Here is a 53,470-nt window from a genome sequence, read left to right as displayed (position 1 = left end):
ATGGTGATGGTAACCTTGGAACAATGGCCACAGTCCATTTAAGAAAAGCGGGTTATGATGCTATTGTTGTTGAAGGTAAGGCCAAAAAACCCGTCTACCTCTACATTGAGGATGATAACGTAAGTATTTTGAGTGCCGAAGGTCTCTGGGGTAAGACTACTTTTGAAACTGAGAAAGAGCTTAAGGAAATACACGGAAAGAACGTTGGAGTTCTGAGCATAGGCCCTGGTGGAGAGAACCTCGTTAAATATGCTGTTGTTATCTCCCAAGAAGGAAGAGCGGCAGGAAGACCCGGTATGGGTGCAGTAATGGGTAGCAAGAAGCTCAAGGCAGTGGTTATTAAGGGTACCAAGGAAATTCCAGTTGCGGATAAGGAGAAACTTAGGGAGCTTTCACAAGAGGCCTACGATGCAATTCTCAATTCACCCGGCTATCCGTTCTGGCACAGACAAGGAACAATGGCCGCTGTAGAATGGACAAATGAAAACTCTGCACTGCCAACGAGGAACTTTAGCGATGGAAGCTTTGAGTTTGCACGCTCAATAGACGGTTACACAATGGAGGGTATGAAAGTCAAGCAAAGGGGCTGTCCATACTGTAACATGCCGTGTGGAAACGTTGTCCTTGATGCAGACGGCCAAGAGAGCGAACTTGACTATGAGAACGTCGCCTTACTCGGCTCAAACCTTGGAATTGGGAAGCTCAATGAGGTCTCCGTCCTTAACAGAATTGCCGATGAAATGGGTCTCGATACAATCTCACTGGGAGTTTCGATATCTTACGTAATGGAAGCCAAAGAGAAAGGTATCATAAAAGACGACGATGCTCCCGAATTTGGCGACTTCAAGAAAGCTAAGCAGCTAGCCTTGGACATAGCTTACAGAAGGGGAGAACTTGGAAACCTTGCTGCCGAAGGTGTCAAAGTTATGAGTGAAAAACTCGGTGCTAAAGACTTTGCAATGCACGTAAAAGGCTTGGAAGTTAGCGGTTACAACTGTTACATCTACCCGGGAATGGCTCTTGCGTATGGAACAAGTGCCATCGGTGCCCACCACAAGGAAGCATGGGTCATCGCATGGGAAATTGGAACGGCCCCAATTGAGGGCGAAAAGGCTCAAAAGGTTGAGTACAAGATCACCTACGACCCAGAGAAAGCCGCAAAAGTCATTGAATTGCAGAGACTTAGAGGTGGCCTCTTCGAGATGCTTACCGCCTGTAGACTCCCATGGGTTGAAATAGGACTCAGCCTGGACTACTATCCAAAGCTTCTTGAAGCTATTACCGGTGTCAAGTACACATGGGACGACCTATACAAAGCTGCGGACAGAGTTTATGCCCTCATAAGAGCATACTGGGTAAGAGAATACAACGGCAACTGGAGCAGAGGGATGGACTACCCACCAGAGAGATGGTTCAAGGAAGGTCTCAAGAGCGGACCCTACAAGGGACAGCACCTTGATAAAGAGAAATACGATGCATTGCTCAGCGAGTACTACAAGCTTAGAGGATGGGACGAGAGAGGTATTCCAAAGAAGGAGACCCTCAAAGAGCTCAACCTTGAATTCGTCATTCCAGAGCTTGAGAAGGTTACAAAGCTCGAGTGAGCTTTTTCCTTTTTCAATAAATTTTTTAGCCCTTTTAAGGAAAAGTTTTCTGGTGGTGTCAATGGTAAAGATCAAGCTTATGGGTGCTTTTGCCCACCTTGCTAAAGCTAGGGAGCTTGAAATAAAGCTCGATAAGCCCAAACAAGTGGATGAAATACTCAGAGAGATAATCCCAAGGTACGATGAATTTCACGACAAGATAATCCTCATTAACGGCAAGCCCGCAAAAGGAAATGCCCTAGTTGAGGAAGGCGATGAAATAAAGGTCATGCCCGTCCTCAGTGGCGGTTAGAGTAAAGAGAATCTCCAAAAGCGTCTATCCCCACTATGAGTGGGAAATCTTTAACCTCAAAAACCCACACAGCCTCAGGAATTCCAAGCTCCTCTAGCCAATGGACATCTACAACTCTTCTTATACTTTTTGCCGCAAGGGAACCAGCGCCTCCGGTAAAAGCAAAGTAAACAGCTTTGTGTTTTCTAAAAGGCTCTGGGTTCATGCCCCCTTTTCCTATGATGCCCTTGATTCCTATGCTTAGAATTTTGTCCAGGTATTTGTTCATCCTCGCGCTCGTTGTTGGGCCTGCCGAGACTATCTCAAAATTTTCCCTCTTTCTAACTACGGGCCCACAATGATATATTACCGCTCCTCTTGGATCGAAAGGTGCTCCTTCTTCGATTATTTTCCTATGTGCAAGGTCTCTTGCCGTATAGATTACTCCAGAAAGATATACGATGTCCCCCGCCCTAAGCTTTAATACTTCTTTCTCGCTTAGCGGGGTTGTAAGCTTTACTGCCATATTCTCACCTCTCCATCCTTATTAATCTCAAGAAATGCCTTTCTGTGAGCCCAGCACTGGAACACAATCCCAACTGGAAACGACGCCGGATGCCTTGGAGCAACTTCAACTTTTACATCCAGTGCGGTCGTTTTTCCTCCCATTCCCATAGGGCCAATTTTGAGGGAATTGATCTCCTCTAAGAGCTCCTCTTCAAATCTCGCTATTTTCTCGTCTTGATGCCTCTTTCCTATGGGTCTTAACAAGGCTTTTTTGGCAAGCTTTAGAGCCAAATCTGAGCTTCCCCCAATGCCTATTCCAAGGATTATTGGGGGACAGGGTTTTCCGCCACATTCCTTAACCCTCTCAATGACGAACTGCTTCACACCTTCAAATCCCTCCGCTGGAGTTAGCATCGCTAAAGCGGAGCAATTCTCGCTCCCTCCTCCCTTTGGTAGAACGGCTATTTTTATCTTATCTCCACCTACAAGCTCCCAGTGGATAATCGGGAAGTTTCCAATATTCTTGTTCGTGAGAACATCAACTGTGTTCGGTCTTAGAGGGATTTCCCTTGTTGCTTTCTCTAAGGCAGATGTTATGAGCTCTTTGATCACTCCAAGGTAGGGGCTTCTAACTCCAGCCTCTACAAAGAAAGTTACAGTTCCAGTATCTTGACACACCGGAATTTGTTCCTTTTCTCCGATTTCAATGGCGTTTAAAATGTTTTCAAGGTTGAATCTTGCAGTTGGACTGTTCTCTTTCTCGTAGGCTTTTTGGAGAGATTTAACAACGTCATCTGGAATCTTTGTGACGGCAAGCCTTATAGCTTCAATTATAGCATCTTCCATGTTTACCACCTCAGTACTTAATGAGAGAGTTGAGAAACCTCAAAACGTCTTCAAACCTGAAGTGACCAGTTTCAATCCCATATATTCTCTCTACAGGAACTTCTTTGACCCTTGCTCCCTTTTTCACGGCTTTTATTAAAACCTCTGTTTCGACCTCATACCTCTTGCTCTCTATCTCTGGCAGGAATTCTCTCCTAATTGCTCTAAACCCGCTTTGGGTGTCTTTGACATCAATACCCAGCTTGATCTTTATTAAGCTCGTGCTTAGAAAATTGCTTACCTTCCGTATAAGCGGCCTTTTTCCCTGTGTTTTTATCAATCGGGAGCCTATGACAAAGTCTGCCTCACCTTTTAGAATAGGGAAGACAAGCTTTTCAATTTCCTCCGGATTATGCTGGCCGTCTGCGTCTATAAAGACCACGATGTCTCCGCTTGCCTTTTTAATTCCTTCTCTCATTGCCGTACCTTTCCCTTGGTTTTCTTTAAGCCTTATGACTTCTGCTCCGTGGTTTTTTGCGACCTCGGAAGTGTTGTCTTCGCTCCCATCATCAACAACAATAACTTCGTCAACAAACTCGGGTATTTTTGAAAGGACTTTCCCTATCCTCTTCGCCTCGTTGTAGGCTGGAATAACAACGCTAATCCGCTTTCCCCTTAACATTTCTTTTCAGCTCCAAAAAGCACTTTTCACAGAAATCTTCTCTCCTTAAGTCCCACTCCTCAATAACCTTTGGGGGGTTCATAACGCAGTCCTCTTGGCAGTGATTCAGCTCAAAAGCATGGCCAATTTCGTGTAAAATTCCTTTAAAAAGCCGATTTTCAAAAGTCTTTTCGTTTTCAGATTCAAAAGGTTTTATTGAAAGAACCATGACCTTTAATTCGTGAAACTCTTGATGAACTCCTAAAAATTTCTCGTAGAAATCTAGGTAGGGATTTCTCGAAACGATGGGGAAGTTAACTATCCCGAATATCTTGTTCATGATAACTCTTTCTTCGGTTCTCTCGTTTTTCTCTTCTCTTGCTTTCTTCTTCTGAAAAAGCTCTTCTTGAGCATGTATAAGTTTCGCATGTAAAAGTTCAGTGATGGCTTCAAGAGGATACCCTTTAACACTTCCACCGTCTGTTTGGATGTTGATGAGATATCCCGGGCCTAACTCAAGCTCTCCAAGATAAACAAGCCTTATTGGGAGGTCTTTTGATTTAAAATACCTATTAACCCTTCTATATGTTCTGGCAATTAGCTTTTCATTGAATGTGTTGCCAACGTGAACGAATCCAACAAGCTCCATGTCTCACCACTCGCTTGGTTATTATTTTATCTTTCCAAAAGAAAAGCTTATAAAATTACCTAAGAATTCACCTCTGGGCGATGGCGTCCGCCCGGGGCTTCGAGCCCAAACCGCCCGTTAAGGGCTGATGACGCCTGTTCTCCGCTAAAAGCTTGGGAGGCGGTAGAATGGGCTCGAAGCTAGAGAATTATATAAACCTTAGAGCAGTTTTGAGATATGTTGAGGAGAGGAGACATGAAGATGGAGGTTACTGCTTTGTTTCCCTCTTAAATGAGACAAACATAAATGACACATACTATGCGGTTAAAATCTACGACCTCCTAGGCATGGAAGTTCCAGAGCGAGAAAAAACAATAGAATTTCTCTATACCTCATTAAAGCCCCAACAAGCAGTTGTTGCAATATCTATGGCAATTGAAGGGTTAGCGATTCTAGGGGCAAAAGACCTCGCAGAAGAAGGCCTTTCATTGGTCTTTGAAAAATATAGGCCCCTTGAGGGCAAGTTCGCTGTGGGTCTTGGAGGAAGCGAAGAATTTGGAACTGCAACTCCACTTGAGGCAACTTACTGGGTGCTTAGAGCGTTCAAGGCAGTAGATCACAAAATCTCTCCAGAAGAAAAAGAGAAAATAAGAGAGTTCATTGAAAGCTTTAGAAAGGGTGATGGTTATGGAGTAAAGCAAGCTATAACCACTATGACTTATCAGGCAATATTTGCACTTAATTCTCTAGATTACAAAACACCCAAAACAAGCCACTTTCATAGATGTGAGGCTTACGGTGGCTTCACAGAGGTGCCTTATTCCCTCCCGCCCTACCTAGAGCCAACGTTTTATGCATTGAGGGGGTTAAAACTACTCGGTGAGAAGCCGCGGTATGTGAAGGAGCATATAAACTTTATAAGAGCTCTTCAAAACCCCAATGGGGGCTTTAGAAGGAGTCTTGAAATGGGAATATCAAACTTCCAGAACACCTACAGAGGCTTGAGGGCACTTGACGACCTTCTAAGCTTTTAATTATTTTTAGAGGCGGAGCTAATGGACATTATAGGGGTATACCTCAAAGAAGCCCTTGATAGAGCCGGTTGTCCTGTATGCTACTTATTGGATAAGTATGAAAAGAGCTCTATAGAAACTATTCTCTATGAGCATGTAAACGATCCCTTCGTTAGAGAAAAATTTGCAGAGAGCCTTGGTCTTTGCCCATATCACGCATGGAGGCTGAAAGAGATTGCATACTCAAATCCGCTTTATGGAGGACTCGGAGTAGCTGTGATATATGAACATATGCTCTCATTATATCTTAAAGGCTTGCGAAATGGGGAGAAGATTGAAGAGAAAGAATGCTACCTGTGTAAGGCCGTAAAGGAGAAGGAGCGCGACATCGTGGAAACATTTGCGGAGCGTTTGAATGAACTTCTTGAGGATTATAAAAATTCGGAGGCAGTGTTGTGTAAAAGACATTACGAACTGATTCAGTCTTTGCTTGGAAAAATACTCCTTTGACTGAGTCTTTAAGAGAAATTCAGGTTGGAAAACTTGGGAGCATCAGGGAAAGAATGAGAAAATTCACTGAGAAGTTTGATTACCGTTCCAGAGAAGCACCAACTCAAAAGGAAGCCTTAGCAGTCCTGCTGGCCATTGAGAGCTTAAAAGGTCTGCCGTTAGGAGTAAACTTTTGTAAAAAGAGAGAAGAAACGGGGCATTTTTGGAGGGATTCTAGTTGGCCGTAGAAATTAGACTTCCCAAGGAAGAATTTGAAAAGATAAAAGGACAAAAAGAAGAGATACAAAAAAGATTTTCTCAACTAGACAAACTCGAAGCAACTTTGAAAGCTCTCCAGTTTAAGTTCCTAAGTGAAAAGAAGGAGCGTCTTGCAAAAAGACTGAAAGAAATTGAGGAGCATTATGAGCAGTTACTAAGGGAAATGTTGAGTAAGGAAAATAAAAAGCTCAGAAAAGAACTGGAGGGAGAAGTATGAGACTCATTTTAACCGGGGGAAATAGGTGGAGAAGGATGGTTCTTGATATTCCAGATGAGGTGTTTAAGAAAATTCGGCATTACAGCGAGAAATATGGATTCAGAGTGGAAGAAAGCATCAAGATAATTTTAAGAGGAGGCTTTTTAGAAGAGCCTGAGGGGGATATTGAGAATCTTAAAGAAGAGGTTAGCCAGCTCCAGTAGAAACTTTATGAGATTGAGGGAAAATGGGCAACCTTGAAGTTTATCTCTTGTGGAGTTGCTGCGGACAACAAAAATCTGGCGATACAGCTTTCTGGACTGATAGCTGAGAATAGAAGACTTAGAAAAATTCTAGGAAAAGAAGAGAGGGACTACACTTCGATAGAAAAGCTCATCCGCTACTATTTGGGGCTGTGAGATAATGGAAGAGCTCAAACGCGATGTGCACATACTTTATGAGAAATATAAAGAGATAATAACTGACCAGAAAAAGCTTTTAAATGCACTAAGTGAGCTAACTGGAAAGAGTTTTGAAGCTCCCTCAGTCCCCTTGCATATTGATGAAAATAATGAGTTGAAGTTGAGAGCGCTTTATGCTTCGCTTATTTACAAAATACATGAAGCATGGAACATTAATCGGGCGATTTCAATGCAGATAATGGGTTACAATGCAGATAGGAAGTTAAAAGGAGGAAAAACTATTGAAAAAGAGATAAAGCGACTTGTGAACAAATACTTGGGAATAGGAGGCAGGAAAAATGAACACTAAGGTTCTCTTGGCAGTTGGCGTTGGGGGAATGCTTGGTGCCATAATGCGCTACAGCATTGCAGGCTTGCTTCCCGTTTACAGAGACTTTCCTGTAGGAACTCTCTTAGTAAACAGCATAGCAAGTTTTCTGCTTGGCTATCTCTACGGCTTGATTTTCTTTGGTTACGAGGTCTCTTCTAATTGGAGAGCTTTCTTCGGTACTGGATTCTGTGGAGGATTAAGCACGTTCTCAACTTTTTCATATGAGACTTTTAGCCTGTTGCGTGAAAGGGAGCATTTCTTGGCCCTTCTAAACATCTCAGCAAACGTTATAATAACTGTAAGCTTAGTATTTTTGGGATTCCTTCTTGCAAGGAGGTGAGCTTATGGTAGAAATCGAGCACTGGAATACATTGAGGATGAAAATTTACATAGGGGAAAACGATACTTGGCACGGAAGACCGCTGTATAAGGCTATAGTCGAAAAACTGAGGGAAATGGGACTTGCAGGAGCTACTGTTTATAGGGGCATCTATGGATTTGGAAAAAAGAGCAGAGTTCACTCAAGCGATGTTTTGAGGCTTTCTACGGACTTGCCCATAATAATTGAGGCAGTTGATAGGGGACACATGATAGAGAAAGCTATAAACGAAATAAAGCCCATGATAAAGGACGGTATGATAACGGTTGAGCCGGTTATAGTGGTTTGGGTTGGCACGAGAGAAGAGATGAAAAAGTTCGAAGAAGATGCCGTAAGGGAAGAATGAGTTTAAGTCAGTGTTTAGGTTTCTTTTAAGTTTGAAAAACTACGCTTTATTGGGCAATTTAACTCTTGTTTCTGTAGTTGACGAAAGAGTCCTTGAAGAAAAGCATGCTTCTACCCTGCGGAGGGAAGTTAAAATTCTCTCAAAACAGCAACCTTAAATATTGTCGTCCCCAAAGTTTCTCGGTGAGTGAAAAATGCTCCATCATGTCAAGCTTATATATGCGACAAAGAGTAGAAAACTCGTTGGAAAGAAAATAGTTCTTGCCATACCTGGAAGCATAGCGGCTGTTGAATGCGTAAAGCTTGCAAGGGAGCTAATAAGACATGGGGCTGAAGTTCATGCTGTTATGAGCCCAAGTGCGCAGAAGATAATTCATCCCTACGCTATGGAATTTGCCACCGGGAACAAAGTGGTCACGGAGATTACGGGCTTTGTTGAGCATGTTGAACTTGTTGGAGAGCACGAAAACAAAGCGGATTTGGTTTTAGTCTGCCCAGCAACGGCAAATACCATTTCAAAGATAGCCTGTGGAATTGACGATACGCCTGTAACAACGGTTGTAACAACTGCTTTTGCTCACACACCCATAATGATTGCTCCAGCGATGCACTCGACAATGTATGAGCACCCGATAGTTAAGGAGAACATAGAGAAGCTCAAAAAGCTTGGAGTTGAGTTTATTGGCCCCAGATTCGAGGAAGGAAAGGCAAAGGTAGCAAGCGTTGAAGAGATTGTCTATCGCGTGATTAAAAAACTTCACAAGAAAGATTTGGCTGGAAAGAGAGTTCTCGTAACTGCTGGGGCAACGAGGGAGTATATTGACCCGATAAGGTTCATAACAAACAGGAGCAGCGGCAAGATGGGCGTGGCATTAGCAGAGGAGGCAGACTTTAGGGGAGCAGAGGTTACTTTAATAAGAACCAAGGGAAGTGTGCCGAGCTTCGTGGAGAACCAGATCGAAGTCGAGACCGTCGAAGAGATGCTTCAGGCGATAGAAAATGAATTGAAGAGCAAAAAATACGATATCGTAGTTTTGGCTGCAGCTGTGAGTGACTTTACACCAAAAGAGAAAGCTGAGAAAAAGATAAAGAGCGGTCAAACCTTAATCCTTGAGCTTGTTCCGACACCGAAAATAATTCAACGGGTCAAAGAGATTCAGCCCGATGTCTTCTTAGTAGGATTCAAAGCAGAGTATGGAGTTAGCGAAGAAGAGTTAATTGAACAAGCAAGGAAGCAAATAGAGAAAGCAAAGAGCGATGTGGTCATAGCAAACAGAGGAGAAGTGGCATTTGAGAGTGAAGTAAACGAAGTTTACTGGGTCACCAAGGAAGGCTATGAAAAGCTCCCGCTCATGAGCAAGAGAGAGCTTGCGGAGAAGATATGGGACAAAATCGTAGAGAATTTGAGGTAAAAATTAAACCTCCATGGAGGCAGATAAGAAAACAATTTTGTTGGGGACAATCATGTAATACCATGACCTCAGGTTGTACTCGACAAAAGGACTTCTAATTATCGTGAGCTTCCTTTTGATTTCTCCTCTCTTAACTTCCACCCCGAACTTGAAGAGATTGAGAGCGAAGCTGTTTACTACTTCCACAATGTTTTCTGGGAATATTTTGATGTTGAAGGGTATGAGGAGGTTGTTATTTTCGCCCTTTGAGAGAAGCCTAATAATTGCGGGGATCATTATGGGAAGTTCTTCTGGGTATTTGACCCCATAGAGGTCGAGGCCTAAAACAAGGAATAGAGTATTAGTTTTTGCGCCCAACGCTGCTCTAATCCTGCCAGTGATAATCTCCGCATCTTTTGTCTTGACAGGAAGATCTGGGTTTAGTTCTTCTTCAAGAAAGGGGTTTACGGAGACCAGATATGTGTCTTTAAAGACCTCTGGGGCATCTTTGTATATCGACTTCAGATACTTTGAGATGGAAGTGTATGCGTCCTGAAAAGAGATTATTACAAACTCTTCGTACTCTCCTCTTAGCCTTTTTGTTAGATGATAAAGCACGCTTTCGATATCGCTCCCTATTTGATAGTTGAGAACCGTTGGGGTTATCCTTTTTGATGCTGTGGTTATTAACTCAAGAGGATTCATTTTCATTCACCGTAAATCTTCCTTATCTGCTCCACCAGCTCCTCCAAAGAACTGATTTCTTCTCCCTCTCCAAGACGACCCTTAAGCTTGTTTATAATTACCATTTCCAGCAATCTAGCGCTGTATTCTCCAAAAAGCTTTGAAACGGCGTCTTTGAACTCCTTTGGGTTTTCATATGCGACCTCGAGCCCCTTGTTCATTGTGGCCTTGAGATGTGCCTCCAAAACTGATTCCAGTCCCGGAGCAACTTCTCTAAGGGCCGCAGAGATTGCTTTAACCAGAATCTCTTCCCCTTTACTACTCATAAATTTCCACCCCCTTGTCAGAGATTTCGTATTTGTGTATCTTTCTCGAGTGATTTGATCCTCTAGATTTTACAATTGCAATTTTTCTCTCCATAGATTCATTTCTCACTTGGTATCTAAGCCCTATTATAACGTCTACCATAGTGCTTGCTCCAGTAAATGGCACGACTTCGAAGTTGGTTTCCTCGTTTAGTGTAAAGTACGTGGTTATCCTGTTTGCCTTTGTCAATAAGCCGATGTATCTAAGCATTTTTGCAAGCTCTTTCTCGTCCATGTGTTGTCTTAGAGCTGTTAAACTATCTATCACAAGGACTTCCGGTTTGAACTCCTCGATTATCTCTCTAATTTTCAGAAAGGTGCATACTGGAGTCTTGCTCTCTGGAACCCAAGTGAAAATTCTGAGGTTCTCTTTCATGGCCTCCTCTATTGGCATGCCATAGTTCTTGGCAGCCCTCATGAGCTGGTCCATGGGTTCTTCAAATGATATGTAGACGGCTTTTCTTCCCTGCATGGCGTTGGCCACGGCAAAGTGCAGAGCAAAGGTAGTTTTTCCAGTCCCAGTCATTCCGACAAGTAAAACGCTTGACCCTTTGTAGATTCCCCCTCCAAGCATTTTGTCGAGCTTGTCTACACCTGTCGTAATTTTCTCTAATGTGTATTCCATTTCCTCCCTCTTGAGTTCAGGAATCGCCAGAAATTCAATTCCCTTCTGGGTTATCACGTACTCGTACTGAGACTTTTCAACGCTTCTCCTTCTCATTTTTGGGATTTCCATTACCCTTCTTGTGACTTCTCCGAAAGACTCGTACCTAAGAATGACAACTCCATCAACTACGAACTCCTCAATACCGTAACCTATTTTTTCTGTTCCTACTGGCTTTTCGGCGACTAAGAGGGCAGTAGAGTTGTGAGCTTTTATGAACCTGCCAAGCATTGTGTGGAGAAATACTCTTGTCTTCTCGGCACCTAAAATTTGGGCAAAGACGCTTATGGAGTCAATGACAATCCTTTTTGGCTGGAACTTTGCGATTTCTTCAATTAGAAGGCTTATTTCTTTATCTATAGTTTCTTTACCGACTGTGACGAAGTCCATGAACTTGAAGAGCCCCTTGTTTTCGAGCTCTTCGAAGTCCATCCCTAGTTGCCTCATTGACTCGTAGAACTCGCTTTTGGTTTCTGCGAGTGAAATGTAAATGCCTTTCTCCCCAAATTTCGTGGCTCCATTATATAGGAACGTTGCCGAAAATATAGTTTTTCCTGCTCCAGGTTCTCCAGCTATCAGAATTAATGAACCATCTGGAAAGCCATCTTTGAGAATATATTCATCAAAGTAATCAATCCCCGTTCTGCTCATTGCTCACCACCTCACAACATTTTTTGCAGTGAAAAATATTTAAACATTGTTCTTTAAAACACATCTCTCAAAATGTTTAATATGTATTCTCAATCATAAAGATTCTTGAACCTTAACATTTAAAAACTAAAACCTTTAACAACTAAAAGCTACAGCTAGTCCGAGGGTAACCAAAGTGACTCAAGAAAATGAACAAGAAGCAGTACGGAGTATTTTTCAGAAGAACATACCTGGAGGGTCTGTCTTAAACCATAGTATATGATGCTTACTCGTCCGCATGGATGCTGAGCTTTGCGATACTCAAAAAAGAACTTCTTCAAGGGAGCTTTGGGATAATATTTAACTATAATTTTCCCCTTCAAAATCTATGTAGGGCTGCAAAAGAATTGGGATTAGATATTGAAAAGGAACTTTCAAATGATAACCTTGTAGTAATTGATGTTTTTGGCTCAAAGTATAACGTCAAGTGTAACAAGAAAAATGTGTTCTATCTCGACTCCGTGTCGCCCGAGCTTATAAACCCAAAGATAGATTTACTCTATGCAAAGAAGATTCAACCCCTAACAAAAGGTAGGAGAACTATAAGACTCATTAACACACTCGACGGTATCGCTTTAATGTTTGGTGAGCTTGAAACTCTTAAATTGCTGAATCAAACAATTGCTCGGGGAGCAAAGGACATGCCAGACTCGGTACTCATATTACCGATAAACAAGGACGTTGTCTCCCAGAAGTTTATTGGTTGAGTTGCAGGAGTGAGTGATTACGTAATAGTAACATCCACGAAGCTTAATGAGAAGGTCGAGGAAAGGATGTATGTTGTGAAGTCTCCAGAGGAGGGATTCACGTCTACAGTTTATCGTCTGTGGGCTACTGGAGAAAAGAGTCCAGGAAGATTAAAAGTAAGAAAAATAGGAAACAGCAAACCTTAAAGGCAGAAATGGAAGAATTCTTTTTCACAAAAACTTTCATAAGCTCCTCTCCTAATGTTTATCGGTGGTACTATGGAGAAGATCGGGATTATAGGAGGTATAAGCCCTGAGTCTACTCTTTACTACTACAAAAAATACATCGAAATATCAAGGGAGAAGTTCGAGCCCTATTTCTTTCCAGAACTGGTAATATATTCCATAAACTTCAAAGAATTTAAAGACAACCCCGAAGGCTGGGAAGGGAGGAAAAGGATTCTAATAAACGCTGCAAGGGCTCTTGAGAGAGCAAGCGCGGAAGTTATTGGAATCTCCGCAAATACGCCACACATGGTGTTTCCCGAGGTTCAAAAGGCCGTTAATGTCAAGATGGTAAGCATAATTGATGCGGTTGCAGAAGAGGCAAAGAAGAAAAACCTTAAGCGGCTTCTTCTTCTTGGAACGAAAACTACCATGAGCATGCCCTTCTACAAAAACGCCTTGGAAGAGAAGGGGTTTGAGGTAATTGTTCCAGAGGAAGAAGAAATCGGTAAGATAAACAGAATAATCTTTGAGGAGCTTATGTTTGAAAATTTCAAAAGCAAAAAGTGGCTCCTTGATCTCATTGAGAAATACGCAAAGAACGAAAACGTTGAAGGGGTTATACTCGGCTGTACCGAGCTGCCGCTGGCAATAAGGCAAGGCGATGTAAGTATTGAGGTTTTAGACAGCGCTGAAATCCACATGAGGGCCCTAATAGAGGCTGCCCTTTAATTTAAATTTCTTTTGGCGGTACCAAAATGCCAAGCTCTGTGATTATTCCCCTTATGTATCTCCAAGGTGTCGCATCAAAGAGGTAATTCCGTATTATTGTGTGATTCCTTTTGAACCTCCGCTCGGTAATCTTAATCTCTTCTACTCTTGCTTCCGGATGAATCTTAAAGCTCTCGGCAGCGACATAGAAGGGGACTCCATTGTCATGGCAAGCAAGTGCGAGCAGATAAGTTCCAGCCTTATTGAAAACGTAGCCGTCTTTGGTTATGTTGTCAGCGCCTACCAAAGCTAAAGTTGCTTTCTTTGCAAAAAGTCCAAGCTGGGCATCTGTTATGACCTCAAATGGTATTTCAAGTTCTTCAAGCTTTTTTGCCAAAAACAGCCCCTCGTAATCTGGTTCGCTTTCGGTTAAAATCACTCTGAAAGCTTTTCCCTTTTCTTTTGCTTTCCTTAATATTTCAAAAACGGTTGATGAATATGAGTGAGTTATTATGACCTCATTCTGGTCAATCAGCTCGCTTCCAATGTTTCCGATTTCTCGTTTTGCCTCCTCACTCAGCCTCATGAATTCTTCAGCCTTTGCCTTGACGAACTCCGGTTCTGGAGTTATTGGGATGAACCTCACTAGATTGTATAGGGAAGCCATTGTTGGGTTCACGTCGAGAATTCTAATTCCCAGCTCTCTGAGCTTTTCAATGAGTTCTTCTCCTTCAAATCTTTCTGCGAGCAGTATATAGGCCTTAGCTCCAATTTTTGCTAGATAGGACGCCCCATGAATTCGCTCTTCACTCATTTCTTTTAGGAGCTCTTCTACTTCTTTGGGGAACATTGTATCACTCCACTCTTCTCTTTTCTTTAGGCTTTAAAAGATTTTTTCGCCTTTGCAACCCTTTTTAAATTTTTCCGGGAAGACTTATTAATCCTAAGGTAGAGGTTCCAACGGTGGTGTGGATGAAATACAGCGAGCTAGGTGATAGGGTAAAGAGGGTTTACTCAAGGATAAGAATGCTTGATGATTACCACTGGGATATTTATGAAGACAAGATAATTGGATATCACAGAAAGAGCAGACTTCCGGTTAGGATAAAGCTTGCAGAGAGCAGGGAAGAAGCAGAGAAATTAAGTGAAGAAAAAGGGGAGCAGGGAATAGACATTGCTGTTCTCCCTGACAACGGAACTTTCTACATAAAGAACGGCACGTTCATACTCTCAGAGAGGTTCTTAAAGGCCACATTGATGGATATCAACGACCACATAGTGTGGAGCGGGTTCAAAGTCGTTGAGAACAATGGAAAACTCGTTCAAGAAGACTTTTACGAATACTTAGGAGGACTTTTAGTCAGGCACCTCAAAAACAACATGATGAATGGTCAAGATTACGTCCTCTGGCAGTTTTATAAATGCGAGAAATGCGGAAAATACGTCGATATAGAGAGCGTTCCCGAGCACCTCGCCAAACACAACATCAGCGTTGCAGAGAAAGACAGTGAAAAGTATGAAATTTTTGAGCTGAACTTCCTTGAAGGAAAAGTCTTTGACAAATTTGGAGAAGAAGTTGCTCAAGACAAGTTTGCACCAGAATCACAGGCTTTTCTAAAGGAGATGCTTGGTGAGCCAAAAGTTCAAGAGAAATGAACGCCTTCTTTTCCTTTTAATAAATTTAGCAAAAAACAATAGAAATAGAAAATGTTGAAAAATTAAAAAACTTCATCCCCTGAACTTTGGTCTCATGCTTAGGAGCAGTGGCAGTGGCCTTGGTTTGTATGGGAACCCTTCTGTTTTCTGCTTTATTTCCTTTATGAGATCCTCAATCTGCATTTCGTACTGTCCGCCTTCTCTCTTTCTGACAGTTATTACTCCCATTCTCTTTTCGTTTTCGCCAACGACTACTATGTATGGAACCCACTCTTTCTCTGCTTCTCTTATCTTCTTGTTAAGTCTCTCGTTTCTGTCGTCTACATCTACTCTTATCTTTGCTCCTTCAAGCTTTCCTGCAACGTAGAGGGCATAGTCGAGGTACTTCTCGCTTACGGGTATTACTCTAACCTGTATTGGGCTGAGCCAGAGAGGATACATTGGCTTCTTGCCTTGGCTTATGAGCTTTGCCTGCTTTTCGAGTATAGCGTACATAACCCTCTCAATTGCACCGCTTGGTGAGCAGTGGAGTATTAGCGGGTACTTCTCTTCTCCATTCTCGTCGTAGTAGGTTATGCCGAATCTTTGGGCGTTTTCTACGTCTATCTGCACAGTGCTTAGGGCAGCTGCCTTATCGAGGTTATCAACGAAGTTGAACTCAAACTTGAGTATGAAGTAGAAGAACCTCTGCTTCCACATCTCTATGAGGACTGGCTTTCCTATTATCCTTGCGAGTTCTACTATGAAATCCTTGTGTTCGTTCCAGAAGTCCTCTGTGAATCTTATTGCAACTTCGTAATCCTCTGGCGTTAAGCCTACTCCCTTGAGCACTTCCATACTTAGCTTGTACTGCTTTTTGAATTCTTCCATTGCTTGCTGCAGATCCTTTGCGACCGTGTGCATATCGGGCATTGTAAATGCTCTAAGCCTTCTTAGACCAGAAAGTTCTCCGCGCTTTTCTCTTCTAAATGAGTATCTCGTGAGCTCGTACATTCTAAGCGGCAGGTGGCGGTAGCTTATTGTTGCATCTTTCTTTATGAGGAACTGACCAAAGCAGGCAGCAAACCTGAGGAAGTACTTCTTGTCTCCGCTTTTTACTATGTACTGTCTAGCGGGGAATCTGTTTAGGTATTTCTCAAGGGCAGGGTGCTCGAAATCATACATAATCGGCGTTTCCACTTCCATTGCACCGTATTCAATAACTTTCTCAGTTACATAGTTCTCAAGCAAGGACTTTATGAGCCTTCCCTTTGGATAGTAGCGGAGGTTTCCGGGGTCGCTTCCCTCTTCGTAATCAACAAGTTCCTGTTCAAGCATGATCTTAACGTGTGGCGGCTCTTTATCTGCTACACGGCTCTTGCTTATTTCATAGTTTGCAAACTTTTTGAGGTTTTCATAACCGGAGAAGTCAAACTTGTCGACCTCAATTAGCTCTCCTTCCGGTGTAAGGATATACCAGTAGCTAACAAGTTCTTCTTCCTCTTTTTTGAGGGCTTCTGGGACTTCTTCCTCTTCTTTCTTGGCTTCGCCGGGTATAATTGTTCTTGAAAGCTCTGCCAGTGGATGTCCCTTACAGCTGAGCTTGAACGCCTTGTAGTAGCCAAAGGGCGCTCTCTTAACGTTGTAACCTTTTTCTTTAAGCTTTTCTTCAATTTCTTTGAGTATTTTTAAGGCCACATCTGGGGAAGCAAGCTCGCTGCTTAGGTGAGCGAATGGATAAACAAAAATGTTTTTTGTTTTCACTTGAGACGCAATATCCTCTATCTCCTTCACGGCTTTTTCTACAACTTCCTTTGGATTCTGCTCATCTACCTTCTCCACACTTATAAACGCGGCAAGAACCTCATCGAGTCTGTCTCTCTTTTGTTCTTCGCTTATCTCTTCTGGTTTTTTCAAGGCTTTATCCTTCACCTCATACTCAAGGTAGTCACTGTGTATTAGGAGCATTCTCATTTATATCACCACCCCAATCCTATTTAATAAAACTACATAAACGTTGTCATTAACCTTTTTATAGGCTTTCCGCATCCATAAACTTAAAAGTCCAGAATAGCTAAGTCTAGTGGTGGTGGGTAGATGGATAAAAGAGATAAGAAACGGGTAAAAGATGGCGATATAGTTCTTCCTGGGGATTATCTCGGTGTTATTGAGGAGTTTCTACCTGGGGAGGGTATAATAGAAGAGAATGGAGAGCTCTATGCGGCAAGAGCCGGGAGAGTTAGGATAAACCCAGAAAAAATTGAGATATCTGTAGAACCGCTAACAGACACCCCACCCCTTCCTCAGGTGGGGGACGTTGTGATAGCGAGGGTTATAGAGGTAAAGCCCCAGGCAGCTATCGTTCAGTTGCTCAAAATCGAGGGTAGGAAAGGATATAGAGAAATAGCGACTTCAAAGCTCGCTGGGATCCATATCTCCCAAGTTAAAGAGGGGTACGTGGAGTCAATGAGCGATGAATTTAAAATTGGAGACATTGTAAGAGCAAGGGTATTGACAAATGAAAAGAGCCCAGTACAGCTTACCACAAAAGGCGCCGATCTGGGAGTGATCTACGCCCTATGTTCTTCATGCAGAACTCCGTTGGTAAGGAGAGGAAACGTCCTTATATGTCCAAAATGTGGAAGGACAGAAAAAAGAAAGCTTTCGACATACTATAGGAAGCTGAAGCTGGAGTAAGGTGTAAAAGATGAAAGCCAAGAAAGTTATGGTTATTCATGTTAGAGATGATATTGAAAAGGAAGAACTCATGAAAGAGTTGCAGAAGCTTGAACTTCCTGCCTTCATTTACGTCCACGGCAAGTTGAATTCCCTTAAAATAAACATCCAGGGAACCAAGGACGAGATAAGGGAAGCAATGCAGAAAGTTAGGGAGATTCACCAGAGAGTACGTTCACGGTTATATCCCGACAAGAGGGGGTTCTATCAGTATAACATCGACGATATTTTCAGAGAAGCAGGGACAAGCGTTTCAATCCCTATCCTCATAAGGACTCTTGAGCTTCTTGGGGAAAAAGTTGAACTTAAAGATAGTAATAGGCTCATAACCTCTCTTCCATGGAAGGAGATTGTGGAACTAACCAAAAAGCTTGGAAAAGCCTTAAGCGAGATAGCTTTGCAGACCACGAGGCAGATAAGAGAAGTTGTGTTGCCAATAGCGGTAGTCTTTGAACTTGATCCGGAAGAAGTTTTGGACCTCGCTCTCGAACTTGAGGTTGCCGAGTATAAGGAAGATAAATTTAAATATGAACTAATCAAGAATAAGGAGCAAGCCCTAGAGATAATGTTGAAAAAGCTAACGGGTGAGGGAAATGAAGATTGAGGTAATAAAGCGTGAAGAAAACTTGCTTGAATTTTATCTTGTGGGGGAAGATCATACATTTGCCAACTTGCTCGATGAGGTGCTCCATGAAAACAAACACGTTAAGTTTGCTGCGTACACCATAGAGCACCCAATCCTCATGGCGAGAAAACCAAGGTTCAGAGTTGTTACAGATGGAAAAATAACACCGGAGCAGGCTTTGGAAGAAGCCGCCCAGAAGATCTTTGATAGAGCAAAAGAAGTTCTCGAAGCTTGGGAGAAGGCTATAGGGGAGTGAACTTCTTTTTAAATTTTGAAGCTTTGAGAGGGCAAAAAATGAGATATTCCATGAACTTTAATGATAAGAACCTTTCAAAGTTTGGGGATTCGCTTGTTAATTTTATATTTTCTCTTGCTCTAAGCGAATATCTCGGACATCCCAGTGCTGGGAGAGTTCCCAATGCGTCGCTAAGCATTGCACTTGAGAAGGCAGGACTTTTAAGTTACGTTCCCCCAAGAACTGACAAACATGGGAGAGGTGACATCGCCGAGGCTATTTTGGCCTATGCTTGGCTTGAGAAGAAGATAACAATAGAGGAAGCTGTTGAGGTCCTAAAGAAGAACTTTACTCCTGATGTAGTTCACCCTTCACGAAAGAAAGAAATAATTGGCAATGCTTTTGGGGAACTTTTAAAGGTTGTAAAAGAAAGATTGGGGCTTTAAATGCTGGTAAGAACTTCTATAAGTCCCTTCTTTGATGGAATCTTTGCAAAAGTGTCTGGATCTTTGATTTTGAGCAACAGCGGCACATCGTCGAAAAGCTTTAGGACTTTTCCGAAGGGGATTTTTCCATCTCCTGGCATCAAGTGAAGGTCTCCGACGCCGTATGCCAATGCATCTTCCGGTTCTACTTGAGGAGAAAGCTTTCCAAAATTGTCGTGAATCATAAGGATTATTGTCTTCTCTGTTCCTAGCTTTACGTCTTCTAAAAACTTGTTTTCATCTCCTTGAGCGCTTAGAAATGCATGTCCTAAATCGAGGGCAAAGCCCACGTTTTCTCTGTTAACGCTTTCAACAACGTAGAGGGTATCCTTAACGCTGTAGGTGTTTTCAAGGGCAATTTTAATACCAAAGTTCTCTGCCATGTCTGCAAGCTGTTGAAGGGCTTCTATCTCAAGATCGAGCCTTCCAGTGCGGCCACTTTGCATGACCACTATTTTTGAGCCGAGCTTTATTGCGACATCTATTACAGCTTTGGCAACTTTAAAGTGCCTGCTGTAGTAAACGCTGTCTCTCAAGTTTACCGAACGAGGCATTCTGATTGTGTATTTTATCCCAACGCCTTTAAGAGCGTTTTCTATTGAGCGCAGGTTCTTTTCTATTACCTGTCCGTTTTTTATTAACCCAAGGGTATGGGGAAATATTTGGACGAAATCATAATCCTTGATCTTCAGTTCCGCTAAAACGGAAGGCAAACCTTTTCCTTTGTTCACAAAATGTGGATAAATACTTACTCCTATCTCCATGCCTTACACCTTTTCTACTTTTGTTGGAGATTATGGAAACACCAAATTTAAAAGTTTCCAAAGCTATTTCAGTTAGGTGATTCTGATGGAGAGAGAAATATGGAAGTATCTCAGCTTTATTCTCACGCTCCTCTTAGCCTTAGCAACGGTTGCTGGGGTTCTCTTATATACCCAAAATAGTGAATTGCAAAGAGTCCTCCAAGAGAAGAATTTTACAGTGGTTTACAACGAAACAGTAAGGGAAGTAGAGAGCAATGCTACATTGGCACTCCAAGCGAAAATAGAGGAACTCCAGAAAGAAATTGAGTACCTCAAAAGCCAGATGCGGGCAAACATAGGTGAGGAAACTAATGTAACTCTGGCGATACTCCCTGTTGTGGGTCCAATCGATGAAACAACTTCTCTAGACGTGATTTCTAAAATTAGAGAGATAAGGGAAAACGAGAGCATTAAGGGTGTTGTTTTGTGGGTTGAAAGCCCTGGCGGATATGTGGGGCCGGTTATAACCATCTATAAAGAGTTGAAAAAACTATCGTATGAAAAGCCGATAGTTGCATATACTGGAGGCATGGCCGCTTCAGGTGGTTACTTCCTTGCATGTGCCGCCGATAAGATAATTGCCGACCCTCTTGCTCAGGTTGGGAGTATTGGTGTCCTTTACGTCCACTACGACTTAGAGCAAAACTATGCTCAGAACGGTGTCAAGGTAAACGTGTTCAAAACAGGTAAATACAAAGACATGGGGGCAGAATGGAGAGACCTTACCGATGAAGAAAGGGAGATGATAAAGAGAACGATAAATACATACTTTGAATACTTCCTTCAGGTGGTCAGCGAGGGAAGAAAGCTCGATATAAACACAACTAGGAAATACGGAGATGGAAGGATCTGGTTTGCAAGCGATGTTAAGGGCACTCTGGTTGATGATACCGGTGACCTCGACTATGCCATAAAAGTTCTTGAGGACCTTATTGGCGTTAAGAGTGCAAACGTTGTGCTTTACAGCTCCGAAAGGACAGATTTTGGAATTTATGAGAGCTCCTCACTCTATATGCCTGCTAATTATGTTTCCTCATACATACGGGGGTGAGGCGATGCAGTGTGAGGAGCACCTTGAGGTGTTTGAGAACGGCTTTGAGGATGGAAAATTTAACCTGAGAATTGAGTACTATGGAGGAGATGCGAGAAAAGTCCTGCTCTCAATTATTTACGAACTTTATCAACCTATATACGGCAGTGAATACGTATACCCCTTTGAATGTGCCAAGGAATTTTGGGGAATTTTCATGGAACCCGGCGAGATTGCCCCAGAAGAAATTCGGCTAAGTAAGCCCAAGTTCGTCAATCAGGCGTTGATTAATAGGGCAAAGAGCTTATTAGAGGAGATAGAGGCTCCAGAAGACATAAAAGATCTCATCGACATCACCAGCTCAGAAATATACAAGCTGAAAGATGGGCTTTTAATCGTTGGGAAGAACTTCTTACTCGACGAAGCCAGAAAAACACTGTTCGTATTTAACAAACCCCAAGCCAGAGAGTTAATCCTCAAGTATATCAAGTATATTGGGAGATGATTTTATGGAGACGGAACATGCTGTCTGGATTGCTGTTTCTCTTATAATTCTTTTCATCGTGTGGAAAACTGTGGAGCCCCTTATTACACCGATAATTTTTGCCCTAACAGTCGCATACATATTTCATCCTCTCCATGAACGGCTAGCAAAGAGGCTTAGTACCAACAAGTCTGCCATGTTGCTCTCGGCTTTGATGACCCTGCTTTTAATAGCCTTTATATTCAGTATAGTGTTGTGGTTTAGAGATGTGACCAGGTCGTTGGTAATTTATATAAACGAAGCTCTTAGCTGGTTTTTGTCTTTAAACCTTCCTCCCGATATAGGTGAGTCGGCCGCGATTTTAATTGAAAGAATTTCAGAAAAGACAAGCGAGGAGATCCTCAACTATACTTTATCCATACCCAAGCTCCTTCTCCAAGCCATTGTCTTCATAGCGGTTTTTTATGGAATACTAGTGCACTCTAGAGATTTGTCCAAAGAGCTCTATGCGTTGCTTCCCGAAGAGAGGAAAGATCTGGGCATAGAGTTAATAGAGAAAGCAAAGTATACTCTAAATGCCATCCTAAGAACCTGGCTGATGCTGAGCGTATTTAAGGGCTTTTTGCTAGCAGTAGGCTTTTACATCTTTGGAGTAGCGAACCTTAGCGGAGCAATTGCGGCAGGAATACTCTGCGTTGTTCTGGAGCTTTTGCCCATCATTGGAGGGTGGATAGTATGGATAGCAGGGGCGATATATCTATTTACTCAGGGTAGCATTTTTGCTGGAATTATGCTCTCATTATATGGCGCAATTTTAATCTCTCCGGGGCCAGATATTACAATTAGGCCAAAGCTTGTTGCAGAAGGCGCAAGAATAAATCCGGCGCTGGCACTGGTAGGAATATTCGGCGGAATAATGGGCTTTGGGATAAAGGGATTAATAATTGGGCCAGTGGCCTTGGGGTTGCTTTCAACACTGTTGGAAGAGTGGAAGGAGCAAAAGAGCAAGGGCTAAGGGCCTTTACTCGTCTTTTTGCAATTTCTTTTACTATTTGAGTGTATTTCGGCTTTCCCTTGCCCTCCTTTGAAATTGTTTATATGCACCAATGGGCTCTGTAAGAGCAGACTTTCGAACTATTCCTTTTTGATATTCAAACTTCTTTAGAGTTTTAGACTCACCAAATCTTTTTAAGACAATCTATGTACCTCTATAAATAGAATTAGGCTTACCTAACGGTGATGCTCATGTATGTGCTCTTAACTCAGATGCGTGAAGGTGAGAGGGGAATCATCGTTGACATCCTAGGAGGACATGGGGTTAGAAGCAGACTCCTTGGAATGGGAATAGCCCCAGGAACTAAGATTGTTGTGATCAAACCAGGAAATCCGGGACCGTATATAATTGCAGTTGGGAATACCCGCATAGCTCTGGGGCGAGGAGTTGCGGAGAAGATTATAGTTAGGAGGGAACTCCAATGACATCTTGCTGCAGCGTTGAAAACCTCTCAGATAAAAAGAAAGACGGTTTAAAGGTCATTGCACTGGCTGGCAATCCAAATGTTGGAAAAACAACGATATTCAATGCTTTAACTGGTCTTAGGCAACATGTGGGAAACTGGCCCGGAGTAACGGTTGAAAAGAAAGAGGGTATAATGAAGTACCGCGATAAGGAGTTTTTAGTTGTAGACCTTCCGGGAACGTATTCCCTTACTGCAAATTCCATAGACGAGCTCATTGCAAGGAATTTCATTCTTAGTGGAAATGCTGATGTTGTTGTGGATATAGTTGATGCTTCTTGTCTCATGAGGAACCTCTTTTTGACCATGGAAATTTTTGAGATGGGGGTCAAAAAAGTCGTCATTGCCTTGAATAAAATTGACATCGCAAGAAAGAAGGGACTTCATCTTGATTTAAAGAAAATGGAAAAAGTTCTTGGGGTTCCAGTAGTTCCAACAAATGCTAAGGAAGGCGAAGGACTTGAGGAGCTTAAGAGGATTATAGCCAACATGGCAGAAGGAAAGATAGCAACCAATCCTGTAATTCCGGTATATGATGAACCTATAGAGAGGGAGATAGAGCACATTTCCAGCCTTTTGAGGGGAACTCCCTTAGAAGAGATGTACAACATCAGATGGTTGGCTATAAAGCTTCTTACAAGGGATCAGGAAGTAATAAAGCTTGTCTTGAAACATCTCGGCCCAGGGAAAATGGACGAAATACTTAAGCATATAAGCGAGCTGGAAGTTTACTATAAGCGTTCCCTTGATATCGTGATAGCAAACCAAAAGTACGAGTTTATAGATAAGCTTATGCATCAATTTGTCATTCACTCCGGGGAATTCAAAGAAACTCTCAGTGATCAGATTGATAGGGTTCTTACTCATCCGGTTTATGGTATCTTGGGACTCATGGGAGTGTTCTACGTTCTTTTCAAGTTCGTGTTTACCATAGGAACCCCTATGCAGGAGTTTCTGGACAGTGCTTTTGCATCCTTCGGTGAATTTGTGGCGGGATTTATAGGAAACGAAACCTTAAGGGGCCTCATTGTCGATGGAATCATAGGTGGTGTTGGCTCTGTGTTAAGCTTTTTCCCTCTGGTCTTTTTGCTCTTCATTGCAATGTCAATTCTCGAAGACAGTGGATATATGGCGAGAGCAGCTGTTGTTATGGAGAGAATAATGAGAAAGTTCGGCCTTCCTGGAAAAAGCTTTATTCCGATGGTGTTGGCGTTTGGATGCAATGTTCCAGCTATAATGGCCACACGTACTTTAGAAGACGAGAGAGACAGAATACTGACCATGCTGATAAATCCGCTCGTGCCATGCAGTGCGAGAATGGTGGTCATAACGTTCTTAGCGGGGGCGTTCTTTAGCGATCATAAGGCCCTCGTGGCGGTTAGCATATATACAATCTCCCTATTCCTTGCCCTCCTTTCGGCTCTAATACTTGGAAAGTTTGTTATAAAAGGGGAAGAGAGCCCATTCGTAATAGAACTTCCGGAGTACTCTCTCCCATCGTGGAAAGTCGCTATAGTGCATTCATGGGAAAGAAGCAAAGAATTCCTGAGAAAAGCCGGCACGGTAATTCTCCTCGGCTCTGTGGCAATATGGTACCTAAGCACTTATCCCGAACCTATAGGTAGCGGCATGAGCTACGCGGAAAAACTTGGAAAAATATTCGAACCGTTTACAATGCTTATGGGCCTCGACTGGAAGGCTGCTGTAAGTTTGATCTTTGGAATAATAGCCAAAGAGAACGTTATTGCAACATATGGGATAATCTATGGGGTAGGGGAGAGCGAGGAAGCTCTCATCTCACTGATGCAAAGTGCAATGACTGGTTTACAGGCATTTGTCTTGGCTTTGGTAACCACCCTTTATATCCCCTGTATAGCCACCATAGGGGCAATACGTGCTGAAGGAGGTACTAAGTGGGCTTTGGTGGCTTCCGTTTATAACCTTCTGCTTGCGAGTGTGGTTGGTATATTAGTTTACAACATTGGCCTCTTGCTTGGGTTCTGATGGGTGAGGAGGATGGGAAAACTGGACGATGTACTGGAGCTAATAGAGGGGGGAGTAAGAACACCCAAAGAGATAGCTGATAGGCTAAATCTTCCCGTGGAAGAAGTAGAAGGTATCATAAAAATCCTTGAGAGCTTGGGTTATGTGGAAAAAATTGAGATGAGCTCTTCATGTCAGAGCTGTCCCTTAAAGAAAATCTGTCCTGGGAGCTGTGTTGTTTTTAAAGGTAGTTTGTATGAGCTTAAGAAGAAAGATAAAAAGGGTACATAGCTTGAAAAACTGTTCATCAGAGGAATATTTAATGCACGTAAAATATTTAAGGTGGGAGTCCAATGTATTATTGGTGATACTATGAAAGCTGTCATTCTTGCAGGTGGTTTTGGAACAAGGTTAAGGCCACTCTCTTCAACGAGACCAAAGCCCATGATCCCAGTTCTTGGCAAACCGAATCTCCAGTACATACTTGAAAACCTTGAGAAAATAAAGGAGATCGACGAAGTTATCCTTTCGGTGCACTACATGAGAGGGGAGATTAGGGAGTTTATAGAAGACAAAATGAGCGATTATCCAAAGGATATCAGATTCGTCAACGACCCGATGCCCTTGGAGACGGGAGGTGCTCTTAAGAACATTGAAGAGTTTGTAGGCGATGAGTTCTTGGTTATTTATGGAGACGTCTTCACTAACTTCAACTTTGAGGAGCTTATACAGGCCCACAAAGAAAATGCTGGACTTGTTACAGTAGCTCTTACAAAGGTCTACGACCCGGAGAAATACGGTGTGGTCATTACAGACGAGGAAGGAAAGATAATTGACTTCGAAGAAAAGCCCCTAAAGCCCAAGAGCAACGTGGTGGACGCGGGAGTTTATATGGTTAACAAAGAAGTTCTGAAAGAGATACCCAAAGGAAAGGAGATATACTTTGAGAGAGAAATCCTTCCAAGGCTTGTAAGCCAAGGCCAAGTTTACGGATACATGATGCCGAGAGAAAACTACTGGGTAGATCTCGGAACTCCAGAGGACTTCTTCTATGCTCACCAAGTTGTCCTCGATGAGATAGCTAAAAATGATGGATATTACACAGTAAAAGAAGGTGCAGAAGTGCCAGAAGACGTTGAGATACAAGGGCCGGTGTATATCGATAGCGGCGTCAAAATAGGGCATGGAGTTAAGATTAAGGCCTATACTTATATAGGACCAAACACAGTTATAGAGGACAAAGTATACCTAAAGAGGTCAATACTCCTAGGATACGACATAATAAGGGAGAGAAGTGAGCTTAAGGATTCAATTCTTGGAGAGGGAGTTATCGTCGGTAAAAACGTCATCATAAAAGAGAACGCAGTAATTGGAGACTATGCAAAGATTTACGACAACCTTGTGATATACGGTGCAAAGGTGCTCCCATGGAAGAAAGTTGAAGAGTATGAGGCGTATATAAAGATAAAGCTCGACCCGACCAAAGTAAGGCCGGAACTCACCCCAGAAAGATGCCCCTTAGGACTGCCGGAGTGCATATATTCAAAGTTCAAAGCCATAGCAGCGGAGAAGCCCCCGTGTGATGAGTGTATAGAGAACCAGTGGCTCTTCTGAACTTCTTTTCTCCATTTTTAATCAATCTTTTCTTTAATGTAGTCTTGGATTGTATTCAAATATTATTTTTCCGTCTTTGAACACCCTAACTATCCCGCTCTCTGAGACTGTTATTGCGATTGCTTTCGTAACTTTTGAAATTCCTGCCGCTGCTAGGTGTCTGCTTCCCAGCCCAGATGGTATGTTCACGCTAACCCTCTTAAAATCGATGTCTAGGTATCTTCCTGCACATAATACTCTACCGGACTTGCTTATAACAAACGCTCCATCTAAAAAGGCAAATTCCTTTATGATTTCTTTGCTTTCCTTGTCGAGGATGTTTATTTTGTACCCTTTGAAGGGATTTGGCGCCATCTGATGGGAATACTTCATAACGTTCTTCGTGTCACCTATTACAAATATCGTCCCCACGGGCTTTCCTTCTCTGCCTTCGAGGCTTAACTCTATGGCAAGTTCAAGGACTTCTTGAAAAACATGTTCAATTTGGGAGAAAAATTCATCTTTAACTTCTACAGTCTTTTTAGCCTTTCTGATGCCTAACGTGGATGGTGTGACATATATGAATATCTCTCCTTCTTCAATCATTCCTTCAGCAATCATAAAACTAGAGGCTAGATTTACGAGATTCTTGGTACCCAAGGAAAGGGGCAAAGGAAGGGTTTTGAGAGAATTATGGTTATCTACCTCCTTACCAACCAAAAGAATAGGCACACTTACTTTGAGAGGCTTTTTTAGTTTTATGCCAATAATAACTAGGGCTTTAGCATCTAGGCGCCTTGTAAGTTCCAAGGCTTTTTTGAGGAGCACTTCGGCATAGCCATTTTCCCGCATCTTTACACCTGAGTGTAGATATGGGCAATTTAACCTTATAAACATTATTTCGAAAAGCAACGTATCTGCCGTAGAATTCACACAAAGTATTTTAAGTATCCTAGGCTAGGGTATTCAAGACGGTGAAGAGTTATGAAAATCGTGGTCGCAATCACTGGGGCTAGTGGTGTTGTCTATGGAATTCGATTAATTGAAGTTTTAAGAGCACTAGGTCATGAAGTAGTTAGTGTTGCTTCGGATACAGCTTTGAAGGTTATAAAATATGAATTGGAGATTGACTTCAAGCCCGACTTTAGGGAGGACGATCTCTTTGCACCAATAGCTTCCGGCTCTCACATTTTTGATGCTCTTGTTGTGGCCCCATGCTCAATGAAAACACTGAGTGCTATAGCCAACGGGTATGCCGATAACCTTGTTACAAGAGCTGCTGATGTTGCTCTAAAAGAACGCCGAAAGGTGATATTGTTGATAAGGGAAACCCCATTGAACTTGGTGCATATCCAGAACATGTTGAAAGCTACACAAGCTGGAGCCATTGTTATGCCGGCTTCTCCAGGATATTACCATAAACCCAAAAATTTAGACGATATCGTTAACTTTATAATTGGAAAAATTTTGGATATCCTTGGTATACCCCACAATTTGTACAAACGATGGGGTGAGCAAAGTGGCATATCTTGACGACTTGGATAGGGCAATTTTAAAGGTGCTTAAAGAAGATGCTAGAGCGACTATTTCTGAGATTAGTGAGAAGATAAACAAGCCTGAGTCTACTGTACACTTCAGAATAAAGAAGCTTATTGAAAGAGGGATTATAGAGAAGTACACGATAGTTTTAGGCGAAGTTGCCAGACCAAAAGAAGTTGCTTTTGTAGTATTAGAACTAGAAAAGCCTGTAATAGAAGACTTCTTGGGGAGATACCTTGAATATGTATCGAGAAACCTTGCAATGCTTCCCAATGTCCTTCTGGTAGCAAAGACAGAGGACGACAAAATAGTTGCCCTCGTTGGTGCGGAAACGAAAGAAGAGTTAAGCGAGTTCATCGAGGAAAATATACAAAGCATACCCAGCGTAAGAGAAGTTGTAGTTTATCCAGTAGCGGAGTTCAAGAAAGGGGAGGATATCAAAGGAGTGCTCCTGGAGGTTTAATATGGAGATTGAAGTGAAGTTCAAAGTTCTCTTTGACGAGATAAAAGAAAAAATAGAGGGACTCGGAGCTGAGCTTGTTAGAGAAGAAATTCAAGAAGACCTCTACTTTGCCGTACCTTTACCCAACCTTCTCCGCATTAGACGCATTGCAAATACAGGTGAAGTTATTTTGGGATACAAAGAGATTAAAGACGAAAGGAATGAGGAATTTGACGAAATAGAAGTCAAGGTGGAAGACTTCGAGAAAACCAGAGAGATCCTAAAGCGCTTAGGGTTTAAAGAGGATATATGGGTTAAGAAGCATCGGTACGTTTATAGGCTTGGAAACGTTACTTTTGAGCTAAGCCGGGTTGAAGGGCTTGGGGATTTTCTCGATATCGAAGTCATAAGCGAAGACGTGGAGAAAGCAAAAAGAGAAATATGGGAAGTTGCAAAAAAACTTGGCCTAAAAGAGGAAGATGTGGAGCCCAGACTTTATCAAGAGCTTATAAAAGGTTCCAAAGATGGCAAAAATAAAATATAGATCTCACCTAGCTGTGGCGACTATCTTTATGATGTCGTTGAACTGGAGCTCATAGTCTTCCCCGACCCTTCTGTGAGTTCTGGCATTAATGGCGTATAGGAAAGTTCTTCCCAAATCGGTGTGCACTTTAAATGCGAGATCCCTTGGTGTAGAGCCTTTCTTCATTAGGAATACATGAGGCAGAACGTTTCCAAATTGATCTGTTAGCTTGTGCTCATCTTCTACTGGATATACTGGAATCAACTGGAGAAGGTCAAAAACAGCCCTGTTTATAACTTCTTGAACTCCAGTGGAACCAAATCTTTTGAGTACTTTTTCTCTAATGAGCTCTAAACCACGTTTCTGCTTTTCGTTCAAAGGTTTTAAGATCTTAAAATCTCCTGAGCCTGGGATGTAGTCGATATAGCCTGCTTTTGCAGCTTTTCTAAGTGTTAATTCGGCTACTGCCGATGTTGGCACTACTATGTACCCTCTTTTCTCTCCTTCGCGAATTAAGCGTTTTATCTGTTCATCGTCCGCTGCATCGGCTTTGTTTGCTGCTATTATTATGGGCTTGTTTATTTTTCTAAGCTCTCGGACGAAGTTAAAAAGATCTTCCTCGCTCCATTTTGTTGGATCGTCCCCTAAATTTACCTTATGCATGGCGTCAAGAACATCATCTTCACTGACACCGATTCCGGCAAGCTGGTCTGCTATTGCCTTGGAAAGCTTTAGACCCTGCATTTTTACTCTCTTGGCGAATTTTTCCCAGTTTTTTCTTAAGATTCCGTAAATCCAGTAGTCTATTTCCTTCTCTAGGAATTCTATATCCTCCACTGGATCGTGGTAATCGGTTGGCTGTCCTTCAGCGTCTGTCTTTCCAGTTGCATCGACCACATGTATTAAAGCAGATGCCATCCTTAAATCGTCTAAGAATTTGTTCCCTAAGCCTCTTCCCTCATGGGCTCCTGGGACTAATCCTGCAACATCTATCATCTTTATTGGAATTAGGGCGATTCCATCTTTGTACTGGTAATTCTGTGGATTTGGCTTGCAACCGAGTTCCTTGCAAGGGTGTTCTGCAGTTACGTAGGTGACGCCTATGTTCGCTTCTATTGTTGTGAATGGATAATTCGCTATCTCCACATCAACAAGCGTTGCAGCAGCGAAGAACGTGGATTTCCCTACGTTTGGCTTTCCTACAACTCCAATTTCCATGCTATCACCTCAAAATATCGTAAATTCTCCTCTTTTCATGATAACTTCCCCGTCGATCTCCACTGTGGGATGCCAAATCAAACAGTCATAATGGTTAAGGGCTGGAGCATCGTTGTCGTAATTTGCTCCTATAGCTATATGAATTGTTTTTCTAATTTTCTCATCCTCTAGCAGTTTTCCTGACATCTGGGCTTTGGGATTAAGCCCTATGCCAAGTTCTCCAAGATGCCAGGAATTCTTTGCATACTCTTCCTTTCCGATATCAAGTGCCATCTTTTCGGCTTTCTTTATGGCTTCTTCGAGTTTCCTGACTTCTTCCCCTCCCATAATTTTCGTGACAAATCCATTTTCCACGTAAACTTTAACTGGGTCGTTTGGAATAATGCTCTCTCCTCCAAGACCTAAAGTCCCATCAAAAACAATTACACCTTCACTTTTCCCGATTGCTGGGGATATAAACACTTCTCCCGCAGGAAGATTCCCTCCCCTTCCCGGTTTTCTGAAGTCTCCATCATCTTTTAAAGGTTTCCTACCTTCAATGCTTATCCACAAGTCTGTTCCTTTTTCGCTTGTTATGTGAACTTCTTTCCCCTTTTCCAGAATCTCTGCAAGTATTTTTGCTTCTTCTCTAAGCTTTTCGTAGTCTATGGGGACGCTGCGCAGATACATCTCTTTGGTTATTCCGGGGCTCCAGAAAGCCCTTATTCTTTTGTCTCCCCTTAACAGCTTCTCAAAAATATGGCTGTATTTTTTGTTGTCTCTCCCCACGTATCCGATGTTGATGCCGTAAGGGTCTTTTCCAAGCTTTTTTTCGCTTATTGATATTACGATGTCAGGCTCTGATTTTATAGCCTCTATAACTGCTCTCTCTGCGTAGTCTAGGGCTCCCTTTGCATCTTGCACTATTACAGTGGGCTTGGCCTTGAACTCCTTAGCAGCTTCAAAGAGGCTCAAGGAAATCTCAAGGACTTCACCGGGATTCGTTACTATTAGGACTTCTTCTCCTTCCTCAATTCCCAAGACATGTTCCATGACTGTTCTTGATACATCGATTAACTTCATCTTTTCACCCCCACTCTTTTCTGCGTATCCCTTAATTAGACTTATGCTCAAGAAGGGAAAGAGTTATAAAGCAAGCTTCCCGTTATCACTGTGAACCCTATCTTTGATTGTTTAGGAGGGAAGAAAAATGGCGGAAAGACCACTTGATGTTATACACAAGTCACTCGATAAGGAAGTTTTGGTTATCCTCAAGAGAGGAGCTGAGTTTAGGGGAAGACTTATCGGTTACGATATCCACTTGAACGTCGTTTTGGCTGATGCCCAGCTCATTGAAGATGGCGAGCCAAAGAAGAATTATGGCAAAATTGTTATTAGAGGAGACAATGTGTTGGCGATCTCCCCTGTTGAGATAGAATGAGTGAGAGGTGAGGCTTCGTGGGAAGTGGAACAGCCCCTCATGGAAAAAGAAACAGGACTCCCACTCACATAAAGTGTAGAAGGTGCGGAAGAAAGGCATTCAACGTTAGAAAAGGCTACTGTGCAGCCTGCGGCTTTGGAAGAAGCAGAAGACTAAGGAAGTACAGCTGGAGCAACAAGTGGAAGAAAGCAAAGAACGCTCTTTGATTTTCTTTATTTTTCAGAGATAACCTATAAAAGCATTAAGTTCTTACCCTTTCTCATGAGTGCAAAAGAGGATATTTTGAAGTATCTTAGGGAAAAATCCCACGAAGGAGCACTTCAGAGTGAGCTTTACGGGCTTGGTTATTCTAGATCTACAATAGCTGAAGCCATCGAAAGCTTGGAATCTGAAAAAAGAATTGTGAGAAGAGAAGTAGGGAGAAAGGCCTACAGAATATGGCTCGTTGAAGAGGCTCCGTTCCCGATTAAAGGACTTCTTAGGCTTGGAGTATTAAAGGCTGTTGAATATCCTCATGCTCTTTTGACAGCTAAAGACCTTGAAAAAAAGCATGATGTTAGGGTAATTGTGTATAACAGCGCTTTGGAGCTTACGAACGCTCTGGCATTGGGCAAAGTTGATTTGGCATGTTCACCTCTCGTAACCCAAGTGCTCTTTGGACTTTTAACCAAGAGTCTAAAAATTGCTGCTGGATGTGGGTTTGGGGGAAGCGGGCTTGTGGTTAGGGGGGAGCTCAAAGAAGGAATAACCATAGGCTCATCGGAGCTTTCCACGATGGAAACAATGTTAAAGCTCTTTTTAGAGAAGCACAACTTCATCAGCAAAGTTAAGGTAGTTTACTTTAAGAAGCCAGAGGAGATGATAAAATCGTTTTTAGAAGGAGAAATCGACGCCCTGAGTATATGGGAGCCTTATTTAACCAAGCTGGAAAAGAAAGGATTTAAGACGTACAGGTATACGGAAATTTTTGGTTTATACCCCTGCTGTACTTTGGGAGTAAATCAAGAGTTTTTAAAAATCAACGAGAGGTTATTTAAAGAGTTTTTGGAGCTCTATAAGGAGAATACCAGAAAGCTGAAAGAAAGAAAAGAGGAAGCTTTAGATATCATGGCTGGCCTCTTTGGATTTAGCAAAGAGCAGATAAGAGATGGGTTGAGAGGGTTTGTTTTTGATTATAAACTAAGCAAAGAGCAAGTTGAAGCGGCTCTTGAGCGTTTTGGTCTAAAGGTCTTTAATCTCGATTCCCTGCTGTTATAATGTTGTGGATACCTCTCTGCAACTTCAAGAGTTGACAATGCCCTTAGTTTTGTCGGTTTCTCATCTTTGGCAAAAGATTTTTAACCTCTTGTGTTCCTTTTTATCCCAGTTCTAATCGTTAAAACAACAATCTGAGTGAGCACCATGGACGGCGAATTAAGAAAAAAGCTTTGGTCGCTAGCATGGCCGGCTATATTAGCCAATATAGGGCAAACGCTGGTTAACTTAGTGGACATGATAATGGTAGGCCAGCTTGGATCCCTTGCCATAGCAAGTGTTGGTCTTGGGGGGCAGTTCTCCTGGTTTATGATGCCCCTCATGTTTGCAATCTCCACTGGAACTCTCGCGTTGGTTGCTAGGTTTGTGGGAGCTAAGGACATTGATATGGCTGAGAAAGTGCTTGAACAGAGCATATACTTGGCCTTTATAATGAGCATTCCGGTGATGCTGCTGGGACTCTTTTTTGGAGACGACGCGCTAAGAATAATGGGTGCCAGTGAAGAGGTTGTTAGGCTCGGATACTCTTATATCCGCGTCTTCTTCCTGTTTTATCCAGTAAATTTTGTGTCATTTGCCGCTTTCAGTGCCCTTAGAGGAGCAGGAGACACAAAAACACCAATGAAGCTGACTTTCCTTACAAACGGTGCAAACGTTTTCTTGAACTATGGTTTAATCTTCGGGAACTTTGGTCTTCCAAGGCTTGAGGTAGTTGGAGCAGCATTGGCTTCTGGCTTATCAATTCTAATTGCTTTTATCGTGGGGTTGGTTCTCTTTTTAAGGGGCTCCCTTGTTTTGAAGCTTAGACTATCGTTTAAACCCGACTTCGAAACCATAAAGAGAATCCTAAGGATAGGAATTCCTGCAACCATTGAAAGGGCCATATTCAGCTTTTACAACTTTCTTTACATAAGCATTGTCACAAGATTCGGCACTATAGCATTAGCCGCTCATCAGGTTGGCCTTAGGGTGGAAAGCATCGCTTATATGCCTGCTTTTGGATTTAACGTTGCCGCATCAGCTCTGGTTGGACAGAGCCTTGGAGAAGGAAATCCCGAAAAAGCTGAAAAAGTTGTTTATGAGGCACTAAAAATGGTCTCCATATTTATGGGAATGATGGCAATAATTTTGGTGGTTTTTCCCAAATACCTTGTCATGCCATTTGTCACAAAAAGTGATCCCAACTATGCCGAGGTTCTAAGACTTGCGAGCATATACCTCATAATCGTTGGTATAAGCGAAGTTCCTCTTGGGTGGACCTTTGTTCTCAGCGGTGCCCTTAGAGGTGCGGGAGATACAAAGAGCCCCATGTACGTAACTGCTGTAAGCAAGCTACTCTTCAGAATAATACCCTCGTATATCCTCGGCTTTGGAATCTCTCTTGGCCCAATACACATCAAGGGAATGGGAGTTATTGCGGCATGGCTTGCAATGACCCTAGAAACTTTCACAACGGCAATTTTCTTCTGGTGGATATTCAAGAGAGGAAAATGGAAATACATAAAGGTGTAGCTACTGGAGAGCCTTTAGGGCTTTTAATACTTCTTCAAAAGGAGCATCGGTTTTTATTGCCGTGGGAGAGAAATGCGTTCTGCTGACATGGTATCCATTTTCCTGAAGTAATGCCGCTATGTCTGAAAGCCTTCTTACCTCAAGCGAATTCCTTCTTGCCAGTGCGTGGATATCGTAGAAGAACGGCACATCGAGTTCATTAACAACAACATCTAGGAATTTAGCGACTTTTTTCTTTTCTGCTAGCTCAGCTTTATCTTCTTTGTTCATTTTTTCTACAATCTCTTGATTCTTAAGGGGGCCAAGCCACATTGGACCGAATGCATTTGCTCTGCTCGGAAGGAACTCCTTCTCAACTTCAAACTTCCCTGTTTTTGAATCGAAATAAAGGTATCCAAGATTTCTGAGAGCTCTATCTCCTTCTTTTGCACCGTCTTTTAGTCTCAAGAACGCCCTGAAGTAGTGATCCTTATAATACGCAAAGAGCACTTCTATGCCGAGGTCGTATTTAGCAGCGTACCTAACGGCAGTTCCAATTAAAACCCTCAGACCGCTTTCGTGGCATAGCTCTCCTCTTATAGGCATTGCAATGTATTTTCGCATACATGCCTTGGGGTAGGTTCCGCAAAGAGGAGCGGTATCTGTTGCTGTTAATGCCAAAATCCCGTTTCTCTTTACGCTTCTTAGCGAAGAATCAAGGAACTCCATTGGAGAGCCGAAGGGATCAAGGTCTACAAAATCAAAATACCTGAACTTTTCGTTCATCAGAAGATTTGCATCTTTGTTAGTGGCTACCAACAGTTTTTCGCCCTTTAGTACTGCAGATTTCCCATCAACTTCAGGATTTTCGTTAAAATTAAGCTTTAAGTTCTCGATTATCAGCTTGAAAGCTTCGGGACTTATATCGTTGAGCCAGATTTCTTCAGCTTCTGTTTCTAAGGCGTACCTTATCCCCCTAATTCCTGTGGCAGATAAAGCGTCTAGAACTCTTTTCGCTTTTGTGACCTTCAATAAGAGAACGCTTAAATCTCTATTCAATGCCATAGCAGGATTGTAAAAGACGGGGGCGTCATAAATACGCTCTGCTTTGGGTACAAGAATTTCAGCTTTTCCTTCTTTAATTTTGGTTAGCTCCATCAAATTGCCTCCAAAAAAGAAGAAATGGGGTTCACTTTATTTCAACGTAGTCTCCTAAGGCTTGGCCAGGTAGGGGCCTTTCAAACCTTACTTTTACCTCCCCTCTTGTTCCGTGGGTTCTAGTGATCTTGCCAACGAGAAGCTTCCCACTTGGGCTCTTCCAGATTACCTTCTTCCCTATTAGGCTTGATGCTTGCTCCCTGCTGTCGATTCCAATTGGTTTGATGATCATGTGGTTGTTGTGCTGGTTCTCCTTACTCCTCATGTAGCTCAATACAATGCCCTTCATTCTCATCACCGGGAATCACTATGGAATGATACTTTTAAACTTTTATGTTCGCGCAGAACAGGAAAAACGTGGTGGGGCGAGGGGGATTTGAACCCCCGACACCCGGATCTTCAGTCCGGCGCTCTCCCAGGCTGAGCTACCGCCCCACTCCCAATTCGGAATCACAACCATTCAAACTGTCTTTAGACTGATTACAAGCAGGCTGCTGGACTTTTGTCTGTTGAGGATGTTAATACTCTCTTTTTGGTGTTTCTGTGTAGTCGCTGTATACGTACATGTGAGTCCAAATACGTATGCCAAATCTGGGTTTTTAAATTTTACGGTTGGGATGCTGGCATTGTGGTGAATAGGAAGTAAATTCAAAATTTCAAAAAGAAAAGAACGCTAAAAGCTAAACCTCGGCTACTGCTAAAGTGAATGTTATTTTCAGATTATTATTCTCTGGAAGTTTGCTGCCTGGCATTTTGCGTATTCCTTCATGACTTCAGGCTTTCTCTCTCCAACCCAAAACTCCCTCAAACTCTCAAACATTACACATCACCAATTAATAATAGGGTGGTTAACATACAAGCCACTAACGGTCAAAAATGAACAAAAATCTGAATTATCCTAAAGGACAACACCAAAAACAATACAAATTAACAATCATTGTAAAAAATTGGAAAATCTTATTTCTCCTCTTCTTTGGGTATTGCAATTCCACTTAAGGCTTTTTTAATCTTTTCTAATTTTTCCCTTTCTTCGTTTATCATTTCGTTTAATTTTAATATTGCAGTTTTGATATCCTCATGTATATTCGGATTTTCCTCAAACTTTAATAGTACGTAATCATACTTGTTGAAATTGTTTACTCCTCTAAATTCTACTCCTCTAAATGATTTTAGTATGTTTTTAATTGTTCTTCAACTTCTGATCTGTATATTATAATTTTGTGTTGATTACTTTCGAGGATAAGTGTCCAAAATCAATCTTTAATCCCCACTCTCTCCTTGGATATAACTTTACATAATATCCCTCGCTTAGTCTTTCAATAGCATACAATAGCATACTCTCAGAAAATTTCTTCTTCCTCCACTTCTTTTACCTCCTTCTCAGAGAATTCTTTCACTATTTTTCTCATGAGATCCTCTTCTCTTTTATATTCCCCTAGAATAAGATCCGCTCCGGGATGATGCTTCAAATTGCTTATATATCCGTATCTTTATCGGAACCCATCAGAAACGCGAGAATCATAGCTACTATGATTAACCAAATTTTAATCCTATTTTAGTCTTAGTAGGGAATTTAAAGGGAAATTCGCTCCGGCTCTGATAAGACTTTAGAAGAATTGAAAGTATCTTAGTAGGAGTTAAGAAGTGGTGTTTTGGTTTTTTGATGGTTTAAAGCTTTCAAAAGTGTTTTTGGTTTTAGGAGGCTTAATTTTTAGTTGTGGTTTTTGGAGGGACTTCTTCTCTTGCGGGCAGCAAATGTTGCATATGCAGATGTTTTAGTCAAACTAAATCGTCAAGCAAAAAGGGATGACATCAATAGCTTCATTTACGAAGCAATTGCAAATCCGAGAATATACGAAATAACAGAATACTGCCAAAAAGCTTGAAAAAAGGTGCGATGGATTAATAGCAGGCTGTACGGAAATAAGCGTAGCTCTAAGGCAAGAAGATTTAAGGGTCCCCCTGGTAGACCCCTTGGATGTCATAGCCGAAAAAGCCGTGAAACTTGCTTTGGGCTTATAACCATTCTTTCTTTTTAAAATAATACAACATTCCGAGAGCTATTGCAAGCATAGCCAGCAATGTGACTGGGTAGCCATAGTACCAGTTGAGTTCAGGCATATTATACGGTGAAGCCGTTGTGTTGAAGTTCATTCCGTATATACCGGTTATGAATGTTAGAGGAATGAAGATCGTAGATACCACCGTGAGAATCCTTATGATCTCGTTTGTTCTCATTGAGATGGTAGAGTAGTATATTTCCACGAGCCCGTTGGCCATATCTCTCTGGCTTTCAATTATGTCCAAGATTTCCATGACATGATTGTAGAGTTCCTCCAGGTATTCTTGTGTCTCTTCTTTGAAGAACTCCTTTCCTTCGAGCCTTAGCCTTCTGAAGACCTCCAAGAGCGGAAAAATTGTGCGTCTAACAAACAGGATTCTTCTCCGTATTCCATGTATCTCGCGAAGTGTTTCCTTATCCCTGTCCTTTAGCACTTTGTTTTCTAATATTTCCATCTGGGAACTAATATTTTCCAATATTGGCACATAGTTCCCGATTATTGCATCAAGGAGAGCATAGAGTAGATAATCGGCATCCTTCCCTCTAAAAAGGCCTTCGTTGTGTCTTATGCTTTCCCTTATTGAATTGAATACATCCCCTGATCTCTCTTGCATGGTGATAACGAAGTTGTCCTTAAGAAAGATTGCAGTTCGCTCTTTTTTCAGACCACCTTTCAGCTCGTACACCTGGTGAAGAAGTATGAAGAGGTGGTCTTTCAATATAGCCAGTCTTGCGCGGCTTTTTGTCCTCTTTATTGCTTTGACTGCGACATCATGGACTTTAAAGGTGTCCTTTAGCTCTTCGAGATATCCAATACCATCAATGTTTACCCAGACTACTCTGTAATCTTTGTAGTCTAGGGCCTCTTCGAGTTTTTTGATTCGTTTTTCCTCAAACTTGTCTTCTGAGTATGCAAAAATTGTTATTTCAGGCGTTTCATTCATCCCGAACACCACAACGAAAGCCGCTAGTTTAGATTGTAGCTAATGGTAATTATAGTTTTCTGTTATGTACGGAATTTGTTTGAGGAATGCTCACAGAGGCTACTGAAAGGCGTCATCAGAGCAAAGTATTTTAACACCATTTGTTTTGGTTGTCCTGAGCAATAATGAAGGCTTCAATTCCAAAATACCACTAAAATCGAGAAGTTTCCCAAAATTGCTTTAAAGTCATGCACCACTTAAAGGAACAATATTTTAATAAAGAGAACACAAAATAAAAACTGATGATGACCCTTCCCCTCCCTGAGGGGTGATGAGCATACCGGTAGGCTGATAAAGATGACAAAGATGGAAGATGAAAGAATAGCTCGATACACCCATATCCACAAACTCTTCAGGAAAAGCTTAGAAATCTCCTTTGACATAGTCGTCATGCTTTTCCTGTTCTTCATACTCTATCTCACAGTCTACTCCATCTACCTCAACTTCAGGCTTACTTACAAGGTCACCGATCCAAAGCTTCTGATTGCAAACATACTCGTGACGATTATCCTGATAGAAACCTACAGGATTTTGATAATCTATTTAAGGCAACACCGTGTTAGCATGTCTCACATTCTTGAGGTTGGGATAGTGGCACTTGTCCAAAAGCTCATCGTTGCCTCAGATTTTAAGGAGCTTGATGCGTTAAAGCTCTTTGCTATTGGGGGATTGCTTTTTGTACTTGGTTACCTATACACTAAAATAGGTGGTGAGTGATGGGAGTTCAGATTGGTGAGCTTTTGCCTAGAAAGGAAATCGAGCTCGAAAGCTTAAACGGAAGGAAAGTAGCGATAGATGCATTTAACGCTATTTACCAGTTCCTCTCAACAATAAGACAGAGGGATGGAACACCCTTAATGGATTCCAAAGGAAGGATTACCTCACATCTTTCCGGACTTTTTTACAGAACCATAAACCTAATGGAAGTCGGAATAAAACCGGCATACGTATTCGATGGAAAGCCTCCAGAATTCAAGAAAAAAGAACTTGAAAAAAGGGCTGAAGCTAGAGAAGAAGCACAGGAGAAATGGGAAGAGGCCTTAGCAAGGGGAGACCTTGAAGAAGCAAAGAAGTACGCACAAAGGGCGAGCAAGGTTAATGAGATGCTCATCGAGGATGCAAAGAAGCTCTTGGAGCTAATGGGAATTCCATGGGTGCAGGCTCCAAGTGAGGGTGAAGCTCAAGCAGCTTATATGGCATCTAAGGGACATGTCTGGGCTTCAGCAAGCCAAGACTATGACTCACTACTCTTCGGTGCCCCGAGGCTTGTGAGGAACCTCACGATAACGGGAAGGAGAAAGCTCCCCGGAAAGGACGTCTATGTGGAAGTTAAACCAGAGCTTATAGTTCTCGAAGAAGTTCTAAAGGAGCTCAAAATAACAAGAGAAAAGCTAATAGAGCTTGCAATTCTCGTGGGGACAGACTACAACCCCGGAGGAATAAAGGGAATCGGGCCAAAAAAAGCCCTCGAAATAGTTAAGTATTCTAAAGATCCCCTAGCAAAGTACCAGAAAATGAGCGATGTTGACCTTTATGCAATAAAGGAGTTCTTTTTGAATCCGCCTGTAACGGATGACTATAAGCTCGAATGGAAAATGCCAGACGAGGAAGGAATACTCAAGTTCCTCTGTGATGAGCACGACTTTAGCGAAGAGAGAGTCAAAAACGGCTTAGAGAGACTTAAAAAGGCAGTTAAAGCAGGAAGACAGTTCACACTGGACAGCTGGTTCAAAAAGTGAAAAACAAAAATTATACTCAAAGCGGAAGCTTTAGCCCCAGCTTTTCTACCATTTCTTTGTACCTGTTTCTTACAGTAACTTCGGTTACCCTAGCGACTTCAGCCACTTCCCTTTGAGTTCTCTTTTCTCCTTCCAGCAGACCGGCAATGTATAACGCAGCGGCAACGAGTCCAGCCGGACTTTTACCGCTCGTAAGCCCCATTTCATATGCCTTCTCCAGAAGCTCTATAGCCCTTCTTCTAGTTCTCTCACTCAATCCAAGCTCGTCGGCAAACTTGTTGACGTAATCTGTTGGCTTCACAAAGAGCTTTTTGGGAGTTAGGTTAAGGTTCCTTGCTATGAACCTAAAGCTCCTCCCGATTTCCTTCTTGTCAACTTTAGCGATCTCGGCAATCTCGTCAAGAGTTCTCGGGATTTTTAATAGCCTACAAGCCGCATAAACACATGCGGCAATAACGCTCTCAATAGACCTTCCCCTAATAAGCCCCTTTCTAACGGCTTCCCTATAAAGCCTTGCCGCCTCTTCTTCAACGTGCTTCGGTAAGTTTAATCTTGCACCAAGCCTATCAAGCTCACTTAACGCAAAGGCAAGGTTTCTCTCGGCGGCATCGCTAACTCTAAGCCTGCTCTGCCACTTCCTAAGCCTATAGATTTTCTCTCTCATCAAACCCTTTACATTCCTGTCGTAGCCTATATCCGTCGAGAGACCCTTATCGTGGAGCAAAATGCTTTCAGGCGCACCGGTTCTGGAGCGCTTTTCTCTTTGAGAAGCGTCAAATGCCCTCCATTCGGGACCCATATCAATCATGTCCTCTTGAATTACAAATCCGCAATTTGCACAGATTTCCTCTCCCCTTTCGGGATCATGAATAAACTTATCGGAACCGCAAACTGGGCAAACCCTATGCTTAGTCACAATTACACCCCCACGGTCAGTGAACTTGTCAATCCTCATATATAAATCTTAAGTTTTTCCAAATTTTGATATCGAATTCGTTATCCAATTTACATGCTCTTTCTTAAAAGTAATCTTTTCAAGCACCCTGACGTCGTCTTTAAGGACGTTAACATACACCCAAAGGAAAACCGGATCCTTCTTACTTCCAACAACGAGGTTGATGTAGAGAATGTCTAGAGTCCCATCACTACTTTTTCTTGCTGATACTGGCTTCCAAATATCCAAACTAACTTCGTCTTTTTCGTTGAGTATCTTGATAACGTCTTTAATTCTCACGTTTTTATCACCATTTAATTCTAAATTCTCTCCTTGTTCTAGCATCTATCTGAGCTAAAATCCTTTTAAGTTTTTCATCCGTGATTCTCTCGGTTATTTGGCCAGCCTGGTATAATTGAACCAGAATCAATTCTACCTGTCTCGCAAGTTCGGGCCTTACAAGTTTGACCCTTGCAAGCCTCTCCCTAGCTTCCGGTGTAAGAATCTGCTTCATTATAGCATCCAGCTGAGCTTCCAACTCCATTTCCTGTCTCGCTCTTTCCTCTTCTTCTTTCTGTTGCTCTGCAAGTCTCTTCTGAAGCTCCAAAAGTTTCCTCTTTCTAATCTCCTCTATGTCCTCAGCCATCTTATCACCCCTAAATATGGTATTCAAAAAGTATCAAAAAACTGATTAAATTAAAGCCAAAGTCAAAAAGTAAGAAGGTATCAGTACTTCTTAAGCTCAGGGATTACTTCTTCAAGCTCCTTCTTGAGCTCTGTTGCAGCTTTGTCAAGGAAGCTTCTTCCTTTTGGAGTTACCACTCTTCCTTCTCCAGGTACTTTTGTAACGAATCCTGCTGCTTCGAGCTGTTGAAGGGCCTTTCTGATTATACTTCCGCTTCCCTTGTAGAAGTGCTCTGGGGCGTGTCCTCTGTTCTTTCTTCCACCGTACCATGTCCTTAACCTTTCAATACCAACTGGTCCGTCGATATAGACTTTTCTAAGTACTGAAGCAACTCTGTAGTACCACCAGTCATCTTGCTCTGGGAGTCTCTCCTTGTGCCTGCCGGTCTTAACGAAGGGTGCCCACTCAGGTGGCTTTATCTCGGGGATTTCCTTCAGTTTTTGAGCTACCCTCTCAACGAGTAAATCACCGGGAACATCATAAACTGTTGCCATTCTTCACTCCCTCCCTTTCTTAAACTTTTTCCTAAATTGAGCGATATCGAGTTTGACTTTCTTAACGGGTTTTTCTTCCCGTCTCTCTTTCGAGAGTTCCTTAAGCCTGAGCTTCTTTAAATATTTTTCCCATCCCTCTCTGGGACGGAACAATATAAACCTTTTGCCCCTAACCTCAATGAGTTCACTATCTGTAAGCTCTGCAACTTTTTCTGCTATCGCCTTTCTGTCCATCTGAGTTGAGATTAAAGCACCTTTTTTGATTTCAACTTTTAATATGCCATCTTTTTTAAGCTGAGTGTTGATCTCGTTGAGGACACTCTTATCTAAACCTCTCTTACCTACCCATGCCTTTGGCTCAATATCATAATATTTGGCCCTTATAGCCCTTCTCACCTTCCCAGGCAAGCGCTTTTTCATCTCTCTCACCTCAAGTAATCTCGCCCATACTCACGGACGCGAAATTTTTTAGGAGAAGTCCCTTTTTAAACCTTGCTTAAGGTATTATACACCTTATGGTCAAAAATCTTTATTAAGTTTTGGCTTTAACATTGTCATCGGTGAATAGCAATGAAAGTGCTGTTTTTAAGTGCAGATGGATTTGAGGATTTGGAATTGATATACCCCCTCCACCGATTAAAGGAGGAAGGACATGAAGTATACGTGGCAAGCGACAAGAAAGATACAATAGTTGGAAAGCATGGGTATTCTGCAAAGGTTGATTTGCTGTTCGATGAGGTTGATCCAGAAGAGTTTGACGCCCTTGTCTTGCCGGGAGGAAAGGCACCAGAGAGAGTTAGGATAAACCCAAAGGCAGTTGAAATTGCCAAAAAGATGTTTGAATACGGAAAGCCTGTTGCCAGCATATGCCACGGCCCACAAATACTTATCTCCGCTGGAGTCCTAAAGGGAAGAAAGGGAACATGTGTCGTAACGATAAAAGACGATCTCATAAACGCGGGAGCAGAGTACATCGACAAAGAAGTTGTTGTTGATGGCAACTGGGTAAGCTCAAGACATCCCGGAGATTTGTACGCATGGATGAGAGAATTCGTGAAGCTTTTGAAGTGACTGCCTTTATCTTTCCTTCTTGAGAAATCAGAAGAGTCAAGAAAATTAAAGAGGTGGCTCAAAAGCTTAAAAAGATAGAAAAGGGAAATCAGAAGACACTTCTGTCTTTGTTCTGTTCTTTGGTTAGCTCAGCTCTGCCCTTCTTGAACATCTCTTCTATTCTCTTGTAGTACTCCATTGTTTCCTTGCTAACGCTTGGACCGACCTTCTTGAGTGCTTCTTCAAAGTCCTTCATTGTAACCTTGACTTCCTGCCTGATCTCACTTGCCCTCATTCCCGGCTTAATTATTCCCTCGGCTATTGCCCTTCTCATTGCATTGAGTGCAGCTTCTCTTACTACTGCCTCAATGTCAGCTCCAGTGTAGCCCTCGGTTCTCTTTGCGAGTTCTTCTAGGCTGACGTCTTCAGCCAGCGGAACATTCCTTGTGTGGACTTTGAAGATTTCTAATCTTGCCTTTTCGTCTGGCGCTGGAACCAAGATAAGCCTGTCGAACCTGCCGGGTCTAAGCAATGCTGGGTCGAGTATGTCAGGCCTGTTCGTGGCGGCAATAACTACCACACCGCTGTTCTCCTCAATACCATCCATCTCAGTCAGTAACTGGTTAATGAGCCTATCTGTAACTCTGTTAACATCTGTACCCCTTCTTGGAGCTATTGCGTCTATTTCGTCAATGAAGATAACCGTAGGAGCAGCTTGTCTTGCCTTTCTGAATATCTCACGAATGTTCTTCTCGCTCTCTCCGACCCACTTGCTAAGGACTTCCGGTCCGCGGATGCCAATGAAGTTAGCCTCGCTCTCCGTTGCTACTGCCTTTGCTAAGAGAGTCTTACCGGTTCCAGGTGGTCCATAGAGGAGGATACCCTTGGGCGGTGTGATTCCCATGGCCATGAATGCTTCTGGGTACTTCAGTGGCCATTCTACGGCTTCTCTTAGTTCTTGCTTGACTTCCTCAAGACCTCCAATGTCCTCCCACCTAACGTTCGGAACCTCTATGAGGACCTCCCTAAGAGCCGAAGGTTCCACCATCTTCAAAGCCTCATAGAAGTCCCTTCTGGTTACTTTGAGCTCTTCGAGGACTTCCTTTGGAATAGTCTCTGCCTCAAAGTCTATCTTGCCCTCCTCGATAAGCCTTCTCAATGCTGCCATAGCGGCTTCTCTTGCCAATGCTGCCAAATCAGCTCCAACGAATCCGTGAGTCTTTTCCGCAAGCTCCTCAAGGAGAAGGTCAATCAAACGGTGTCTTACTTCTTCGTAGAGTCTCTCATCGATCTCCCTAAGGAGTCTCTTAATCTCCTCGTCTCTGTCGGCTACTGCGTCTATTCTCTTAAGGGCTTTTTCGGCAACTTCTTTGAACCTATCGTCCTGCTTAAGCTCTTCAAGCACTTTCTTAACTTCTCCCTTCCTGAAGTCAGGTTCAATTGGCATTCCTCTTGTGTGGATTTGGAGTATTTCCTTCCTTCCCTGCTTGTCTGGAACGCCGACTTCAATTTCTCTGTCGAATCTGCCGGGTCTTCTCAAAGCTGGATCAATTGCATCAGGCCTGTTAGTTGCCCCAATAACTATAACTTTTCCTCTGCTCTTCAAACCGTCCATCAATGTAAGCAGCTGGGCAACAACTCTCTTCTCGACTTCTCCAGAAACTTCCTCTCTTTTTGGTGCTATTGCATCAATTTCATCAATAAAGATTATGCTCGGAGCGTTTTCTTCTGCTTCTTTGAAGACTTCTCTGAGTCTCTCTTCGCTCTCACCGTAGTACTTGCTCATTATCTCTGGACCGTTTATTGCTATGAAGTGAGCGTTTGCCTCATTGGCAACAGCTTTAGCGAGGAGTGTCTTACCAGTTCCCGGTGGTCCATAAAGCAGAACACCCTTGGGTGGCTCAATACCGAGCTTCTCGAAGATCTCTGGGTGTTTGAGCGGAAGCTCTATCATCTCTCTGATCTTTTGGATAACATCTTTGAGACCACCAATGTCCTCATAGGTGACTCCCAGAGCTGGTGTCTTTGCGACTTCTTTTACTGGCTTCTCTGAGATCGTGAATTCAGTGAATTCCGTTATTTGAACTACTCCCGAAGGCGTTGTTGCCGTGACAACAAATGTTAGCTCCTGTCCAAGGACACCGATTCTAATGTAGTCTCCTCTAACCACAGGTCTTCCAACTAACCTTGAATGGAGCCAATCAACAAAGTCTTGGCCAAATCTAATAGGCTCTGTGGGAGCCAAAACGACTCTCTGAGCTTCTTTAACGTCAGCTTTCCTTACGGTTACTTCATCTCCAAGACCAACGCCAGCGTTTTTTCTTATTGTACCATCCATTCTTATTATGTCAAGCCCTTCATCCTCTGGGTAAGCGGGCCAAACTATTGCAGCAGTGTTTTTAGTACCAATAATTTCCACAATATCTCCTGGCTGGACTCCGATTTTCCTCATTGCATTCCTATCAATCCTAACAATTCCCCTACCAACATCCCTCTGGTAAGCGGAAGCAACTTTAAGTTTAATTTCTCTCCTGTCTGCCATCTATACCACCTCCATATTTTTAGCAGATGATCGTGATATCGCTTATTTAAGCCAAAAATAAATTAAATTCAAAGAATGAATAGAAAAGATCACTCGATCTTAACTTCGAAGCCTTCTCTCTCTTCCTTCTTGGTTGGGTGCTTCTTGGGAATCCTTATCTCAAGAACACCGTTGTTGTACTTGGCCTTTGCCTTTTCTGGAATAACCTCTTCTGGTAGTCTGATGACTCTCCTGTAGCCGCTGTAGTATCTTTCAATTCTCACTGCTCCTTCCTTCTCAAGCTCCTGCTCTCTTCTCACTTGAGCTTCAATGTAAACAGTGTCATTTGTAATCCTGACCTTTATGTCCTCCTTTCTGACTCCTGGGAGCTCTGCTGTGATAACGAACTCCTCACCAGTGTCAAAGATGTCAACGAATGGTTCTCTCCATACTCCCTCACTTCTCAGTTCAAATTCCTCTCCTGGTTCGCCAAATCTTCTGTAGCTCCAGAGTCTTGGACCTCTGAAGAATTCGTTAAATATCTCGTCGATTTCTTCCTGAATCTCTCTCATTATGTCAAACGGATCCCAAATATCTCTCCTCCACCATCTTCTGACCATCTCTCTCACCCCCAATTGTTTTTGGTTACCAATAGTTATTAAAATGATCATCCTTTATAAGCTTTTCGATTTTAGTATAAAAGGGTAAGATTAACCTCACCGCAAGATTTATAAATCGAATTTGAGTGCGGGGCGGTAGTTCAGCCTGGGAGAGCGCCGGACTGAAGATCCGAGAATTCTCGCAAAAAGAAACCCTCCAAGAAGCACAATTAAAAATTAAACCTTCTAAAACTGAAAACATTTCTACAAGTATCCCTCGTAGGTAAAAGAAAAAATGAAAGAGACAAGATTTCCTCTAGCGAACACCTATGGCAGCCAAAATCAAAGTAACTATAAACCCTCCTAATGCCATAAAGATATTTCCTATAGTTAAAGTCTTCAGTCCCATTTCGGTATCAAATCCTGTCATCTTGGTGTAGACCCAGAAGAAACTATCGTTAACATGACATACTAACCTAGCTCCGGAACCTGCTGCAAGAGCTATTAAAATCGGTGGAACCCCCATTTCAACGAAAGGTGTTGCTAATGTTGCTGATGTTATGACTGCCGTTGTTCCAGATCCCGTAGCTGTTTTCAGGATACCTGCTACTATAAACACTGCGAGTATCGGGGGAATTCCTGCATAAGCTATTCCCTCTGCGACAGCTTTTCCCGCCCCCGAAGCTTTAAGGATTGAGCTTAGGCCTCCACCTGCTGCAGTTATAAATACAATTGGGCCTGCAATCCTCAATGACTCGTCTACATTTTTCTTTAGGCCTTCTATGCCTATATAATCCTTCAACAACAATGCTGCAAGTCCTGCACCTATCATTAATGCTATATTCTTGTCTCCAATGATTTTGAGGAATGCTAAGAGTGAAGAATTTTCAGGTAGCAATATTGAACCTGCTGTGTTTAGTAGTATTAATACCATAGGAGTTAACAGTGCAATAAATGACCTACTAGCGCTTGGTAGCCTTTCTTCAGTTGATACATTCTCTGAAATCTCTTCCAAAGTAGGATAAACATCCGGATATTTTCTCTGGAGATAAAGCACTGCAAACGCCCATCCCCCTAAGGTCATACCAAGTGCAGCTAAAGATCCATATATTATCATTTTTCCGAGTTCGATATTGAGTAAACCTGCTACAGCTAGGGGTCCGGGAGTTGGTGGAACAAATACGTGAGTTGCTAAGGCTCCAGCAGATAAGCTTACTGCAAGAACAGGTAAGGATATTCTTGCTGTTGCAGATATTGCTTTCATAAGTGGAGTGAATATAACAAATGTCACGTCACTATATACTGGTATTGATGATACATATCCACTTAAAGCCATTCCAAGGGGCGCATTCTTCTCTTTAAAGATGTTTAAAAAGGCCAAAGCCATTGACTTTGCTGCTCCAGAGACTTCCAAATATCTACCGAGTATAATACCAAATATTATTACTAGACCAATTTTAGTGACTAAACTCCCAAAACCTTGTGTAAATGTGCTAATAGCTTCTAAAGGAGACATTCCTGCTAAGATACCTATTACTAATGCTGTTATTGTCAGTGCAATAAATGCTGGCATTTTGAAAGGCTTAATCGCTATTAACACTAAGACGACCATTCCTATTACAAAAGCTAATAGGGGATCCAAACTAATCACCTCCTTCTTCGAGTTTCTTTTTTATAAGGGGCTTAATACCCCCAGCTTCTAGAATACGAAAAGCATACTCCGAAAGGGGTTGACATTTACACTCTGTATTTCTTGTAATATTCTTTACTACCCCTGTTTCCAAGTTTACTTCCAATATATCTCCTTCTTGGACATATCTGGTAATTCCTGGGCATATTAACAGCGGTAAGCCAATATTAATACAATTTCTGTAAAAAATTCTCGCAAAAGATTCTGCTATAATAAGACTTACTCCAATTGCTTTTAGAGCAATGGCTGCATGTTCCCTGCTAGAACCGCATCCAAAGTTCTTACCCGCGACTATGATTCCCCCTTTAACAAACCGCTCACGAAATGTGGGGTCAGCATCCTCCATAGCATGTTTCGCTATTTCTTCTGGTTCTGTTAATTCCAGATATCGACCAGGGTATATCTGATCAGTGTCTATATTATCCCCAAATTTATATGCCCTTCCTCTGATTATCTTTTCCATGAACTTCCCCCCTATTCCTTAATATATTTTCTCGGGTCAGCTATTTTTCCTTCCAAAGCTGTTGCCGCTGCAGTTGCTGGTGAAGTTATGTATATTTTTGCTTCTCTACTCCCCATACGTCCAGGGAAGTTACGACTACTTGTTGTTACCCCTACTTCTCCCGGAGCTAAAACCCCTTGATGAGCTCCTAAACAAGGCCCACAACCGGGTGGTATTATTGTAGCTCCTGCTTTTAGAAGAATATCAATGTACCCAGCATTTATGGCTTCTAAAAGAACATTTTTAGATGCAGGACCTACTATTAGTCTAGTGTTTTTGTTTATTTTTTTATTCTTAAGGATACGAGCTGCAATTTCTATATCTTCAAGACGTCCTCCAGTACATGAGCCAATAAATACTTGATCTACTTCAACTCCTTCGACTTCACTTACAGAAACCACATTATCTACTGTGTGAGGTACTGCAACTTGGGGCTCTAATTTTTCAACCTCAAATAAGAATTCCTCAGCATATTTGTACCCTGGATCTGTAGTATACACTTTAAATGGTTTCTTAACACGTGACTTTAAATATGCAAGTGTTTTATTATCCGGTTGTATGTAACTCGTCTTGGCTCCCATTTCTACACTCATATTTGTTAGAACCATCCTTCCATCAATGCTTAATTCTTTCACCGTACTTCCGGTAAATTCAATAGCCTTATAAATAGCCGCATCTTGCTTTAGAGTTCCAATGATATGAAGAATGACGTCTTTAGCCATTACTCCTGGTTGAAGATAACCATCAACGTTTATACGAATAATTTCAGGCACACGGAACCATAACTCACCTGTCAATAATGCAACAGCTAGATCAGTTGCTCCAACTCCTGTTCCAAAAGCTCCAAAAGCACCGTGAGTAGTGGTGTGAGAGTCAGTCATTATTAGCAACATTCCTGGCCATACTAACCCAGATTCTGGCAGAATCTGATGGCAAATCCCAGCGTCTACATCGAATAAGTATTTGATTTTCTGTTCTCTAACAAATTCTCTCATAATTTTTTGATTTAATGCTGCCTTTATTGTCGGGGCTGGGGCATAGTGGTCAAAAATAAATGCAACTTTTTCGGGATCCTTTACCTTTTGTCCTCCCATTTCTTGAAAAGATTTAATCACCTGCAGATAAAGGTCATTTACTGCAGCCAGATCTACTTTACAATTAATGATTTCTCCAGGGCTAACTTCTTTCTTTCCAGCATGGGTAGCCAAAATCTTTTCCAGGGCATGCATGTTATAACCGGATCCCATTCTACCTCCCTCTTTTTTCTTTTTCTTCAGCTAGTGTCAGGACCAACCGTTCCCCTCATTCACTAGCTTCATGATTTTCCAATCCACTTTTAGACAATTTAGTCAAATCTGCATATACTAATGTTAAATTTTTCAATATTTAAAAATTTAATCATGTTAATTTTTGTCTATATGTTTCGTAAAGTATTGATTTAGAAATTGGCTTTAATCCCATGAATGTCGTAATTAGTAGTTAAAACTTAAACTGAAAAGGAGCGATCAAAATAATACCAAAAGAATTCCATGATTTAAAATTAGTATTTTCCTATTAGGTGGCATTCTGCCCAGTGGTTGTGTTCGTACTCTACCAATTGCGGGTGTTTGGCGTCACAAAGCCCCTTTTCCATGTAGAGACACCTTGGATGGAACCTACATCCAGGAGGTATATTCACAGCACTCGGAACCTCACCCTTAATTGGAATCTCCTTGATAATATTCCTCCTCTCCGGAATTGGCTCTGGAACAGCTGCAAGCAAAGCCCTCGTATACGGGTGTAGCGGATTATCAATGACGACCTTCGCAGGCCCCATCTCAACAATCCTTCCCAAATACATGACCGCCATCCAGTCGGCGAAGTACCTTGCCGTGGACATGTCGTGAGTAATGTAAAGGTACGTGACGCCCATCTTCTCCTTGAGCTCCTTCATTAATTCAAGGATTTCTGCTCTGATTGAAACGTCGAGCATTGAAACGGGCTCGTCAGCAACTATGAAGGTCGGGTTGAGGATTAGGGCTCTTGCTATCGCTACTCTTTGTCTTTGACCGCCGGAGAGCATGTGTGGGTTTCTGCCTACGTAGTCTTCGGGCGGGACGATTTTGACCATTTCGAGGGCTTTGTAAATGAGTTCTTCTCTTTCCGCCCTAGTCTCGCCGATTCCATGAATTAACAGTGGTTCTTCTAGCACGTCGTATATTCTGAATCTTGGGTTCATTGAGGAGAATGGGTCTTGGAATATCATTTGGACTTTTCTTCTATACGCGAGGAGTTCTTCTTTGGTTTTAATCTCTGTAACGTCCTGGCCTTCGAGGTATATCTTGCCCTCTGTGGGCTCGAGGAGTTTGACTATGAGTTTTCCGGTGGTGGACTTTCCACAGCCGCTCTCGCCAACTAGGGCAAAGACTTGTTGTTTTTGTATTTCGAAGCTTACGCCATCAACTGCGTGGACGACTTTTTGGGGTGCGCCTCTTAATGTGTCTATAAATCCTCTCTTAATTGGGAAGTATTTTTTGAGGTTTTCAACTTTTAATATTGGTTCCGCCATGTTTCACACCTCACAATAACCAGCATGCGGCGTAGTGGTCTTTTTCAACTTCTTTCAGCTCTGGAATTTGTTCTTTACATTGTTGTGTTGCGTAGGGGCATCTTGGGTGGAAGCGGCATCCACTTGGCGGGTTGATTAGGTTTGGTGGTTGTCCTGGGATGAATTCGAGCTTTTCTACATCCTCGTGGAGTCTTGGGATTGCTGCAAGGAGCTTTTGAGTATACGGGTGGGCGGGTTCATAGTAAATCTTCTCACTGTCGCCGATCTCTACTATTTTGCCCGCGTACATTATTGCTACTCTATCACTTATTTCCGCGAGAATGCTCAAATCGTGAGTGATGAATATCATTGAGAGGCCGAGTTCTTTTTTGAGTTTTTTCATTGTGTTTATGATTTGGGCTTGGACGACTACGTCGAGGGCTGTGGTTGGTTCATCTGCAATGACGACGTCTGGTTCTAGGAGGAGTGCTGTGGCGATGACTACTCTTTGTTTCATTCCTCCGCTAAGCTCGTGGGGGTAGCGGTTTACGATTTCGGGGTCGAGGCCGACGAGTTCTAGGTATTTTTGGGCTTTGTCTAGTGCTTCTTCTTTGCTCATTCCTTTGTGGTAGATTAGGGGTTCTATCATTTGGTAGCCGATGGTGTAGACTGGGTTTAGGGCGTTCATGGCTCCTTGGAATATCATGGATATCTTCTGCCAGCGGATTTCTTTTCTAAGCACGCTCTCTGGGAGGCCTACGATTTCTCTTCCGTCGATTTTGATGCTACCTCCAACGATTTTTCCAGGGGGGCTTGGCATGCCTAAGAGAGTAAAACCGAGGGAGGACTTGCCGCAACCACTTTCACCGGCAAGTCCTAGGACTTCTCCCTTTTTTAAATCGAAGCTTATGTCATCAACAGCCCTCACAACACCCCTATTGGTGAAGTAATACATCTTAAGATTGCGAACCTCAAGCACATTCCCAGCCATTCCATTCACCTCATGTTAATTTTTGTCTATATGTTTCGTAAAGTATTGATTTAGAAATTGGCTTTAATCCCATGAATGTCGTAATTAGTAGTTAAAACTTAAACTGAAAAGGAGCGATCAAAATAATACCAAAAGAATTCCATGATTTAAAATTTCAGTTTGAAGGAGCGGTACCATGCTTTTGGACTTCCTACTGCTGGGTAGATTTTATAATCCTCCACAATCGGGCTATTACTGAGAAATTTGTTTATGTGGTATTTGAGGCTTTCTAGGTTTGACTCAAAAAATCTTAGCAAGAAGTCATAATCTCCTCCAATGTATTCTGTTATTTCGTATATTCTCGGATTTGCAATTGCTTCGTAAATGAAGCTATTGATGTCATCCCTTTTTGCTTGACGATTTAGTTTGACTAAAACATCTGCATATGCAACATTTGCTGCCCGCAAGAGAAGAAGTCCATTTTGGGTGGAATGGGTCCGCTTGCAACAGTAGATTTATTCAAGAGGATAGTCCTCAAGACCCCAGCAAAAAGGGACCAAGACCATCCAAGGATAATCATCTACAACAACCCGAAAATCCCTGACAGAACTGCTTACATCCTCGGAAAAGGCGAAAACCCCCTTCCAGAACTCATAGATAGCGCAAAAAAACTTGAGAAATGGGGGGCAGATTTCATAATAATGCCATGCAACACCGCCCATTACTTCGCTGAAGAGATTCAAAAAGCCATCAAAATACCGCTGATAAACATGATTGAAGAGACTGCATCCTACGTGGCTTCCTTAGGCATGAAAAGGGTCGGCATCCTTGCAACGACGGGCACAATAGTAAGCGGTATTTACCAAAAAGCCCTCGAAAAGAGGGGGATTAAAGGAATTGTTCCTTCAGAAGAGGATCAAGAAAAGGTTATGAAAGGGATATATGAGGGTGTGAAAGCTGGTGACGTGGAACTTGGAAGAAAATTGCTCCTTGAAGTTGCCAAAAAGCTTGAAAAAAGGTGCGATGGATTAATAGCAGGCTGTACGGAAATAAGCGTAGCTCTAAGGCAAGAAGATTTAAGGGTCCCCCTGGTAGACCCCTTGGATGTCATAGCCGAAAAAGCCGTGAAACTTGCTTT

At 42.3% G+C, this 53,470-nt stretch carries 66 protein-coding genes, 1 tRNA gene, 1 pseudogene and 1 riboswitch (1 of these 69 cut by a window edge); of the genes and pseudogenes, 39 read left to right on the top strand and 29 right to left on the bottom strand.

Annotated elements, in window-relative coordinates; translation table 11 throughout:
* Positions 1-1,604 carry the 3' portion of a tungsten-containing formaldehyde ferredoxin oxidoreductase gene (for, locus tag NF865_RS00335; RefSeq protein ID WP_253304676.1) on the top strand. Its footprint begins 262 nt before the window's first position, so only the last 1,604 of its 1,866 coding nucleotides appear in the window; the start codon falls outside the window, past its left edge; the stop codon is at positions 1,602-1,604.
* A 61-nt stretch (positions 1,605-1,665) separates the two neighbouring features.
* The gene (locus NF865_RS00330; protein ID WP_253305684.1) at positions 1,666-1,896 is read left to right on the top strand and encodes a MoaD/ThiS family protein; all 231 of its coding nucleotides are present in this window, start codon (positions 1,666-1,668) and stop codon (positions 1,894-1,896) included.
* Here NF865_RS00330 and NF865_RS00325 read toward each other — a convergent pair.
* The 4 genes from NF865_RS00325 to NF865_RS00310 are packed head-to-tail and all read right to left on the bottom strand — an operon-like array spanning position 1,883 to position 4,517.
* Positions 1,883-2,401 carry a FumA C-terminus/TtdB family hydratase beta subunit gene (locus tag NF865_RS00325; RefSeq protein ID WP_253304675.1) on the bottom strand — a complete coding sequence of 173 codons (519 nt, stop codon included), beginning with the start codon at positions 2,399-2,401 and terminating at the stop codon, positions 1,883-1,885. The two genes, NF865_RS00330 and NF865_RS00325, sit on opposite strands and share 14 nt — an antisense overlap.
* Entirely contained in the window at positions 2,392-3,228 is an 837-nt protein-coding gene (locus NF865_RS00320; protein ID WP_253304674.1) for a fumarate hydratase, read from the bottom strand. Before NF865_RS00320 ends, NF865_RS00325 begins: the two co-directional genes overlap by 10 nt.
* A 10-nt stretch (positions 3,229-3,238) precedes the next feature.
* Positions 3,239-3,889: a glycosyltransferase family 2 protein gene (locus NF865_RS00315; RefSeq protein WP_253304673.1), complete on the bottom strand. Its 651-nt coding sequence runs from the start codon at positions 3,887-3,889 to the stop codon at positions 3,239-3,241.
* A complete protein-coding gene (locus tag NF865_RS00310; protein ID WP_253304672.1) occupies positions 3,867-4,517 on the bottom strand; it encodes a zinc metalloprotease in 651 nt (216 codons plus the stop codon). The genes NF865_RS00315 and NF865_RS00310 overlap by 23 nt, the downstream gene beginning before the upstream one ends.
* Positions 4,518-4,584: 67 nt before the next feature.
* A riboswitch (Fluoride riboswitch) is annotated at positions 4,585-4,661 on the top strand.
* 23 nt (positions 4,662-4,684) lie between these two features.
* Here NF865_RS00310 and NF865_RS00305 point away from each other — a divergent pair.
* The 10 genes from NF865_RS00305 to coaBC all read left to right on the top strand — a co-directional run bounded on the left by NF865_RS00305 (position 4,685) and on the right by coaBC (position 9,401).
* Positions 4,685-5,530, top strand: a complete 846-nt coding sequence (locus tag NF865_RS00305) for a prenyltransferase/squalene oxidase repeat-containing protein (protein ID WP_253304671.1) — start codon at positions 4,685-4,687, stop codon at positions 5,528-5,530.
* A 21-nt stretch (positions 5,531-5,551) separates the two neighbouring features.
* A complete protein-coding gene (locus tag NF865_RS00300; RefSeq protein WP_253304670.1) occupies positions 5,552-6,019 on the top strand; it encodes a DUF6062 family protein in 468 nt (155 codons plus the stop codon).
* Positions 6,020-6,236: 217 nt separating this feature from the next.
* On the top strand, positions 6,237-6,494 hold the full coding sequence (locus NF865_RS00295) for a hypothetical protein (protein WP_253304669.1): 258 nt from the start codon (positions 6,237-6,239) through the stop codon (positions 6,492-6,494).
* A 35-nt stretch (positions 6,495-6,529) separates the two neighbouring features.
* A complete protein-coding gene (locus NF865_RS00290) occupies positions 6,530-6,697 on the top strand; it encodes a hypothetical protein (protein WP_253304668.1) in 168 nt (55 codons plus the stop codon).
* Positions 6,698-6,730: 33 nt separating this feature from the next.
* Positions 6,731-6,892: a hypothetical protein gene (locus NF865_RS00285; protein ID WP_253304667.1), complete on the top strand. Its 162-nt coding sequence runs from the start codon at positions 6,731-6,733 to the stop codon at positions 6,890-6,892.
* Positions 6,893-6,896: 4 nt separating this feature from the next.
* Positions 6,897-7,244 carry a hypothetical protein gene (locus NF865_RS00280; protein WP_253304666.1) on the top strand — a complete coding sequence of 116 codons (348 nt, stop codon included), beginning with the start codon at positions 6,897-6,899 and terminating at the stop codon, positions 7,242-7,244.
* A complete protein-coding gene (gene crcB, locus NF865_RS00275; RefSeq protein WP_253304665.1) occupies positions 7,234-7,605 on the top strand; it encodes a fluoride efflux transporter CrcB in 372 nt (123 codons plus the stop codon). The genes NF865_RS00280 and crcB overlap by 11 nt, the downstream gene beginning before the upstream one ends.
* Positions 7,606-7,609: 4 nt before the next feature.
* Positions 7,610-7,990, top strand: coding sequence for a DUF190 domain-containing protein (locus NF865_RS00270; RefSeq protein WP_253304664.1), 381 nt, complete (start codon positions 7,610-7,612; stop codon positions 7,988-7,990).
* Positions 7,991-8,000: 10 nt separating this feature from the next.
* Positions 8,001-8,147 carry a hypothetical protein gene (locus tag NF865_RS10420; RefSeq protein WP_366513799.1) on the top strand — a complete coding sequence of 49 codons (147 nt, stop codon included), beginning with the start codon at positions 8,001-8,003 and terminating at the stop codon, positions 8,145-8,147.
* A 36-nt stretch (positions 8,148-8,183) separates the two neighbouring features.
* Positions 8,184-9,401: a bifunctional phosphopantothenoylcysteine decarboxylase/phosphopantothenate--cysteine ligase CoaBC gene (gene coaBC, locus NF865_RS00265; RefSeq protein ID WP_253304663.1), complete on the top strand. Its 1,218-nt coding sequence runs from the start codon at positions 8,184-8,186 to the stop codon at positions 9,399-9,401.
* A 3-nt stretch (positions 9,402-9,404) separates the two neighbouring features.
* Here coaBC and NF865_RS00260 read toward each other — a convergent pair whose 3' ends face one another.
* The 3 genes from NF865_RS00260 to NF865_RS00250 are packed head-to-tail and all read right to left on the bottom strand — an operon-like array spanning position 9,405 to position 11,744.
* A complete protein-coding gene (locus tag NF865_RS00260; RefSeq protein ID WP_253304662.1) occupies positions 9,405-10,085 on the bottom strand; it encodes a hypothetical protein in 681 nt (226 codons plus the stop codon).
* Between the two features lie 2 nt (positions 10,086-10,087).
* Positions 10,088-10,390 (bottom strand): NitrOD5 domain-containing protein, encoded by a 303-nt coding sequence (locus tag NF865_RS00255; RefSeq protein WP_253304661.1) that lies wholly within the window; start codon positions 10,388-10,390, stop codon positions 10,088-10,090.
* The gene (locus NF865_RS00250) at positions 10,383-11,744 is read right to left on the bottom strand and encodes a DUF7125 family protein (RefSeq protein WP_253304660.1); all 1,362 of its coding nucleotides are present in this window, start codon (positions 11,742-11,744) and stop codon (positions 10,383-10,385) included. Before NF865_RS00250 ends, NF865_RS00255 begins: the two co-directional genes overlap by 8 nt.
* 281 nt (positions 11,745-12,025) lie before the next feature.
* On the opposite strand from NF865_RS00250, the gene NF865_RS00245 reads away from it, so the two are divergent.
* The 3 genes from NF865_RS00245 to NF865_RS00235 all read left to right on the top strand — a co-directional run bounded on the left by NF865_RS00245 (position 12,026) and on the right by NF865_RS00235 (position 13,426).
* Positions 12,026-12,490 carry a hypothetical protein gene (locus tag NF865_RS00245; protein ID WP_253304659.1) on the top strand — a complete coding sequence of 155 codons (465 nt, stop codon included), beginning with the start codon at positions 12,026-12,028 and terminating at the stop codon, positions 12,488-12,490.
* A gap of 9 nt (positions 12,491-12,499) precedes the next feature.
* Positions 12,500-12,676, top strand: a complete 177-nt coding sequence (locus tag NF865_RS00240) for a hypothetical protein (protein WP_253304658.1) — start codon at positions 12,500-12,502, stop codon at positions 12,674-12,676.
* 72 nt (positions 12,677-12,748) lie between these two features.
* On the top strand, positions 12,749-13,426 hold the full coding sequence (locus tag NF865_RS00235; RefSeq protein WP_253304657.1) for an aspartate/glutamate racemase family protein: 678 nt from the start codon (positions 12,749-12,751) through the stop codon (positions 13,424-13,426).
* A gap of 1 nt (position 13,427) precedes the next feature.
* Here the strand turns inward: NF865_RS00235 and NF865_RS00230 are convergent, their stop codons facing one another.
* The gene (locus tag NF865_RS00230; protein ID WP_253304656.1) at positions 13,428-14,255 is read right to left on the bottom strand and encodes a translation initiation factor eIF-2B alpha/beta/delta subunit family protein; all 828 of its coding nucleotides are present in this window, start codon (positions 14,253-14,255) and stop codon (positions 13,428-13,430) included.
* Positions 14,256-14,377: 122 nt separating this feature from the next.
* Here NF865_RS00230 and NF865_RS00225 point away from each other — a divergent pair, with 122 nt between their 5' ends.
* On the top strand, positions 14,378-15,061 hold the full coding sequence (locus tag NF865_RS00225; RefSeq protein WP_253305683.1) for a TBP-interacting protein: 684 nt from the start codon (positions 14,378-14,380) through the stop codon (positions 15,059-15,061).
* Between the two features lie 72 nt (positions 15,062-15,133).
* Here NF865_RS00225 and NF865_RS00220 read toward each other — a convergent pair whose 3' ends face one another.
* The gene (locus tag NF865_RS00220) at positions 15,134-17,014 is read right to left on the bottom strand and encodes a threonine--tRNA ligase (RefSeq protein WP_253304655.1); all 1,881 of its coding nucleotides are present in this window, start codon (positions 17,012-17,014) and stop codon (positions 15,134-15,136) included.
* A 123-nt stretch (positions 17,015-17,137) separates the two neighbouring features.
* Here NF865_RS00220 and NF865_RS00215 point away from each other — a divergent pair, with 123 nt between their 5' ends.
* The 4 genes from NF865_RS00215 to NF865_RS00200 are packed head-to-tail and all read left to right on the top strand — an operon-like array spanning position 17,138 to position 19,082.
* Positions 17,138-17,737, top strand: a complete 600-nt coding sequence (locus NF865_RS00215) for an exosome complex RNA-binding protein Csl4 (protein WP_253304654.1) — start codon at positions 17,138-17,140, stop codon at positions 17,735-17,737.
* Positions 17,738-17,747: 10 nt separating this feature from the next.
* Positions 17,748-18,380, top strand: a complete 633-nt coding sequence (locus NF865_RS00210) for a DUF2067 family protein (protein WP_253304653.1) — start codon at positions 17,748-17,750, stop codon at positions 18,378-18,380.
* On the top strand, positions 18,370-18,657 hold the full coding sequence (locus NF865_RS00205; RefSeq protein WP_253304652.1) for a DNA-directed RNA polymerase subunit L: 288 nt from the start codon (positions 18,370-18,372) through the stop codon (positions 18,655-18,657). The genes NF865_RS00210 and NF865_RS00205 overlap by 11 nt, the downstream gene beginning before the upstream one ends.
* Positions 18,658-18,695: 38 nt before the next feature.
* Positions 18,696-19,082, top strand: coding sequence for a ribonuclease III family protein (locus tag NF865_RS00200; RefSeq protein ID WP_253304651.1), 387 nt, complete (start codon positions 18,696-18,698; stop codon positions 19,080-19,082).
* On the opposite strand, the gene NF865_RS00195 is transcribed toward NF865_RS00200, so the two are convergent.
* Entirely contained in the window at positions 19,079-19,885 is an 807-nt protein-coding gene (locus NF865_RS00195; RefSeq protein WP_253304650.1) for a sugar phosphate isomerase/epimerase family protein, read from the bottom strand. The two genes, NF865_RS00200 and NF865_RS00195, sit on opposite strands and share 4 nt — an antisense overlap.
* Positions 19,886-19,970: 85 nt before the next feature.
* Here NF865_RS00195 and sppA point away from each other — a divergent pair, with 85 nt between their 5' ends.
* The 7 genes from sppA (at position 19,971) to NF865_RS00160 (ending at position 26,552) form a co-directional block, all read left to right on the top strand.
* The gene (sppA, locus tag NF865_RS00190) at positions 19,971-20,975 is read left to right on the top strand and encodes a signal peptide peptidase SppA (RefSeq protein WP_253304649.1); all 1,005 of its coding nucleotides are present in this window, start codon (positions 19,971-19,973) and stop codon (positions 20,973-20,975) included.
* A 4-nt stretch (positions 20,976-20,979) separates the two neighbouring features.
* Positions 20,980-21,459: a PH1570 family protein gene (locus NF865_RS00185; RefSeq protein ID WP_253304648.1), complete on the top strand. Its 480-nt coding sequence runs from the start codon at positions 20,980-20,982 to the stop codon at positions 21,457-21,459.
* 4 nt (positions 21,460-21,463) lie between these two features.
* On the top strand, positions 21,464-22,453 hold the full coding sequence (locus NF865_RS00180; RefSeq protein ID WP_253304647.1) for an AI-2E family transporter: 990 nt from the start codon (positions 21,464-21,466) through the stop codon (positions 22,451-22,453).
* A gap of 230 nt (positions 22,454-22,683) precedes the next feature.
* A complete protein-coding gene (locus NF865_RS00175) occupies positions 22,684-22,917 on the top strand; it encodes a FeoA family protein (protein WP_253305682.1) in 234 nt (77 codons plus the stop codon).
* A complete protein-coding gene (feoB, locus tag NF865_RS00170) occupies positions 22,914-24,959 on the top strand; it encodes a ferrous iron transport protein B (protein ID WP_253304646.1) in 2,046 nt (681 codons plus the stop codon). Before NF865_RS00175 ends, feoB begins: the two co-directional genes overlap by 4 nt.
* 12 nt (positions 24,960-24,971) lie before the next feature.
* Positions 24,972-25,229, top strand: coding sequence for a DUF4423 domain-containing protein (locus NF865_RS00165; protein ID WP_253304645.1), 258 nt, complete (start codon positions 24,972-24,974; stop codon positions 25,227-25,229).
* 81 nt (positions 25,230-25,310) lie between these two features.
* The gene (locus NF865_RS00160) at positions 25,311-26,552 is read left to right on the top strand and encodes a nucleotidyltransferase family protein (protein WP_253304644.1); all 1,242 of its coding nucleotides are present in this window, start codon (positions 25,311-25,313) and stop codon (positions 26,550-26,552) included.
* 33 nt (positions 26,553-26,585) lie between these two features.
* Here the strand turns inward: NF865_RS00160 and NF865_RS00155 are convergent, their stop codons facing one another.
* Entirely contained in the window at positions 26,586-27,383 is a 798-nt protein-coding gene (locus NF865_RS00155; protein WP_253304643.1) for a DNA integrity scanning protein DisA nucleotide-binding domain protein, read from the bottom strand.
* A 132-nt stretch (positions 27,384-27,515) separates the two neighbouring features.
* Between NF865_RS00155 and NF865_RS00150 the strand changes: the two genes are divergently transcribed.
* From NF865_RS00150 to cyaB, 3 genes are read left to right on the top strand one after another with little or no spacing between them, the layout of a single operon-like run.
* A complete protein-coding gene (locus NF865_RS00150) occupies positions 27,516-28,064 on the top strand; it encodes a UbiX family flavin prenyltransferase (protein WP_253304642.1) in 549 nt (182 codons plus the stop codon).
* Positions 28,051-28,533: an Lrp/AsnC family transcriptional regulator gene (locus tag NF865_RS00145; RefSeq protein ID WP_436317658.1), complete on the top strand. Its 483-nt coding sequence runs from the start codon at positions 28,051-28,053 to the stop codon at positions 28,531-28,533. The genes NF865_RS00150 and NF865_RS00145 overlap by 14 nt, the downstream gene beginning before the upstream one ends.
* Position 28,534: 1 nt before the next feature.
* Positions 28,535-29,056 carry a class IV adenylate cyclase gene (cyaB, locus tag NF865_RS00140; protein WP_253304640.1) on the top strand — a complete coding sequence of 174 codons (522 nt, stop codon included), beginning with the start codon at positions 28,535-28,537 and terminating at the stop codon, positions 29,054-29,056.
* Between the two features lie 3 nt (positions 29,057-29,059).
* Here the strand turns inward: cyaB and NF865_RS00135 are convergent, their stop codons facing one another.
* Positions 29,060-30,253 carry a redox-regulated ATPase YchF gene (locus NF865_RS00135; protein WP_253304639.1) on the bottom strand — a complete coding sequence of 398 codons (1,194 nt, stop codon included), beginning with the start codon at positions 30,251-30,253 and terminating at the stop codon, positions 29,060-29,062.
* Positions 30,254-30,262: 9 nt separating this feature from the next.
* A complete protein-coding gene (locus NF865_RS00130; protein ID WP_253304638.1) occupies positions 30,263-31,315 on the bottom strand; it encodes an aminopeptidase in 1,053 nt (350 codons plus the stop codon).
* A 127-nt stretch (positions 31,316-31,442) separates the two neighbouring features.
* On the opposite strand from NF865_RS00130, the gene NF865_RS00125 reads away from it, so the two are divergent.
* The 4 genes from NF865_RS00125 to NF865_RS00110 all read left to right on the top strand — a co-directional run bounded on the left by NF865_RS00125 (position 31,443) and on the right by NF865_RS00110 (position 34,439).
* Positions 31,443-31,673, top strand: a complete 231-nt coding sequence (locus NF865_RS00125) for an LSm family protein (RefSeq protein WP_004066855.1) — start codon at positions 31,443-31,445, stop codon at positions 31,671-31,673.
* 17 nt (positions 31,674-31,690) lie between these two features.
* Complete coding sequence (locus tag NF865_RS00120; protein WP_253304637.1) at positions 31,691-31,879, top strand: 50S ribosomal protein L37e; 189 nt, start codon at positions 31,691-31,693, stop codon at positions 31,877-31,879.
* A gap of 55 nt (positions 31,880-31,934) precedes the next feature.
* On the top strand, positions 31,935-32,930 hold the full coding sequence (locus NF865_RS00115) for an ABC transporter substrate-binding protein (protein ID WP_253304636.1): 996 nt from the start codon (positions 31,935-31,937) through the stop codon (positions 32,928-32,930).
* Between the two features lie 144 nt (positions 32,931-33,074).
* On the top strand, positions 33,075-34,439 hold the full coding sequence (locus NF865_RS00110) for an MATE family efflux transporter (protein WP_253304635.1): 1,365 nt from the start codon (positions 33,075-33,077) through the stop codon (positions 34,437-34,439).
* On the opposite strand, the gene NF865_RS00105 is transcribed toward NF865_RS00110, so the two are convergent.
* The 3 genes from NF865_RS00105 to NF865_RS00095 form a co-directional block, all read right to left on the bottom strand.
* Positions 34,440-35,576 carry a tRNA (guanine(10)-N(2))-dimethyltransferase gene (locus NF865_RS00105; protein WP_253304634.1) on the bottom strand — a complete coding sequence of 379 codons (1,137 nt, stop codon included), beginning with the start codon at positions 35,574-35,576 and terminating at the stop codon, positions 34,440-34,442.
* A 31-nt stretch (positions 35,577-35,607) separates the two neighbouring features.
* A complete protein-coding gene (locus tag NF865_RS00100; RefSeq protein ID WP_253305681.1) occupies positions 35,608-35,871 on the bottom strand; it encodes a 50S ribosomal protein L35ae in 264 nt (87 codons plus the stop codon).
* Between the two features lie 63 nt (positions 35,872-35,934).
* A tRNA-Phe gene (locus NF865_RS00095) sits at positions 35,935-36,011 on the bottom strand.
* 1,437 nt (positions 36,012-37,448) lie between these two features.
* On the opposite strand from NF865_RS00095, the pseudogene NF865_RS00090 reads away from it, so the two are divergent.
* Positions 37,449-37,598: pseudogene (locus NF865_RS00090) on the top strand (cysteate racemase); the annotation flags it as partial.
* Here NF865_RS00090 and corA read toward each other — a convergent pair.
* Positions 37,593-38,582, bottom strand: coding sequence for a magnesium/cobalt transporter CorA (gene corA / locus NF865_RS00085; RefSeq protein WP_253304633.1), 990 nt, complete (start codon positions 38,580-38,582; stop codon positions 37,593-37,595). The pseudogene NF865_RS00090 and the gene corA sit on opposite strands and share 6 nt — an antisense overlap.
* Before the next feature lie 336 nt (positions 38,583-38,918).
* Between corA and NF865_RS00080 the strand changes: the two genes are divergently transcribed.
* Positions 38,919-39,338, top strand: coding sequence for a phosphate-starvation-inducible PsiE family protein (locus NF865_RS00080; protein ID WP_253304632.1), 420 nt, complete (start codon positions 38,919-38,921; stop codon positions 39,336-39,338).
* Positions 39,338-40,360 (top strand): flap endonuclease-1, encoded by a 1,023-nt coding sequence (gene fen, locus NF865_RS00075; protein WP_253304631.1) that lies wholly within the window; start codon positions 39,338-39,340, stop codon positions 40,358-40,360. Before NF865_RS00080 ends, fen begins: the two co-directional genes overlap by 1 nt.
* 16 nt (positions 40,361-40,376) lie before the next feature.
* On the opposite strand, the gene NF865_RS00070 is transcribed toward fen, so the two are convergent.
* The 5 genes from NF865_RS00070 to NF865_RS00050 form a co-directional block, all read right to left on the bottom strand.
* Entirely contained in the window at positions 40,377-41,276 is a 900-nt protein-coding gene (locus tag NF865_RS00070; protein WP_253304630.1) for a transcription initiation factor IIB, read from the bottom strand.
* A 48-nt stretch (positions 41,277-41,324) separates the two neighbouring features.
* Entirely contained in the window at positions 41,325-41,639 is a 315-nt protein-coding gene (locus NF865_RS00065; RefSeq protein ID WP_253304629.1) for a hypothetical protein, read from the bottom strand.
* On the bottom strand, positions 41,602-41,940 hold the full coding sequence (locus NF865_RS00060) for a DNA-binding protein (RefSeq protein ID WP_253304628.1): 339 nt from the start codon (positions 41,938-41,940) through the stop codon (positions 41,602-41,604). Before NF865_RS00060 ends, NF865_RS00065 begins: the two co-directional genes overlap by 38 nt.
* An 80-nt stretch (positions 41,941-42,020) precedes the next feature.
* Positions 42,021-42,473, bottom strand: coding sequence for a 30S ribosomal protein S19e (locus NF865_RS00055; protein WP_253304627.1), 453 nt, complete (start codon positions 42,471-42,473; stop codon positions 42,021-42,023).
* A gap of 3 nt (positions 42,474-42,476) precedes the next feature.
* A complete protein-coding gene (locus tag NF865_RS00050) occupies positions 42,477-42,893 on the bottom strand; it encodes a YhbY family RNA-binding protein (RefSeq protein ID WP_253304626.1) in 417 nt (138 codons plus the stop codon).
* 150 nt (positions 42,894-43,043) lie between these two features.
* Here NF865_RS00050 and pfpI point away from each other — a divergent pair, with 150 nt between their 5' ends.
* A complete protein-coding gene (gene pfpI / locus NF865_RS00045) occupies positions 43,044-43,544 on the top strand; it encodes a deglycase PfpI (protein ID WP_253304625.1) in 501 nt (166 codons plus the stop codon).
* Between the two features lie 88 nt (positions 43,545-43,632).
* Here pfpI and NF865_RS00040 read toward each other — a convergent pair whose 3' ends face one another.
* The 7 genes from NF865_RS00040 to NF865_RS00010 form a co-directional block, all read right to left on the bottom strand.
* Complete coding sequence (locus NF865_RS00040; protein ID WP_253304624.1) at positions 43,633-46,065, bottom strand: CDC48 family AAA ATPase; 2,433 nt, start codon at positions 46,063-46,065, stop codon at positions 43,633-43,635.
* Positions 46,066-46,154: 89 nt separating this feature from the next.
* Positions 46,155-46,664: an Hsp20/alpha crystallin family protein gene (locus NF865_RS00035; RefSeq protein ID WP_253304623.1), complete on the bottom strand. Its 510-nt coding sequence runs from the start codon at positions 46,662-46,664 to the stop codon at positions 46,155-46,157.
* A 295-nt stretch (positions 46,665-46,959) separates the two neighbouring features.
* Positions 46,960-48,285 (bottom strand): GntP family permease, encoded by a 1,326-nt coding sequence (locus NF865_RS00030; RefSeq protein WP_253304622.1) that lies wholly within the window; start codon positions 48,283-48,285, stop codon positions 46,960-46,962.
* 1 nt (position 48,286) lies between these two features.
* Positions 48,287-48,796, bottom strand: coding sequence for a 3-isopropylmalate dehydratase small subunit (locus tag NF865_RS00025; protein ID WP_253304621.1), 510 nt, complete (start codon positions 48,794-48,796; stop codon positions 48,287-48,289).
* Between the two features lie 11 nt (positions 48,797-48,807).
* Positions 48,808-50,082: a 3-isopropylmalate dehydratase large subunit gene (locus tag NF865_RS00020; protein WP_253304620.1), complete on the bottom strand. Its 1,275-nt coding sequence runs from the start codon at positions 50,080-50,082 to the stop codon at positions 48,808-48,810.
* Positions 50,083-50,375: 293 nt separating this feature from the next.
* Positions 50,376-51,383, bottom strand: coding sequence for an ABC transporter ATP-binding protein (locus NF865_RS00015; protein WP_253304619.1), 1,008 nt, complete (start codon positions 51,381-51,383; stop codon positions 50,376-50,378).
* A 10-nt stretch (positions 51,384-51,393) separates the two neighbouring features.
* Complete coding sequence (locus NF865_RS00010) at positions 51,394-52,353, bottom strand: ABC transporter ATP-binding protein (protein WP_253304618.1); 960 nt, start codon at positions 52,351-52,353, stop codon at positions 51,394-51,396.
* A gap of 470 nt (positions 52,354-52,823) precedes the next feature.
* Between NF865_RS00010 and cuyB the strand changes: the two genes are divergently transcribed.
* Positions 52,824-53,470, top strand: a 647-nt coding sequence (cuyB, locus tag NF865_RS00005; RefSeq protein ID WP_253304617.1) for a cysteate racemase, incomplete at its 3' end; no start/stop codon positions are given.

Source organism: Thermococcus aggregans, from assembly GCF_024022995.1.
Lineage (GTDB): Archaea > Methanobacteriota_B > Thermococci > Thermococcales > Thermococcaceae > Thermococcus_A > Thermococcus_A aggregans.
This window is presented reverse-complemented; position numbering and strand designations above follow the sequence as displayed.

What these genes read in the sequence shown, in the direction of transcription:
- NF865_RS00050 (WP_253304626.1), bottom strand. Translation starts at nt 42,893, where the DNA reads ATGAAAAAGCGCTTGCCTGGGAAGGTGAGAAGGGCTATAAGGGCCAAA.
- NF865_RS00230 (WP_253304656.1), bottom strand. Translation starts at nt 14,255, where the DNA reads ATGTTCCCCAAAGAAGTAGAAGAGCTCCTAAAAGAAATGAGTGAAGAG.
- NF865_RS00155 (WP_253304643.1), bottom strand. Translation starts at nt 27,383, where the DNA reads ATGCGGGAAAATGGCTATGCCGAAGTGCTCCTCAAAAAAGCCTTGGAA.
- NF865_RS00065 (WP_253304629.1), bottom strand. Translation starts at nt 41,639, where the DNA reads ATGCTAGAACAAGGAGAGAATTTAGAATTAAATGGTGATAAAAACGTG.
- NF865_RS00270 (WP_253304664.1), top strand. Translation starts at nt 7,610, where the DNA reads ATGGTAGAAATCGAGCACTGGAATACATTGAGGATGAAAATTTACATA.
- NF865_RS00150 (WP_253304642.1), top strand. Translation starts at nt 27,516, where the DNA reads ATGAAAATCGTGGTCGCAATCACTGGGGCTAGTGGTGTTGTCTATGGA.
- cyaB (WP_253304640.1), top strand. Translation starts at nt 28,535, where the DNA reads ATGGAGATTGAAGTGAAGTTCAAAGTTCTCTTTGACGAGATAAAAGAA.
- NF865_RS00220 (WP_253304655.1), bottom strand. Translation starts at nt 17,014, where the DNA reads ATGAGAATGCTCCTAATACACAGTGACTACCTTGAGTATGAGGTGAAG.
- NF865_RS00130 (WP_253304638.1), bottom strand. Translation starts at nt 31,315, where the DNA reads ATGAAGTTAATCGATGTATCAAGAACAGTCATGGAACATGTCTTGGGA.
- pfpI (WP_253304625.1), top strand. Translation starts at nt 43,044, where the DNA reads ATGAAAGTGCTGTTTTTAAGTGCAGATGGATTTGAGGATTTGGAATTG.
- NF865_RS00165 (WP_253304645.1), top strand. Translation starts at nt 24,972, where the DNA reads ATGGGAAAACTGGACGATGTACTGGAGCTAATAGAGGGGGGAGTAAGA.
- NF865_RS00330 (WP_253305684.1), top strand. Translation starts at nt 1,666, where the DNA reads ATGGTAAAGATCAAGCTTATGGGTGCTTTTGCCCACCTTGCTAAAGCT.
- NF865_RS00250 (WP_253304660.1), bottom strand. Translation starts at nt 11,744, where the DNA reads ATGAGCAGAACGGGGATTGATTACTTTGATGAATATATTCTCAAAGAT.
- NF865_RS00310 (WP_253304672.1), bottom strand. Translation starts at nt 4,517, where the DNA reads ATGGAGCTTGTTGGATTCGTTCACGTTGGCAACACATTCAATGAAAAG.
- NF865_RS00305 (WP_253304671.1), top strand. Translation starts at nt 4,685, where the DNA reads ATGGGCTCGAAGCTAGAGAATTATATAAACCTTAGAGCAGTTTTGAGA.
- NF865_RS00080 (WP_253304632.1), top strand. Translation starts at nt 38,919, where the DNA reads ATGACAAAGATGGAAGATGAAAGAATAGCTCGATACACCCATATCCAC.
- NF865_RS00040 (WP_253304624.1), bottom strand. Translation starts at nt 46,065, where the DNA reads ATGGCAGACAGGAGAGAAATTAAACTTAAAGTTGCTTCCGCTTACCAG.
- NF865_RS00290 (WP_253304668.1), top strand. Translation starts at nt 6,530, where the DNA reads ATGGTTCTTGATATTCCAGATGAGGTGTTTAAGAAAATTCGGCATTAC.
- NF865_RS00060 (WP_253304628.1), bottom strand. Translation starts at nt 41,940, where the DNA reads ATGGCTGAGGACATAGAGGAGATTAGAAAGAGGAAACTTTTGGAGCTT.
- NF865_RS00105 (WP_253304634.1), bottom strand. Translation starts at nt 35,576, where the DNA reads ATGGAGCTAACCAAAATTAAAGAAGGAAAAGCTGAAATTCTTGTACCC.
- NF865_RS00115 (WP_253304636.1), top strand. Translation starts at nt 31,935, where the DNA reads ATGAGTGCAAAAGAGGATATTTTGAAGTATCTTAGGGAAAAATCCCAC.
- NF865_RS00320 (WP_253304674.1), bottom strand. Translation starts at nt 3,228, where the DNA reads ATGGAAGATGCTATAATTGAAGCTATAAGGCTTGCCGTCACAAAGATT.
- NF865_RS00235 (WP_253304657.1), top strand. Translation starts at nt 12,749, where the DNA reads ATGGAGAAGATCGGGATTATAGGAGGTATAAGCCCTGAGTCTACTCTT.
- NF865_RS00055 (WP_253304627.1), bottom strand. Translation starts at nt 42,473, where the DNA reads ATGGCAACAGTTTATGATGTTCCCGGTGATTTACTCGTTGAGAGGGTA.
- NF865_RS00225 (WP_253305683.1), top strand. Translation starts at nt 14,378, where the DNA reads ATGAAATACAGCGAGCTAGGTGATAGGGTAAAGAGGGTTTACTCAAGG.
- NF865_RS00010 (WP_253304618.1), bottom strand. Translation starts at nt 52,353, where the DNA reads ATGGCTGGGAATGTGCTTGAGGTTCGCAATCTTAAGATGTATTACTTC.
- NF865_RS00135 (WP_253304639.1), bottom strand. Translation starts at nt 30,253, where the DNA reads ATGGAAATTGGAGTTGTAGGAAAGCCAAACGTAGGGAAATCCACGTTC.
- NF865_RS00200 (WP_253304651.1), top strand. Translation starts at nt 18,696, where the DNA reads ATGAGATATTCCATGAACTTTAATGATAAGAACCTTTCAAAGTTTGGG.
- NF865_RS00315 (WP_253304673.1), bottom strand. Translation starts at nt 3,889, where the DNA reads ATGTTAAGGGGAAAGCGGATTAGCGTTGTTATTCCAGCCTACAACGAG.
- coaBC (WP_253304663.1), top strand. Translation starts at nt 8,184, where the DNA reads ATGCTCCATCATGTCAAGCTTATATATGCGACAAAGAGTAGAAAACTC.
- feoB (WP_253304646.1), top strand. Translation starts at nt 22,914, where the DNA reads ATGACATCTTGCTGCAGCGTTGAAAACCTCTCAGATAAAAAGAAAGAC.
- NF865_RS00260 (WP_253304662.1), bottom strand. Translation starts at nt 10,085, where the DNA reads ATGAATCCTCTTGAGTTAATAACCACAGCATCAAAAAGGATAACCCCA.
- NF865_RS00280 (WP_253304666.1), top strand. Translation starts at nt 6,897, where the DNA reads ATGGAAGAGCTCAAACGCGATGTGCACATACTTTATGAGAAATATAAA.
- NF865_RS00125 (WP_004066855.1), top strand. Translation starts at nt 31,443, where the DNA reads ATGGCGGAAAGACCACTTGATGTTATACACAAGTCACTCGATAAGGAA.
- NF865_RS00325 (WP_253304675.1), bottom strand. Translation starts at nt 2,401, where the DNA reads ATGGCAGTAAAGCTTACAACCCCGCTAAGCGAGAAAGAAGTATTAAAG.
- NF865_RS00195 (WP_253304650.1), bottom strand. Translation starts at nt 19,885, where the DNA reads ATGGAGATAGGAGTAAGTATTTATCCACATTTTGTGAACAAAGGAAAA.
- NF865_RS00175 (WP_253305682.1), top strand. Translation starts at nt 22,684, where the DNA reads ATGTATGTGCTCTTAACTCAGATGCGTGAAGGTGAGAGGGGAATCATC.
- NF865_RS00255 (WP_253304661.1), bottom strand. Translation starts at nt 10,390, where the DNA reads ATGAGTAGTAAAGGGGAAGAGATTCTGGTTAAAGCAATCTCTGCGGCC.
- NF865_RS00180 (WP_253304647.1), top strand. Translation starts at nt 21,464, where the DNA reads ATGGAGACGGAACATGCTGTCTGGATTGCTGTTTCTCTTATAATTCTT.
- crcB (WP_253304665.1), top strand. Translation starts at nt 7,234, where the DNA reads ATGAACACTAAGGTTCTCTTGGCAGTTGGCGTTGGGGGAATGCTTGGT.
- NF865_RS00205 (WP_253304652.1), top strand. Translation starts at nt 18,370, where the DNA reads ATGAAGATTGAGGTAATAAAGCGTGAAGAAAACTTGCTTGAATTTTAT.
- NF865_RS00215 (WP_253304654.1), top strand. Translation starts at nt 17,138, where the DNA reads ATGGATAAAAGAGATAAGAAACGGGTAAAAGATGGCGATATAGTTCTT.
- fen (WP_253304631.1), top strand. Translation starts at nt 39,338, where the DNA reads ATGGGAGTTCAGATTGGTGAGCTTTTGCCTAGAAAGGAAATCGAGCTC.
- NF865_RS00035 (WP_253304623.1), bottom strand. Translation starts at nt 46,664, where the DNA reads ATGGTCAGAAGATGGTGGAGGAGAGATATTTGGGATCCGTTTGACATA.
- NF865_RS00020 (WP_253304620.1), bottom strand. Translation starts at nt 50,082, where the DNA reads ATGGGATCCGGTTATAACATGCATGCCCTGGAAAAGATTTTGGCTACC.
- NF865_RS00100 (WP_253305681.1), bottom strand. Translation starts at nt 35,871, where the DNA reads ATGAGAATGAAGGGCATTGTATTGAGCTACATGAGGAGTAAGGAGAAC.
- corA (WP_253304633.1), bottom strand. Translation starts at nt 38,582, where the DNA reads ATGAATGAAACGCCTGAAATAACAATTTTTGCATACTCAGAAGACAAG.
- NF865_RS00025 (WP_253304621.1), bottom strand. Translation starts at nt 48,796, where the DNA reads ATGGAAAAGATAATCAGAGGAAGGGCATATAAATTTGGGGATAATATA.
- NF865_RS00245 (WP_253304659.1), top strand. Translation starts at nt 12,026, where the DNA reads ATGCTGAGCTTTGCGATACTCAAAAAAGAACTTCTTCAAGGGAGCTTT.
- NF865_RS00160 (WP_253304644.1), top strand. Translation starts at nt 25,311, where the DNA reads ATGAAAGCTGTCATTCTTGCAGGTGGTTTTGGAACAAGGTTAAGGCCA.
- NF865_RS00210 (WP_253304653.1), top strand. Translation starts at nt 17,748, where the DNA reads ATGAAAGCCAAGAAAGTTATGGTTATTCATGTTAGAGATGATATTGAA.
- sppA (WP_253304649.1), top strand. Translation starts at nt 19,971, where the DNA reads ATGGAGAGAGAAATATGGAAGTATCTCAGCTTTATTCTCACGCTCCTC.
- NF865_RS00300 (WP_253304670.1), top strand. Translation starts at nt 5,552, where the DNA reads ATGGACATTATAGGGGTATACCTCAAAGAAGCCCTTGATAGAGCCGGT.
- NF865_RS00015 (WP_253304619.1), bottom strand. Translation starts at nt 51,383, where the DNA reads ATGGCGGAACCAATATTAAAAGTTGAAAACCTCAAAAAATACTTCCCA.
- NF865_RS00185 (WP_253304648.1), top strand. Translation starts at nt 20,980, where the DNA reads ATGCAGTGTGAGGAGCACCTTGAGGTGTTTGAGAACGGCTTTGAGGAT.
- NF865_RS00110 (WP_253304635.1), top strand. Translation starts at nt 33,075, where the DNA reads ATGGACGGCGAATTAAGAAAAAAGCTTTGGTCGCTAGCATGGCCGGCT.